31 protein-coding genes and 2 tRNA genes are annotated in these 41023 nt (G+C 63.7%); 16 read left to right on the top strand and 17 right to left on the bottom strand.

What is annotated here, in order from left to right:
- Positions 1-286 precede the first annotated feature (286 nt).
- The 4 genes from ACQ4WS_RS07135 to ACQ4WS_RS07120 are packed head-to-tail and all read left to right on the top strand — an operon-like array spanning position 287 to position 2056.
- Complete coding sequence (locus ACQ4WS_RS07135) at positions 287-1117, top strand: PoNe immunity protein domain-containing protein (RefSeq protein ID WP_436474912.1); 831 nt, start codon at positions 287-289, stop codon at positions 1115-1117.
- Positions 1114-1440: a hypothetical protein gene (locus tag ACQ4WS_RS07130; RefSeq protein WP_436474910.1), complete on the top strand. Its 327-nt coding sequence runs from the start codon at positions 1114-1116 to the stop codon at positions 1438-1440. The genes ACQ4WS_RS07135 and ACQ4WS_RS07130 overlap by 4 nt, the downstream gene beginning before the upstream one ends.
- Positions 1441-1462: 22 nt before the next feature.
- Positions 1463-1633 (top strand): hypothetical protein, encoded by a 171-nt coding sequence (locus tag ACQ4WS_RS07125; protein ID WP_436474908.1) that lies wholly within the window; start codon positions 1463-1465, stop codon positions 1631-1633.
- 21 nt (positions 1634-1654) lie between these two features.
- Complete coding sequence (locus ACQ4WS_RS07120) at positions 1655-2056, top strand: hypothetical protein (protein ID WP_436474906.1); 402 nt, start codon at positions 1655-1657, stop codon at positions 2054-2056.
- Positions 2057-2064: 8 nt separating this feature from the next.
- On the opposite strand, the gene ACQ4WS_RS07115 is transcribed toward ACQ4WS_RS07120, so the two are convergent.
- From ACQ4WS_RS07115 to cysS, 11 genes are all read right to left on the bottom strand, one after another.
- A complete protein-coding gene (locus ACQ4WS_RS07115) occupies positions 2065-3213 on the bottom strand; it encodes an FAD-dependent oxidoreductase (protein WP_436474904.1) in 1149 nt (382 codons plus the stop codon).
- The gene (locus tag ACQ4WS_RS07110; protein WP_436474902.1) at positions 3213-5399 is read right to left on the bottom strand and encodes a LodA/GoxA family CTQ-dependent oxidase; all 2187 of its coding nucleotides are present in this window, start codon (positions 5397-5399) and stop codon (positions 3213-3215) included. The genes ACQ4WS_RS07115 and ACQ4WS_RS07110 overlap by 1 nt, the downstream gene beginning before the upstream one ends.
- Before the next feature lie 45 nt (positions 5400-5444).
- Complete coding sequence (locus ACQ4WS_RS07105) at positions 5445-5804, bottom strand: hypothetical protein (protein ID WP_436474900.1); 360 nt, start codon at positions 5802-5804, stop codon at positions 5445-5447.
- Positions 5801-7507, bottom strand: coding sequence for a tyrosinase family protein (locus tag ACQ4WS_RS07100; RefSeq protein WP_436474898.1), 1707 nt, complete (start codon positions 7505-7507; stop codon positions 5801-5803). The genes ACQ4WS_RS07105 and ACQ4WS_RS07100 overlap by 4 nt, the downstream gene beginning before the upstream one ends.
- A gap of 67 nt (positions 7508-7574) precedes the next feature.
- Entirely contained in the window at positions 7575-9620 is a 2046-nt protein-coding gene (locus ACQ4WS_RS07095) for a multicopper oxidase family protein (RefSeq protein WP_436474896.1), read from the bottom strand.
- 345 nt (positions 9621-9965) lie between these two features.
- A tRNA-Ser gene (locus ACQ4WS_RS07090) sits at positions 9966-10058 on the bottom strand.
- Between the two features lie 110 nt (positions 10059-10168).
- Positions 10169-11416, bottom strand: a complete 1248-nt coding sequence (locus ACQ4WS_RS07085) for an aspartate kinase (protein ID WP_152252529.1) — start codon at positions 11414-11416, stop codon at positions 10169-10171.
- Positions 11417-11612: 196 nt separating this feature from the next.
- Entirely contained in the window at positions 11613-13031 is a 1419-nt protein-coding gene (gene tilS / locus ACQ4WS_RS07080) for a tRNA lysidine(34) synthetase TilS (protein ID WP_436474893.1), read from the bottom strand.
- A 153-nt stretch (positions 13032-13184) separates the two neighbouring features.
- Positions 13185-14159 carry an acetyl-CoA carboxylase carboxyltransferase subunit alpha gene (locus ACQ4WS_RS07075; protein ID WP_034784047.1) on the bottom strand — a complete coding sequence of 325 codons (975 nt, stop codon included), beginning with the start codon at positions 14157-14159 and terminating at the stop codon, positions 13185-13187.
- Between the two features lie 54 nt (positions 14160-14213).
- A complete protein-coding gene (locus ACQ4WS_RS07070; RefSeq protein ID WP_436474931.1) occupies positions 14214-14933 on the bottom strand; it encodes a DNA-3-methyladenine glycosylase family protein in 720 nt (239 codons plus the stop codon).
- Positions 14933-16330: a cysteine--tRNA ligase gene (gene cysS / locus ACQ4WS_RS07065; RefSeq protein WP_436474891.1), complete on the bottom strand. Its 1398-nt coding sequence runs from the start codon at positions 16328-16330 to the stop codon at positions 14933-14935. Before cysS ends, ACQ4WS_RS07070 begins: the two co-directional genes overlap by 1 nt.
- Before the next feature lie 279 nt (positions 16331-16609).
- Here cysS and ACQ4WS_RS07060 point away from each other — a divergent pair, with 279 nt between their 5' ends.
- The 11 genes from ACQ4WS_RS07060 to ACQ4WS_RS07010 all read left to right on the top strand — a co-directional run bounded on the left by ACQ4WS_RS07060 (position 16610) and on the right by ACQ4WS_RS07010 (position 34087).
- Positions 16610-17239: a peptidylprolyl isomerase gene (locus tag ACQ4WS_RS07060; protein ID WP_436474889.1), complete on the top strand. Its 630-nt coding sequence runs from the start codon at positions 16610-16612 to the stop codon at positions 17237-17239.
- A 73-nt stretch (positions 17240-17312) separates the two neighbouring features.
- Entirely contained in the window at positions 17313-17804 is a 492-nt protein-coding gene (locus ACQ4WS_RS07055) for a peptidylprolyl isomerase (RefSeq protein WP_099380648.1), read from the top strand.
- Between the two features lie 86 nt (positions 17805-17890).
- A complete protein-coding gene (locus ACQ4WS_RS07050; RefSeq protein ID WP_436474886.1) occupies positions 17891-18646 on the top strand; it encodes a UDP-2,3-diacylglucosamine diphosphatase in 756 nt (251 codons plus the stop codon).
- A gap of 69 nt (positions 18647-18715) precedes the next feature.
- Positions 18716-19045 (top strand): DUF72 domain-containing protein, encoded by a 330-nt coding sequence (locus tag ACQ4WS_RS07045; protein WP_436474884.1) that lies wholly within the window; start codon positions 18716-18718, stop codon positions 19043-19045.
- Between the two features lie 130 nt (positions 19046-19175).
- Positions 19176-19556 (top strand): GntR family transcriptional regulator, encoded by a 381-nt coding sequence (locus tag ACQ4WS_RS07040; protein WP_436474883.1) that lies wholly within the window; start codon positions 19176-19178, stop codon positions 19554-19556.
- Positions 19553-20425, top strand: coding sequence for an ABC transporter ATP-binding protein (locus tag ACQ4WS_RS07035; RefSeq protein ID WP_436474881.1), 873 nt, complete (start codon positions 19553-19555; stop codon positions 20423-20425). Before ACQ4WS_RS07040 ends, ACQ4WS_RS07035 begins: the two co-directional genes overlap by 4 nt.
- Complete coding sequence (locus tag ACQ4WS_RS07030; protein WP_436474879.1) at positions 20422-21423, top strand: hypothetical protein; 1002 nt, start codon at positions 20422-20424, stop codon at positions 21421-21423. The genes ACQ4WS_RS07035 and ACQ4WS_RS07030 overlap by 4 nt, the downstream gene beginning before the upstream one ends.
- 773 nt (positions 21424-22196) lie before the next feature.
- Positions 22197-29342, top strand: a complete 7146-nt coding sequence (locus ACQ4WS_RS07025; RefSeq protein ID WP_436474877.1) for a hypothetical protein — start codon at positions 22197-22199, stop codon at positions 29340-29342.
- Positions 29343-29476: 134 nt separating this feature from the next.
- Positions 29477-30745, top strand: coding sequence for a TolC family protein (locus ACQ4WS_RS07020; RefSeq protein WP_436474875.1), 1269 nt, complete (start codon positions 29477-29479; stop codon positions 30743-30745).
- A gap of 37 nt (positions 30746-30782) precedes the next feature.
- Complete coding sequence (locus tag ACQ4WS_RS07015; RefSeq protein WP_436474873.1) at positions 30783-32921, top strand: ATP-binding cassette domain-containing protein; 2139 nt, start codon at positions 30783-30785, stop codon at positions 32919-32921.
- On the top strand, positions 32918-34087 hold the full coding sequence (locus ACQ4WS_RS07010) for an HlyD family type I secretion periplasmic adaptor subunit (RefSeq protein ID WP_436474871.1): 1170 nt from the start codon (positions 32918-32920) through the stop codon (positions 34085-34087). Before ACQ4WS_RS07015 ends, ACQ4WS_RS07010 begins: the two co-directional genes overlap by 4 nt.
- 28 nt (positions 34088-34115) lie before the next feature.
- On the opposite strand, the gene udk is transcribed toward ACQ4WS_RS07010, so the two are convergent.
- The 6 genes from udk to rnr all read right to left on the bottom strand — a co-directional run bounded on the left by udk (position 34116) and on the right by rnr (position 40270).
- A complete protein-coding gene (udk, locus tag ACQ4WS_RS07005) occupies positions 34116-34760 on the bottom strand; it encodes a uridine kinase (RefSeq protein ID WP_436474870.1) in 645 nt (214 codons plus the stop codon).
- Positions 34761-34819: 59 nt separating this feature from the next.
- A complete protein-coding gene (locus ACQ4WS_RS07000; protein ID WP_436474868.1) occupies positions 34820-35323 on the bottom strand; it encodes a DUF2199 domain-containing protein in 504 nt (167 codons plus the stop codon).
- A gap of 13 nt (positions 35324-35336) precedes the next feature.
- The gene (locus ACQ4WS_RS06995; protein WP_436474866.1) at positions 35337-36047 is read right to left on the bottom strand and encodes a YceH family protein; all 711 of its coding nucleotides are present in this window, start codon (positions 36045-36047) and stop codon (positions 35337-35339) included.
- 10 nt (positions 36048-36057) lie between these two features.
- Positions 36058-36807, bottom strand: coding sequence for a serine O-acetyltransferase (cysE, locus tag ACQ4WS_RS06990; protein WP_436474864.1), 750 nt, complete (start codon positions 36805-36807; stop codon positions 36058-36060).
- 142 nt (positions 36808-36949) lie between these two features.
- The gene (rlmB, locus tag ACQ4WS_RS06985; protein WP_034756912.1) at positions 36950-37693 is read right to left on the bottom strand and encodes a 23S rRNA (guanosine(2251)-2'-O)-methyltransferase RlmB; all 744 of its coding nucleotides are present in this window, start codon (positions 37691-37693) and stop codon (positions 36950-36952) included.
- 15 nt (positions 37694-37708) lie between these two features.
- Positions 37709-40270, bottom strand: a complete 2562-nt coding sequence (rnr, locus tag ACQ4WS_RS06980; RefSeq protein WP_436474862.1) for a ribonuclease R — start codon at positions 40268-40270, stop codon at positions 37709-37711.
- 409 nt (positions 40271-40679) lie between these two features.
- On the opposite strand from rnr, the gene ACQ4WS_RS06975 reads away from it, so the two are divergent.
- Positions 40680-40764 (top strand) — tRNA-Leu (locus ACQ4WS_RS06975).
- Positions 40765-41023: the final 259 nt, after the last annotated feature.

The raw sequence follows: 41023 nt of genomic DNA, 5'->3' as shown, positions 1-41023 counted from the left end.
GTATTCAAGGTCGGAAAAGCTCTTTTGCATGATTGATGGCGAACAGTCAGGATACCGTTATTGTCTCAGGTAGGTCCGCCGCAGGGAACGGCGTTTGATGAATAAATCAGTGGTTCCTTAGCTACTTTGTATATTTCTTTCTGGCACACGATTCAATTGAATCACGCTTGTTCGATCACTCTTTCTAAGGTGCAATATTATAAACAAGTCATTAGATTACTGTACCTTCACCACACCATTTGTATCCGGATGCGCTCCAGATGCGGATGCCCCGCCTGGAACAAGAATGCAGACGCTGGACGAACAGGATTTTCTGGCCAGGCGCAGGGAACCGCGGCTGCCATACGCCATCTACCTTGAAAGCAAGGAAAGCCAGGACGAAGGCTACGACATGGTGGAAGCCGGCTTGCAACAGCCGGAGGAAGTGCTGCGAAATATTCCACCAGAAAATTTCATGACGGCCACGCGCCAGCGGGCCTGGGATGAAATCGACCAGCTCGCCCTCGCCTACAGCGCCGACCACCCGCTCGACGAGTTGCGCGCGTCGTATCCCACGATACTCGGATACTGGCTGGCGTTTGCCCGGTATGACATGCTATTTGACGCTCAGGCCAGCGAGGCCGAACAGGGATTTCCCCACTTCGCCCTGCCCGGCGACGCGTATGAACAAGTCAACCGCATGGTCTGCCTCGGCATTCTGCTCGGCTGGAGCAGTTTGCTGCCCCGGCTGGCGCCCGTCATCGATTTCAACAACCATGAAAAGGATGGCTTGCTGGAACGGCTGCTGGCCTGCTTCGTCGCCGGCAGGGATAGCGCCTGGCCCGCATGCACGCGCCACCTGCCCTACACCAACACGCTCAAGATATTCGCGGCGGAAGAAGATGCGCGTCCCGCGCTAATGCACGATTACCTGCGGCAATGGTATGACGCCAGCCGCCGCGAGCCCTATTACGATAGCCACCGGCGCGACACCTCGTTCTGGTGCTACTGGTCGTGGGAGGCGGCCGCCATCACCTGCGTGCTCGATATCGAAGACAGCAGCTATCGCGACGCAAAATTCTATCCAGCCGACCTGGTGGCGTTCTGCCGAAGGCAAGGGAAAGGTCCCGGCGCATGAAAGCCGCCATCGCCATCGCCACCGCCGTCACCGTGCTCGCAGGACTCTACTTCGCCCTACCCAAGCAGTCGCCTGTCGCCGCCGATCCCTTTCCGGGCATTTATTCCATCATCGACCCTGTCACCGGCGAGACCAAGGATCTCCTGAAAGTGGTGCCGCTGGTGAACGAGTACCTGATACTCGCGCGTCGGCTCGTCCGATACCGGCTATATCAGCAATATCGCGAGCTTCGGCATTACCACCCTGTTCCACCGGCCACTGCTTGCGGCCCACGACGAGCGCGGGGAGCGGAGCCTGCACGAGTACACGCCCGACACCGGTGAGCGCAAGGTATCGGTCAGCACCTTGAACTACAGCCCCCGCATGATTCAGGTAGGCATCAGTTCCGTCAGCAATCCCGACAACGCCGTCGATACCGATCCCCTGAATCCGTACATGAGCAGCGCCGCCAGTTGCTGCTTCTACCTGCCGGCACACGCCCCCGCGCCGTTGCAGGTCAAGCTCGAATATCGCTGACTGCCCAAGGGCAAGCCTGAAGTGCTGGCCCTGACCTTGCCGGCCAACAGCGACACCGACGAACTGCTGATATTGATGCAGGCGGATAGCAGCATGAGCGTGGCATTTCGCGGCCCCGGCAAGGACCTGGAACTGACGCCTGAGGGCGTCAGTTCCATCAATGGCAAGCCATATCCGCTGCCACCGGCCGCCGAGCGCAAGGCGCGCCTGACTGCGGAACTGGCGCGAAGAAAGCGCTTTTTGAAAGATATGTACAGGCTGCGGGACAAAGGCATGGGCGAATCTATCGAGGTGGCATATCAACTGCGCTACCTGATCGACGAATACGAGAAAACCATCACCTATCTGGAAGCGTTTTCCGCCTGCACAGGCACCTTGGCGACGTGCCACAAGCAAGCCATTGCAACGGTTCGCGCGCCATAGCGGTTGCATCAGGCCGGCGCCTGCGCGCCCGCATGCAACTGGCGCCAGAACGGCGCGGCGGGCCAGCGCTGCTCCCAGCCATAGTATTGCTGGCGCTGCGCCAGATACTGCGCATGGCGCTGCGCCACCGTGTGCGCCACCGCGCCCAGCGTGGCGTGGCCGGCGATGGCGCCAGCGGCCGCCATGCCGTTGGCGAGCGCCTTGACGATGCCTTGCGAGGTGACGGGATCGTAGGCCGAGGCGGCGTCGCCGATGGCCAGCCAGCCGTCGCCATGCAATTGGTCGAGGCGGTAGGACGGCGCGGGAAAACTCTGCACGCCGCCTGCCAGCGGCGCAGCACCGCGGGCCAGCGCGGCCGTATTGGGCGCGGCCGCCAGCCATGCCAGCCAGTGTCCGGCATGCTGCAGGCGCCGCGCCTTGACGGTGGCCGCATCGCTATAGAACGCCAGCAGCAAGGTGGCGTCGGGCAGATGGGCGCCATACCACCAGCCATGTTCAACCGCTTCCAGGTGCGTCAGGCCGGAACGGGGGCCATCGGGCGCGGCGAAGCGCATGGCCAGGCACACGAGCGGCAGCGTTTCCACCTTGCGGCTGCCGCGCTGGCGCGCGAAGACGGCGCGCGTGCCGCTGGCGTCGACCACCAGGTCGGCATGGATGGTGGCCGGGCGCCGGTGCGCCGGATCGCCCAGCATCAATTCCAATACAAAGCCGCCGCCTTGCGCCGGGACCGACGCGGCCAGGCTGGCGCGCAGCAGCACTTCCGCCCCGCGCAAACGCGCCTGGCGCGCCAGGAAGCCATTGAACCTGGCGCGCTCCAGGTGCCAGCCGTGGCCCAGCGGATGCAGCAGCGCGTCGTTGTAGCCGCGCTTGTCGCTGCCCCACCAGGAGCAGCTGCCATGGCAAGGCGCGTGCGCCTCGGCGAAAAATTCCTGCGCAATGCCCAGCGCCTGGAACAAGCGGTTGGCTTCGGGCGGGATGCTCTCGCCGATGCGAAAGTGCGCGTAATCGCCTGCCTCGATCACCAGCACATCATGCACGCCATGCTGCGCCAGCGCCAGCGCGCAGGCGCAGCCAGCCGGGCCGCCGCCGATGATGGCGACCCGGTAGCGCTGCCGCGACGGCCCCGCCGCAGCGGAGCTTTCTGCCTGCGCCGGCATCAGAGTTTCGGTTTCGGCTGCGGCTTCGGCCGGTACACCTTGTCGATGGCCGTGTTGCGCCAATACTCGACCAGGTTGCTTTCATCGCTATCGAACAGGCTTTCCACTTCCAGGTAGTAATCCTTGCAGATGGCCTTCTCGCCAGCCTTGCGCGCAATCGCAGTGCTTTGCACGACCACGCCGATGCGGTGCCAGTTCAGCAGGAACTGCGCGCGGTCCTGGTAACGGCCCACATGCATGGCGGGCCGGTCGATTTCCGCATTTTCCGGGGTCCTCGACGGCACTTCATCGGCCCGCGTGCCCTTGCCGCGCACGGAGTAGCGCGGCGTCGCCAATTCGCCGCCGTTGGCGACGACGTCGTCGTATGTGTACACGGCCACGGGCCGCTGCGCCGGCCAGGAGGAATACAGCAAGGTATTGTAGCCATTGCCCTTGAGTGCCGTGGCGGCATCGATCGCCTGCTGGTTGTTGAGCACCGTGCCGCCAGGATTCGGATCGGGCAAATGCGTGGCGCACGAGTTGTAATCGGTATGCCACGGCAAAGCCATGAACTTCGACACGTCACCGGGCTGCACCTCGCCGCCGCGCAGCGGCATATAACCGACGCCGAGAAAGGGCTGGTCCCTGACGGCAGCCGAGTAATCGAGATGCTGTGCATTGATGCGGAACGGGCCGCCAGCATCATGGCGCCGCCAGGCTTGCCGGTACAGGCCGGGGTCGCGTACGATAAAACCCATCTCGATGCCAGGGCTGTAGCGGCCGCCCAGGCAGTTGAACAGAACCGTACGGTCGAGCGCTTCGCCCGCGCCCAGCAGGAAATTGCCGCTGTCGGCTACATAATGGCCATGCGCCCACTGATCCATGAAAAAATACTGGGCGCGGGTCAATGTCAGCAGGCTGCTGCCCGCATCTCCCAGCGACAGCGGCATTTGCGGCTTCAGCGACGGCGCGCCCGTCTGGTCGGGATGGCGGATGAAATTCATGATCGGGTAGGTCAGGCCTTCGGCCTTCATCTTGCCCAGCAAGTCGTGTTCCTTGATCGCCCTGGGCGGCAGGCTGGTCGTCCATCGCTGCAGCGAGGCCGCGCGCAGGATGGGCTGGACATCGGTGCTGAAGTTGCTCCGGTAGCCCGTCTGATAGCTGCCATCGGCATACACGGCCGGCCGCAGCGCCATCTTTTCCAGCCAGGTGCAATACAGGTCGTCCCACAGCGATACGACGTTCGCCGTTTGCGGCGCATACGACGGGTCGCTGGACACCACCCAGGCGCTGCCCTCGACGGCGCGCGCCGTGCCGTCGGCGAAGAGCAGCATGGCCGTGACGGGACCATCGGCCACGTCATCGAACCAGTTGTCGTTGTTGACATTGTCGTGCAGGACGGCGGCGGCGGAATAATTGCCTTGCGCGTCAAAGCCGCAGGCCTTGCCATAGCCGCCCAGCACCAGCAAGCGTCCATTCTTTTCCGTCGTGATGGCGCCCAGCGACGCGATGATGGCACCTGGGCCCTGCGCCGGCGCGCCAGGCTGCCCGCCGCGCGGGAACGACACGGGATAGTCGGGCAGGCTGCGCACGGCGCCGCTGGCCGCATCCACGCACGACGGCGGCGTGGCGGCGTCGAACTGCTGCACGGCCTGGCGCGATGCCTGCACGGTGCGCGGTCCGGGGTCGATGACCAGCAGCTTCAGGCGCAACGGGTCGGCCGGCGTGCCGAAGTGCGGTGAAGCTGGCTCGCCGAAATCCCGATTGCGCAGGGCTGGCGCGCGCTTGTTGTCGAACGGCGCCACGCCTTCCCCGCCCTCCCAGCTATTGGCTTTCTTGTTGGCCAGATGCACGGTCCAGACGATGTCCTTGACGATCTTGCCATCGACCATGCTGCCGATGGCCACTTCGGCCGCCGCCCCCCGCCTGCCCAGCGGATAGCTTTCCACGCCGTCCGCTGCGTCGAACGCATACTGGTAAATCCGGAAGCGGGCCGCCTGCCGCTTGAGCTTTCCGCTGGCGTCGCGCAACTCGTTGCTGGCGATGGTCGTGTCTTCCGTGCCGGGCCGGATCGGCAAGCCTCCCGTGCCATCCTGGCCATCGAGCGGCATGCCGGCCAGGCTTTCCGGGCCCAGATAGTATTCTTCACTGTTGCCGACGCGGGCGATGCCGATGGTCGGGTGAATTCTCAAACCTGTGTATGCCATGCTGAACTCCTGATACTCAAGGGTGTCTGTAAAGTGCCCAACGCGTCACGGCTGCATGCCGTCCCTGACCCACTGGTCGAAGATATCGATGCCCTCCTGCGGCATCGGGCCGTCGGGCGGCATCGGATGCGGCGCGGACATGACATACTCGCCTTCCCGCCCTCCCGGTGCGCGCAGGCGGTGCCCCGCGTCCACCAGCCATTTTTCATTGCGGCTGTCATAGTCGTAACCGTGGATGGCCACCTGGATTTGCCAGGCAAACGCCTTCACGCTCGCATAGTCATTCAGGTACAGCCGCTGCACGCCCGTCGACGCGGGGTTCGACAGCTTGACCTTGTTCATGTCGGCCACATAGCGGGAAAACAGGCCCTGCACATCGCGCTTGAAGCTGGTCCGTTCGCTCATGGCTTGCTCTCCTCATACGTGGGTTCGGCAGGTTTGCGGCGGTCGACGACCCGGATCACGGGCGTGGAAAAATCGCCTTGCCGTATCAGGCCGCGGCCTTTGTCATTGGTAGTGATGGCGGCCGTGATGCGCCAGGTCTGCCCGCGCTTTTTGGGGACCAGGCTGTCGACGATGCCGGTGATATCCGTTTCGATGACATACTTGTCATGCCGGTGGGCGCCGGACAAGGCCCAGTGGCTGGTGCTGGTGACCAGATAGCGGTCGCGGAACGACTTGTCACCGATGCGCGCACTCACGCTGGCGGGATACAGGTAGATATCAGCCTGAAAACTGTAGTCTTCGTCGGCATGTGCGCGGTCCAGCACCATGTTGGCCCGCTTGTCGCTGGCCACCCGCCGCGCCGGTATCTTGTAGGCACCGGTCACGGTGAGGTCGGGCCTGGCGGCCGCGCCATCGGCTGCATCGTCGCTGAGCAGGGCGGCGAACAGGCTTTTCTGGTTGGCGCCGAACACAAAGCCCGCTTGCTGGTGCCGGTCGATCAAGGCCTGGATATCCTTCTTGCGGGCAAACTCGCCGCCGTAGCGCGGCTGGAAGCCATAGCCCTGCCGGATCGTGTCGAAGTACAGGTCCGCCTGGCCCATGTTGGCCGTGTAGTCGCCCGAATCGCTGCGCTGCTCATCGCCGCTGCCGGCGTTCCAGCCGATCGGCCGGCGCAGGCTGGCGTCCTGCTCGCTGCGCATGTAGCTGGTGCGCCCGCTGCCGCGTATGCCGGCATCGCCATGCTCGTCGAGCCACTTCTCGAAACTGTAATCGAGAAAATTATGGAAGGCATAAAACAGCGGATCGAGGCCGGCCGTGACGTTGTCGCCCATATTGCCGCCCATGTAGGTGGCGTGCATATGATTATGGATTTTTGTTTCCAGGTTGCCGCCGCCCAGGCTGCCGTATTCATCGCCGCCGAAATCGGCCCAATCCATGTAGTAGATCTGGTAGGCCAGCAAGTTGGGCGAAGCCGTGGCCAGCGAACTGTCGAGCCCCTCCTTCTTGCGCGTGGCGTCGTACAGCGGCGAATCGACGTCCTCGAAGGCTTTCGGATAGCGCACGCCACTGGGCTTGCGGGTGAAGTTCCAGTACGGCAGCGCGACGTTGCGCGTGCTGGGGCCCCGTTCGCCGTTCGGGTCGGCTGCCTGCAAGGCTTGCTCATAAAAGTACAGCTGCGCCCGGTGCCATTGCAAGAAGGTGTTTTTCTGGTGTTCACACTCGCCCGGGAATTCCTCGTGGGCGTTGTCCTCGGTCGCCACCTTGTCAAGAAAATAGGCAACGTCACAGCTGTTGCGCGTCGGATCGCCCAGCAACTGCTTCAGCCTGTCGCCGGGCAAGGCCGCCTGGCGGTCATTGAAGACGTCGACGGAGGTGCAGTTATGCACCCAGGCTTGCCACAGGAAGCCACGCCGGTCGTACACGTTTTCCTGGCTCTTGCGTTTCATCTCGCTCACCGCATGCTTGAAGGCGTCAAGCTCGTCCGGGGTCAGCTCATCGATATTCTTGCGGTAGCGCACGACGCGTGCGCCCTGCTCCGCCTGGGCCAGCGGCTCGGGGGCGCAGCGTGCGACAGCCAGGTCGCCCGTGCCGGCGCCGGCATGGCCACCGGCGAGCGCGAAGCCGGCCAGCAAGGAAAAGGTCAAGGTTTTCATGCGTAACATGGGCAGTTGCTCCAGAGGCAGGTTGGGAGAGGCGGCAGCGCGCCGGGCGCGCTGCCGCCAGGAACGGTCAGTGTCCGTGTCCGCCCGCGTCGCCGCCCCCCTTGCCATCCGGCAGTACCACCTTGACGTTCTGCATCATGCCCTGGTCTTCATGTTCGAGGATGTGGCAATGCAGCACGTATTCGCCGATGTAGCGCTGATAACGCGTGGCAATCTCGATCTTGTGGTTCTCCATCACCAGCAAGGTGTCTTTCCACGTGCCGATCAAATCCTTGTACTGCGCATTGACCGTGCCGCCGTCGGTGCGGGTGATGCCGATGATCTGGAAGGGGTTGACGTGGATATGGAAGGGATGGTTGCCATTCTTCGACGCAAGCTCCCAAATCTGCTCGGTGCCCAGCACCAGCGTGTGGTCCACGCGGTGCGGATCATAGACATACTTCATCTCGGGGGTCGGTGAGTCTTCCGGCTTGCCTTCCACCATGAAACGGGTCGTGCCGTCCACCTTGGCAATGTTGAAGGTCGCGTACTCTTTCGTCTTGCCGCGCATCGCGTCCTTTGCCTCTGCGCTGAAGCTGGCATGCGGGACGAACTTGCCGAGCTTGAGACCATTCTCCAGGTCGCCAAGGATGGTGCTCTTGACGCTATCCGGCAACTGGGCGCCGGGCAGGCTCTTGACGGCATTGCGCAGCTCGGCCAGCAGGAAATCGCGCGGTGACTCGCCCGCCCTGGCGCGTGCCGATGCCTTGGCGTTGGTCTTGGCGGCGATCACGCCGATCAGGCGCGTGTTGTTGACGTCATGCATCGTCGTCATGTTGTTGACGTTGGTTTCCGCATACACGCAATAGGCGCCGGCTTTCGGCAGCGAAAACAGGATATCGCTGCGGTAGCCCGGTTGCAGGTAATTGAGCGTCTTGGGGATGATCCTGTCGTGCGTCAAGCCGTCGCTGGCCACTTCGAACTGCGTGACGTCCTCGCCATCGCATAGCTCCATCACGTCCTTGTCCTGGTTGGCCACGCTGAGCGCCTTGAACAGTTTTTGCGCATCGTTCGCGCGGCGGATGCGCAGCACCACGGTTGCCTGAAAACCCGTGTCGATCATGCGCCAGCGGTACAGGCGCTGCGTCTTCATCTTCAGCACCGGCTGCACCTTGCCGTTGACCGAGGTATAGCGGCCCGACTTCAGCCAGGCATTCGGATCGTCGACCTGAGCGAAATCCTCGAGCACGCCTACCCCGTCCATGGCGCACGGCTTCACCGGCGTCAGGCTGTTGCTGGGGCAGTCATAGGGAATTTGCTGCAGCAGCATCACTTCGCCGGCGCTGCCGCTGCCATCGTCCGGCTGGAATTGTTTCAGCACGACGTCGAGGTCGCCATTTGCCGTGGCCGTCGGATAACGCTCGCCTTCGACTACCAGCGCCCCGGCCATGCCGCTGGCGACCTGCATCGCCGTCGCGCCATGCTGGTGCGGGTGATACCAGAACGTGCCAGCCGGATGGTCGATAGGAATATTGTATTCATACTCGAAATCCACGCCAGGCTTGATCGAAATGAGCACGTTGTCGCTATTGCCCGAAGGCGACACCCACAGGCCGTGCGAGTGCAGATTGGTATCGTTGAAGCAGCCGCGCGGGCGTGCCGCATTGATATCTTTTGTAGCGCACTGCTCGGCCGGCAGCGCCGGCAACTGGTTGTACAGTTTGAAGCGCACGGTCTGCCCCGGCGCCATCACCACGGTGGGCGCCATGAAGGTGGCCGCATTCTCGTCGCGTCCATCGAGCGCCAGGCCGTTCGTCTGCTGGTAGGAACGCAGGCGCACCTTGTCATGCTTGGCCGTGGTCGGGTTGTAGATGGTGCCGTTGGCATAGCGGATGTACAGGTCGTACGACTTTTCGTACTCATCGCGCTTGCTCGCCGCGCGGTTGGCGGGCCTGGCGCGCGCCTTCAGTTTCGGCGGCTCCTGCAGCAGGCGCAGCTCGATTTTTGGCACGGACTTCAGGTTCAGGTCGAGATTCAGATTGACCGTGGGTTCCGCGGCGAAGGCGGCACCGCAGGCGAACGGCATGGCGGCCAGGCACAGCGACACGTAGCTGCGGGGAAGGCGATTGGACATGACAACTCCTCGATTGGACTCGGCAATGGAAGCATGGCGGGGCATGCGTATTCTTTTAATTAGTAACATTGCCATTATCCATAATGACAAAGAGTCAATACTCACACTAAGTCACTTGTTGTTTTTATTGTTGAGGGGGTTGGGGCCGATGGGGGAGCTGGCTGCTAGTGCCTGAGATGAGGGAACGGCGTTGGCCGCTGCGCGGCCAACGGAGCCGCGCGCAGCGCGGCAGATGGGCGATTCGGAGAGCCTACGCGCCCTTCAGGGCGCTCCGTCTTCGAATCCCACCGTTCCGTCCAGACAAATAAAAAAGCCTCCCGCAGGGGAGGCTTTTTTATTTGATTCTGGCGGAGACGGTGGGATTCGAACCCACGATACAGGTATAAGCCGTATGCATCCTTAGCAGGGATGTGCCTTCGGCCACTCGGCCACGTCTCCTAGCTGATTACTCAACTATGTCTCTGTAGCTAACTGCGCTGCAGCGACGAACGTCATAATATCGATTGCCCCCCCTTTGGTCAAGGGCGTGGGGCAATATTTTTAGATATTTAAGCTTTTTCCAGCTCGAACGCTTTATGCAGCGCGCGCACGGCCAGTTCCATGTACTTTTCATCGATCAACACGGAGATCTTGATTTCGGAAGTGGAGATCATCATGATGTTGATGCCCTCTTCCGACAGGGTACGGAACATTTGCGATGCCACGCCAACGTGGCTGCGCATGCCCACGCCGACGACGGACAGTTTCGACACTTTCGCGTCGCCCGTGATGCTGGCCGCGCCCAGCGCTTCGCGGTTCGCTTCCAGCACGGCCAGCGCGCGCGTGTATTCGCCGCGCGAGACGGTGAAGGTGAAGTCCGTTTTACCGTCTACCGACTGATTCTGTATGATCATGTCGACTTCGATGTTCGCGTCCGCCACCGGTCCCAGGATGTGGTAGGCCACGCCTGGACGGTCGGGCACGCCGAGCACGGTGATTTTGGCTTCATCGCGGTTGAAGGCGATGCCGGAGATGACTGCTTGTTCCATGTTTGTATCTTCCTCAAACGAAATCAGGGTGCCTGAATTGGCTTCTATTTCCAGCGGCAACATCGGGTCGGTCAGCGACGACAGCACGCGCGTGGGCACGCGGTAGTTGCCGGCGAATTCCACCGAACGCGTTTGCAGCACTTTGGAACCCAGCGAAGCCAGTTCCAGCATTTCTTCAAAGGTGATGGTCTTCAGGCGGCGCGCCTCGGAGACCACGCGCGGGTCGGTCGTGTAGACGCCGTCGACGTCCGTGAAGATCAGGCACTCTGCCGCCTTCATGGCGGCGGCAATCGCCACTGCCGAGGTGTCCGAACCGCCGCGGCCCAGGGTCGCGATATTGTCGTGTTCGTCGACGCCCTGGAAACCGGTAATGATGACAATCTTGCCCGCATCGAGGTCGCGTTTGACTTTTTCGTCATCGATCGACTGGATGCGTGCCTTGGTAAAGGCGGAATCGGTCTTGATCGCGACTTGCCAGCCAGCATAGGATACGGCTTGTTTGCCGATCGCCAGCAGTGCCATCGACAATAGGCCGACGGACACTTGTTCGCCTGTCGAGGCGATCATGTCAAGTTCACGGGGATCGGGTTGATCCATGATTTCCTTGGCCAGTCCAATCAGGCGGTTGGTTTCGCCCGACATGGCCGATGGCACCACCACGATTTGATGCCCAGCGTCGTGCCACTTGGCAACGCGCTTGGCGACATTCTTGATACGGTCAGTCGAGCCCATCGACGTACCGCCATATTTGTGGACGATTAAAGCCATAAGAGTGAAGTTTCCGCTCAAGAAGAATAAAAAAGGAGGGCTTTACTCTACATGCCGCAATGCAAAATAACAAGCTAAAAAGCGCATTAGCTCATACCGATTGCGCATATGGAAATAACCAATCCATGCAGTCGGGAGCGCATGGGCAGGCACTTGGCGGCAACCCCGAGAGTGGCCGTGGCGGCTGCCCTTAGGCTCAGCAGGAGACCCAACGCAAGGCGACGCGGGGACGATCCAGCAGACTCAGGCAATGGCAATCGAGGCCAATACCGGCCGCATACAGCAATTGTTGCGCCGCACAGACAAGGGGCAGGCGTTCGCGCTCCCAGGCGGGCACGTCAAACGCCTGATAATGGTATTTCAAGCTCTTGGTGGGACGGTTCAAGGCCAGCTTCAGGCGCTCGCCGCCCTGGCGGAAGTCGATGGTCAAGGTCTGTGCTTGCAACCAGGCAATATCGATGCCCTGGCCGCCCTCTTCCACCGCATCGAAATGCAGCACGCCGCCATACGCGGGAAAGGCCAGGCTCGCTTCACCTTGCCAGGTAAATTGCTGGCTGGCTTTTTCCAGGCCGGGAATGCCCGCATCGCTCTTGTCGCGCATGCCGGCCAGGTCATTCAGCTTCGGCGTCAGGTACAGCCGGTCGCGGTGGCGCCGCACGTGGCATTCGGGATGCGTGACCAGCAGTTGCGCATCGGGCCGCGCTTCCAGCAGCTGCGCCAGCATTTCCGCCAGCCATGCCGTCGATGGCATGCGCAAGCCGCGCGTGCCGAACCAGTGGCGCAGCAGGTTATAGCAGCGGTCCGCGCTCAGCTCGCGCAATTTCGCCAGCTCGAGGCAATCGCCGTCCAGACAGTTTGCCAGATCCTGCGTCGCCAGTTCCGTCAGCAGGCGCTGCGCCGACTGGGCATGCTGGGCACTGCGGGCGAAACGTTCCTGGAAACCGGGAAAGGCCTGCGCCAGCACGGGCATCACCTGGTGCCGCAAGGCATTGCGGGCGAAACGGGGATCATCGTTCGATTCATCGTGGATGTGCGCGATCGCATGTTGCGCCACATACGCTTCGAGCTGTTTGCGCGACACGGGCAGCAGCGGGCGCGCCATCACCAGGTCCGGATTGCCCAGCAGCTCGGGGGCGCTGTTGGCGCCATCCATGCCGGACAGGCCCGCCGTGCCGGAGCCGCGCAGCAATTGCAGCAGCACCGTTTCAGCCTGGTCATCCTGGTGGTGAGCCGTCAGCAGCAGACGCACGCCGTGCGTGGCGCACAGCTCGCCCAGGGCCGCGTAACGGCGCTTGCGGGCAGCCTCTTCTGTACCCGTCTTCGCATTCTTTTCCAAGCTGACCTTGCGTGCCTCGAAGGCGATGCCCATGCCGACACACAACTGCTCGCAGTGCGCCAGCCAGGCGTCCGCATTCGGGCTCAGGCCGTGGTGCACGTGGAAGGCGTAAAGACACACTCCCTGCTCTTGCGCCCAGGCATGCGCCAGGTGCAGCAGGGCCGAGGAATCGAGGCCGCCGCTCAAGGCGATGCCGATCGTCTCGCCGGCTTGCGGTCCGCAGGTTTCCAGCGCGCGGGCGAAGATGTCGGGCACGGTGGCGGTTTGTTGCTTTTTCAATCAGGACTCCGGGAATGCAAAGAGGGACAGGCGGCTAAACGGATGGTGTCGTTTAGCGGACTGTCCCTGGTGTTGTTTTAACCCAAGACCTTAAAAAGCCGGGGTCAGACCCTGAGGGTCTGACCCCAGACTCTGCCGTTGGGTTTAAATAAATTACTCGCTCGGCGTGGTTTCCTTGAACTTACCGTAGCTCAGCAACTTCTCGTGGCGCGCGGCCAGCAAGTCCTTGGTTTTCATGCCCTGGAACTGGCGCAGGGTGTCGGCCAGTGCGCGCTTGAGCAAGGTCGCCATCTGCTTCGGATCACGGTGGGCGCCGCCCAGCGGTTCGTTGATGATCTTGTCGATCAGGCCCATGGCTTTCAGGCGGTGGGCAGTCAGACCCAGCGCTTCAGCCGCGTCGGAGGCGCGCTCGGCGCTCTTCCACAGGATCGAGGCGCAGCCTTCCGGCGAAATCACGGCATAGGTCGAATATTGCAGCATCAGCACGGCGTCGCCCACGGCGATGGCCAGCGCGCCGCCGGAACCGCCTTCACCGATGATGGTGGCGATCAGCGGCACTTTCAGCTCGGCCATCACGTACAGGTTATGGCCGATGGCTTCCGACTGGCCGCGCTCTTCCGCGTCGATGCCGGGGAAGGCGCCGGGCGTGTCGACGAAGGTGAAGATGGGCAAGTTGAACTTTTCAGCCACTTTCATCAGGCGCATGGCCTTGCGGTAGCCTTCCGGCTTCGGCATGCCGAAATTGCGCATGGCGCGCTCTTTCGTGTCGCGCCCCTTCTGGTGGCCGATGACCATGCACGGCTGGCCGTTGAAGCGGGCCAGGCCGCCCACGACGGACAAATCGTCCGCGTAGCTGCGGTCGCCATGCAATTCGTGGAAATCAGTAAAGATTTCATTCACGTAATCCATCGTGTAGGGGCGCTGCGGGTGGCGCGCGATCTGCGCCACTTGCCAAGGCGTCAGCTTGGCGTAGATATCCTTGGTCAGCTGCTGGCTCTTCTTGGCCAGGCGGTCGATCTCTTCCGAGATATCGACGGCCGAATCGTCTTGCACGAAGCGCAACTCTTCGATCTTGGAATCGAGTTCCGCGATCGGCTGTTCAAAATTGAGGAAAGTCGTTTTAGTCATTGTACCTCCAGGTTTTACCGGCCACGGCGCCAGGGCGCGCGGCGTCATCTATGTTTATTTTACCGTACCGGCTGCTGCGCCGGGGGCTGCATCGGTTGCGGCAGGGGCGGCTGCAGGGTCGAGACTGCGCCACAGATACCACGTCGCCACGGTGCGCCACGGTTCCCAATTGGCGGAAACCTCGCGCGCATCGCTGCGAGAAACTGGTTCGCCGGAGAAGTAATTGACGCTGATGCCCTGGATCAAACCGGGGTCGTCGAGCGGCAAGACATTCGGCCTGAGCAGATTAAATATCAAAAACATCTCGGCTGTCCAGCGGCCAATGCCGCGGATCTGCACCAGTTCGGCGATGACGGCCTCGTCATCCATCTGGTCCCACTGGCTCGCGTGCACGCGCTTGGCCTTGAAATGGTCGGCCAGGTCGAGGATGTATTCGGTCTTGCGTTTGGACAAGCCGCAAGCGGACAGTTGCTCGGCGCCTGCCTTCAATACTTGCGTAGGCGTGCATTTCGGGCAAGCGGCCAGCAGCTTTTTCCAGGCAGCATCCGCCGCCTTGGGCGTGATCTGCTGCCCCACCAGCGAACGCGCCAGGGTGGTAAACGGGTCGCTATGGCCGACCAGGTGCAGGTCGCCAAATTGCGGGATGAGCTTTTTCATGATGCGGTCGCGCTTCATCAGCTCGATCTTCGCCTCTTCCCAGTAATGCGGCACCTGGACCACCTGCGCCAAGTCCGTCACCTTGGGCGCTTCCCCGTTTTCCCTGGACGTAGCCATCATGCGCGGCGCCAGTTGGTCGAGCCGTCAGGCTTGTCTTCGAGAATGATGCCCGCCGCCAACAGTTCGGCGCGGATCTTGTCGGACTGCGCAAAATCGCGCGCCTTTTTCGCCGCGCTGCGCGCCGCGATGGCCGTTTCGATGCCAGCTACCTCGTCCTGGCCACCGGCGGCGGCGCCGACGGTCGCTTGCAGGAATTGCTGCGGCGTACGTTCCAGCAGGCCGAACACGCCCGCCAGGCCCTTCAATTGACGCGCCAGGGCCGGCGACTTGCTCTTGTTGACTTCCGTCGCCAGGTCGAACAGGGCGGCTACGGCCAGCGGCGTGTTGAAATCGTCATCCATCGCTTCGCGCACGCGCACGGCATGCGCTTCGCTCCAGTCGATGGCGCCCTCTTGCACCGCCACGTCGGCCAGCGCCGTGTACAAACGCGTCAGCGACAAACGGGCGTCATCGAGATGCACGTCCGAGTAATTCAGGGGGCTGCGGTAGTGCGCGCGCAGGATGAAGAAGCGGATCACTTCGGCATCGAACTTTTGCAGCACTTCGCGGATGGTGAAGAAGTTGCCGAGCGACTTGGACATTTTTTCATTGTCCAGGCGCACGAAACCGTTATGTATCCAATAATTCACGCTGGTATGGCCGAACGCGCCTTCGGATTGGGCGATCTCGTTTTCGTGGTGCGGGAATTGCAAGTCCGCGCCGCCGCCATGGATGTCGAACTGTTCACCGAGCAAGGCGCAGGACATGGCCGAGCACTCGATATGCCAGCCCGGGCGACCCTTGCCCCATTTCGAGTCCCATTTGACGTCTTCCGGCTCCGAGTCCTTAGCCGACTTCCACAGCACGAAGTCGAGCGGATCGCGCTTGCCCGTGTTCACGTCGACGCGCTCGCCCGCGCGCAAGTCGTCGAGCGATTTGCCCGACAGCTTGCCGTAGTGGGGGAAGTTGCGCACAGCGTAATTGACGTCGCCATCGCCCCCCTGGTAAGCCAGGTCTTTCGCTTCCAGCTGCTCGATCAGGCGCAGCATCTGCGGCACGTATTCGGTGGCGCGCGGCGTATGATCGGGCGTCAGGATGCCCAGCGCGGCCGTGTCTTCATCCATGTACCGGGTGAAACGCGAAGTCAGCTGGGAAATCGTCTCGCCGTTTTCCACTGCGCGGCGGATGATCTTGTCGTCGATGTCCGTAATGTTGCGCACGTAGGTGACGTCGAAACCGGAGGCTTTCAGCCAGCGGTAGATGACGTCGAACGCCATCATCATGCGCGCATGGCCAATATGGCAATAATCGTAGATGGTCATGCCGCAGACGTACATGCGTACCTTGCCAGCTTCCATCGGGACGAATACCTGCTTTTCGCGAGCCAGGGTGTTGTAAATCTGTAGATTGCTCATCGTGCTTTGCAAGTGGAGCGGCCGCCAGCCTGGCAAAACGGCAGAAAGGCGCGGACACCGGGGGTGCCGCGCCACAGAACTGCCGTGTGCGCCGAAGACTGGTCGACCCGCTATATTGTTGTTCTTGTTTGTTAGAATTAGGGCGTTAGCGGTCAAGTATAACATTGATAAAAACCATACTGGCCCGATATGGATCAGGTTTTTACGAAGTTCAACCGAAACTCACTTCTTTTAGCATTAAAGCAATTTTAAAGAAAAATAACGATCAAGGACGCCAACATGCAAGAAATCAAATCGAAACGCCTGTCTTTTCTGGCCCGCTTTTGCACCCTGTTTGCCGGCCTGACACTGGGCAGCGCCGTCGTGGCAGCCACTCCGGCGACCGCCCTCGCCCCCACGCCGCACGTGGCCCTGAAAACCAGCATGGGCGAGATCGTGCTGGAACTGGACCAGGAAAAAGCGCCGAAAAGCGTGGCCAATTTCCTGCAGTACGTCAACAGCGGCTACTACAAGGGCACCGTGTTTCACCGCGTCATCGACGGCTTCATGATACAGGGCGGCGGCTTCGACAAGAACATGAAACAGAAAGCCACCAAGGCGCCGATCAAGAATGAAGCACAAAACGGCTTGCAGAACGTCACCTACAGCATCGCCATGGCGCGCACGGGCGACCCGCATTCGGCCACCGCGCAATTTTTCATCAACGTGGGCGACAATGGCGCGCTCGACTACCCGGGCCGCGACGGCTTCGGCTACACGGTGTTCGGCAAAGTCGTCAGCGGCATGGACGTGGTCGACAAGATCAAGGCCGTGCCGGTAGCCGACAAGGGTCCGCACCAGAACGTGCCGGTCACCCCCGTGGTGATCGAATCGGCGACTTTACTCAAGACAGCGCCCGCAAAACTGTAAAATAGCGTTTTTGCGGCGCCGGCCTGGCTGGCGCCGCTGAATCAATTATTCATCCAATTTATTAAGGATCATCATGACCTCCGTCATCATCACCACCAATCTGGGCAAGATCACCGCTGAACTGGACGCCGAGAAAGCGCCGAAAACGGTTGCCAACTTCCTGGCCTACATGAAAGCCGGTCACTACGACAACACGATTTTCCACCGCGTCATCGACGGCTTCATGATCCAGGGCGGCGGTTTCGAGCCAGGCATGAAACAAAAGCCAGCCGACACCACCGTGGAAAACGAAGCCAAGAACGGCTTGAAAAACGATACCTACACGCTGGCCATGGCCCGCACGTCGGATCCGCATTCGGCATCGGCCCAATTCTTCATCAACATCAAGAACAACAGCTTCCTCGACTATCCAGGCCAGGACGGCTGGGGCTACGCCGTGTTCGGCAAAGTCACCGAAGGCAAGGAAGTCGTCGACGCCATCCGCGCCGTGAAAACCTCGCGCGCCGGCATGTTCGCCGACGTGCCAGTGACGGACGTCGTCATCGAGAAGGTAGAAGCCGCGTAATCAGGCTTCAGCATCATGAATAACAGGCATTGCAGCGTTTTCGCCTCTCCATGCACATCACTTTTTGGGAGCGTTGAACGATGACAATGCCTGCCGCACTCTTTATTTCCGACCTGCATCTGCAGCGCTCGCACCCGCGCACCAGCGCGGCGTTTCTTTCTTTCCTGGAACACCATGCGCAATATGCGCAAGCGCTGTATCTATTAGGCGACCTGTTCGAATACTGGGCCGGCGACGATGACCTGGAAGACCCGTTCAATGCGCGCATGACGGCCGCCATCCGCGCCGTCAGCGATGCTGGCGTACACGTATACTGGATCGCCGGCAACCGCGACTTTCTCGTCGGCTCCGGCTTTGCCGCCGCCGCCGGCGCTACCCTGCTCAGCGAACCGCATGTGGCGAACATTGCCGGCCAGCGCATCGTCTTGCTGCATGGCGATGCCGAATGCACGAAAGACGTCAGCTATATGGAGTTTCGCGCCATGGTGCGCCAGCCTGCCTGGCAAAAACAGTTCCTCTCCATGCCGCTGGCGCAGCGCAAGGCCATCATCGACGGCTTGCGTCAGAGCAGCCGCGCGCACAATGGCGAAAAATCCATGGAGATCATGGATGTCACGCCCGATGCCGTGGCGCAAGTATTTGCCGAACACGCCAGCACCGTCATGATTCACGGCCACACGCACCGCCCCGCCCTGCATGAAGTCGACGATACCTTGCGCTATGTCTTGCCCGACTGGGAATGCGACGTGACGCCGCCACAACAGCCGCGCGGTGGCTGGATCGCCATCGATGCGCGCGGCAACATCACGCGCCATGACTTGCACGGCGATATCATCGACTAGACGAAAGCTGACTCCGCCACGGGGTTTAGGCCGCTCGCGCCATAGAACAACCTGCGCTGTCATGGCGCCATGCATACTGCTTACATCGGCACGGCCGGCTGGCGCCTTTCCAGCGCCGCCGCCAGCCACTTCCCCCTTGATGGCAGCCATCTGCAGCGCTATGCCAGTGTCTTGCCCTGCGTGGAAATCAACCGCTCCTTCTACCGCCCGCACCAGCCCACCACGTATGCGCGCTGGGCCGCCAGCGTGCCCGAGCACTTCCGCTTCAGCGTGAAATTGCCGCGCTGCATCACACACGAACGGCGTTTGCGCGACTGTGCGGCCGAACTGGAGCGTTTTGCGGGAGCAGTCATGCAGTGGGAGAATAAACTGGGCTGGGTGCTAGTGCAGCTGGCCTGAAAATAGGTATTGAATTTTTGAGACTTAGTGTTATAGTTAACTACAACACCATTTAACCATATCACGGAGCTCCGATGCCTACAGCACTTTTTCCGCGCCGCGCCGCCCCGCCCTTGTCGGAGCGCATCCCATGAGCGCGGAATGGAACGACAATAGCCCCATCTACCGCCAGCTCAAGGCCAGGGTGGTGGGCATGATGCTCGATGGCGTGCTGCAGTCCGGCGACGCCTTGCCTTCGGTGCGCCAGGTGGCGGCCGATTATCAATTGAATCCCATCACGGTTTCGCGCGCCTACCAGGAACTGGTCGACGATGCCCTGGTGGAAAAACGCAGAGGACTCGGCATGTATGTCTTGGAAGGCGCCCGCGACAAATTGCTGGCCAGTGAACGCGAGCGCTTCCTGCGCGAGGAATGGCCAGCCTTGCTGGAACATATCACCCGCCTGGGCCTGGACCTCGATCAACTGCTACTGGCGAGCCGCGATGGCGGCGCACACGGAGAGAACGCATGAATGCATTCAACAAGGACAGCGTCATCAGCGCGCGCGGACTGCGCAAACAGTATGGCAAGCAGGTGGCCATAGCCGGCATCAGCTTCGATATCGCACCAGGGCGCATCGTCGGCTTGATCGGCCCTAACGGTTCCGGCAAGACCACCACCCTGAAAGCCATCCTGGGCCTGACGGGCTTCGATGGCGAGTTGTCGGTACTGGGCCGCGATCCCCGCGTGCAGCGCGACGCGCTGATGGACGACGTGTGCTTCATCGCCGACGTGGCCATCCTGCCGGGCTGGCTGCGCGTGGCCGACGCCATCGATTTCGTTGCCGGCGTGCATACACGGTTCGACCGCAGCAAGGCCGAACGCTACCTGGCCCATACCAAACTGTCACCGAAGATGAAGGTCAAGGCCATGTCGAAAGGCATGGTGGTGCAGCTGCACCTGGCACTGGTGATGGCCATCGACGCCAAGCTGCTGGTGCTCGATGAGCCCACCCTGGGCCTGGACATCCTGTACCGCAAACAGTTTTACCAGAACCTGCTGGAAGACTATTTCGATGAAAACAAGACCATCGTCATCACCACGCACCAGATCGAGGAAGTGGAACACATCCTCAGCGACCTGATGTTCATTCGCGACGGCAAGATCGTGCTGGCGTCGAGCATGGAAGAGGTGGGCGAGCGCTATAGCGAGGTGATGGTGGGTCCGCAGCACGTCAATCCGGCGCGCGCCCTGCAGCCGATCAGCGAACGCAGCGTGTTCGGCAAGTCGGTGATGCTGTTCGACGGCGTCGCCCGCACCCAGCTGGCTGCCCTCGGCGAAGTACGCACGCCCAGCCTGGCTGACCTGTTTGTCGCGACCATGAAAGGATCGTACCAATGAGTATTTCCCCTGCAAACAAGATGCAATGGCTGATCCGGCGTGAATTGTGGGAACACAAAGGCATGCTGGTCTGGACGCCGGCCCTGATCGGCGTCGTCATGACGGTGCTGGGCGCCCTGATGGCGGCCGCGACCGTCGCAAGGAGCAAAATGCACACGGCGCTCATCGTCAATGGCGAGGAAATTTTCTGGAGCACCATCTTCAATACGCGCACCTTTGGCCCGCGCCGTACGGAAATCATCGACGCCGTCGCCAACAACTATACGTACGCGGCCGCGCCGCTGTTCCTGGCACTGGGCTTCCTGGTGTTTTTCTATTGCCTGAGCGCCCTGCATGACGACCGCCGCGACCGCAGCGTGCTGTTCTGGAAATCGCTGCCCATCTCGGATGCGCAGACGGTGCTGTCGAAAGCGGCCATCGCCCTGCTGGTCGCGCCGCTGATCGTGGCCGCTGCCGCCAGCCTGACTTCGCTGGCCCTGATCCTGATCCTGAGCGGCGTGCTGGCGGCCAACGGCATCCACGTGTTTGCCGAATTGCTCGGCTCTTCCGGCCTGTACCTGGGACCGCTGCGCGTGTTTGGCTTGCTGCCCGTGTACTGCCTGTGGGCCTTGCCAACGGTGGGCTGGCTGCTGATGGTATCGAGTTGGGCCAAGTCGAAAGTCTTCCTGTGGGCCGTCGGCGTGCCGCTGCTGCTGCTCATCCTGACAGTCTGGGCTGGCAAGCTGACGCAAACGGAAAGCGATGTCAGCTGGATACAGATGAATGTCATCGGACGCGCCCTGCTGGGCACTCTTCCCGGCAGCTGGTATCTGTTCGAACCGGAACTGCTGCCACGCATGCACGCCCTGGCAGGGGGCGGATCGCACATGACGCGCATCGATGTGTTCAGCAATTCCTGGTCCAGCCTGGCATTGCCAGCCGTCTGGCTGGGCGCAGCGGCAGGCGCGGCGCTGATTTACGCCGCCATCCGTGTGCGCAGCTGGCGCGAGGAAGGCTGACAGCGCAGCATCGCATCGCCGTAAAAACGCCCCGCCCGCCGGGGCGTTTGTCATTTTCACCCCAAGTCAGCCTCGAAAATAATAACTATTTTATTGATAGTTATTATGAAAATCCCCGCTCGCCACATCAACGCTATTCATTCGATAGCATTAATGCGATATGAAAATACAAATGATTATTTCTATCGTGTTTTATTGCTAATCACATTTGATAATCGGCAATCAAAAAACAACAACTAGCAATTCGATAGCAAGATGGTTTTTTGAATAAAAGTTGCAGAAATACGGTAACACGTAAGCAAACTCAGCAAAAAAAAACCAATTCCGTGATCATTCGTGAGAATTGCTTTGCATAACGCCAGACAGAATAGTGTCATTGAAAGTGATCGAAATGTAATTGGAAATTTCAAAATTGAAACTGTCCTCAGAGTGGTAGCCTGTGTATTCCACGTGCACAAGCTGCGCTTTTCCAGTACGTTACGCCGGACAAGCCAGTTGCCGGCGCAACAAAATACAGGAAAGCGGCAAGACATAGAATGAATATGAAAATGATATTTTAAATATTACCGAAGTAGCGAACTTTTGCCCCAGCGTTTTTTTCCAAGTTATGTTTTACTTGCTACCATCAACATCGGAAACACCAGAGTTCAGCCAAGGCCCAAGCCTCGCCGGAGCAAGCAAGCAAGCAAGCAAGCAAGGAAGCGAAGCAGATTATTGATTTTTTATTATCTTAGAAAATTGAACCAGTACATAACCTTTCCGGAGACTTTCAAATGGCCACCACCCCAAATCCAGCCCAGGTTCCCGTCAATGCCGAAGGCGCTGCCGTCAAGCTCGCGACGCCGGCGAAAAAAGCCGTCAATCCAAAAGACGGCGCCCGCAAGCAGTATGACGAAGACGAACTGATCAAAGGCACTGATGCCAGCGCGACCATGCCGCCTGAAAATGTCGTGGAAGTCACGGGAAGCGCCGAGAACGGCAGTGCCGCCGCCCTGGGCACGGCGGCCGCAGTGGCTGCGGCAGCAGCCTTGGCAGCCGGTGGCAGTGGCGCGGCCGCAGGCCAGGCTGGCAACGGCGGCGCCGATTCCGGCACGCCACCAAGCGATAACAACGGTGGTGCCGCTGGCGCGGGTGCTGGCGCCGCCGGCATCCCCAGCGGCAGCGTCGTCGATGTCGCAGGGGCATCGGCCGGTGCGGGTGCGGGTGCCGGCGCCACAGGCGGGCTGGGCGGACTTGGCGTGCTGGGCGCGCTCGGCGGCCTTGGGCTGGTTGCGGCAGCAGCCGGCGGTGGCGGAGGAGGCGGCGCCGCAGCTGGCGGTGGCGGTACGGGTGGCACGGGGACAGGAGGCGCCGGCACGGGGGGGACGGGCACCGGTGGCACGGGAACTGGCGGCACCGGCACGGGCGGTACGGGCACGGGTGGTACGGGCACCGGTGGTACCGGCACGGGCGGTACAGGCACGGGCGGCACGGGAACTGGCGGCACTGGCGGTACAGGCACTGGTGGTACGGGCGGCACCGGCGGTACGGGTGGCTCGACCGGCGGCCAGGGTGGCACGGGGAATCAATCCACCACCACCGTCGTCACCGATGCGGCCGTGCTGGCCGCCGCCGCAGCTGTCGCCGCCGCCAACAACGCCCTGGCCGATGACGCCAGCGCCGCTGCGGCAGCAGCCACGGCAGCAGCTTCACTGGCAGCGGCGAATGCGGCCATCCTGGCCGACCAACTGGCGGCACAGGCCGCCGCTGCAGCGGCGGCAGCCTTGCTCGCTGCCAATAGCGCCACCAGCGACGATGCACTGGCGGTCAGCACGGCGGCGGTCGTCCCCGGCGCGCAAGCGGCCGCTGGCGCCGCCACGAATGACGACAACGCGGCCGCCGCCGCTGCCGCTGCCGCTGCCATCTCCCAGGCCGCCGTCACGTCGGCGCAAAATGCCGATGCGGCTGCCGTCACGGCCGCCGCCAACGCCGCCGCCGCGCACGCCGCGGCCGATGCGGCGCAAACGCAAGCGGACCAGAGCAACGCTCCGGCATTGCAAGCCATCGCCGATGCGGCTGATGTCGTCGCCAATGCAGCCAACACCCAGGCGGCGCTGACCGATGCGGCAGTGCTGGCCGCCATCTCGGCCAATGATGCCGCCGCTGCCGCCGCCGCCACGGCCTTGGCCAATGCCACGGACGCCGCCGCGCTGGATCTGGCGGCCACCGCTGCCGCCAATGCCGCCGTCGCGGCCGGCATCCAGGCCAGCCTGACCGATGCTGCCGCCCTGACACTCATCTCCGATGCGGATGCCGCCGCAGCAGCAGCTGCCGCCAGCGTGGCCGCAGCCACCGATGCCGCCGCCCTGGCCGCCGCCTCGAACGCGGCCGCCACCGCGGCAGCGAATGCGGCAGCCGCCGCCAATGCCAGCGACGCCGCAGCACTCGGTATCGCCGCCACCGCTGCCGCCAATGCGGCCACTGCGGCGGGCACGCAAGCGGGCTTGACCGATGCCGTCGCCTTGAGCATGGCAGCGGACGCCGCTGCCGGCGTTGCCGCCTGGGACGCCTCGATCGCCAACGCTACTGACGCTGTCGCGCTGCAAGCCGCCGCCGCTGCCGCCGCCACGAACGCCGCCAATGCGCAGACGCAAGCGAACATGACGGACGCGCCCACCCTGGGCTTGATCGCCAATGCCGCCACCCTGGCATCGGACGCAGCACAACTCCAGGCCGGCCTGACGGATGCGGCGGCGCTGGCCCTGATTTCCGATGCCGACGCCGCCGCGGCGGCTGCCGCAGCATTGGCAGCCAATAGCGATGCGGCAGCGCTTGACGCCGCAGCAGCCCTTGCCGCCACCGTGGCGGCGAATGCCGTCGTCACGGCCAGCCTGAGCGACGCGGCGGCCCTGCAAATCACGGCCGATGCGGCAGCCAGTACGGCTGCCGGCGCCGCCGCGCAAGCGGCATTGACGGACGCGGCCGCCCTGCAAGCGATTTCCGACGCCGATGCCGCCACCGCGCTGGCAGCGCAAACGACGGCCAACCAGACGGATGCCGCCGCCCTCGCCGCTGCCGACGCGGCCGCCGCCAGCGATGCCGCCAATGCGCAGACAGTGGCCGACCAGACCGATGTCGTCGCCCTGCAGCAAGCGGCCGACCAGGCCGATGCCGATGCGGCCGCCGCCAATGCGCAAGCGTCCCTGCTGGACGTCAATGTTGCCCTGAATGCTTTCAATCTGGCCAACCTCGCCGCCCTGGCCGCCAACGTCACGGCCGGCCAGACCAGCGTCATCGACCTGACGGCCACCGTCAATTCCTTGCAGCTCGGTGCCGATAATGCCGATATCACTGCCGCCCTGTTCGATGCCACCATCCTGGCCGGCATCTCCAACGCCGATGCGCTGACGGCCACCGGCTTGCAAGCCATCGCCGCCGCGACCGATGCCGATGCGCTCATCGCCGCTGCGGCAGCTGCCGTCTCGGCGGCGGAAATAGCGGCAGGGATGGGCGGGATCGACATCACGGCCGTCAGCGCGGCTGCCGCAGCACAGGCCGCCGCCGCGACGGCCGCCGCCACGGCCCTGCTGACCGATGCCGGCACGCTGGGCATGGTCTCCACTGCCGACGCTGCCGCTGAACTTGCCGCCCAGACGGCTGTCGCCACCTTGACGGCCGCCAATACGCTGGCGCAAAACGCGCTGACCACGGCACAATTGCTTGCCAGCCAGACCGATGCCGTGGCCCTGGGCCTGCTCTCTTCCGCAGCCGACGCGGCCGCAGCCCTGGCCGTCACTACCGCAGGCCAGACGGACGCCGTCGCGCTGAGCCTCATCTCGAACGCCGATGCGCTGGTCGCCACCTCCGCCGCCAACCTGGCCGCGCTGACGGATGCCACGGCGCTGGGCTTGATCTCGACCGCCGATGCCAGCGTGGCCGCCACCCTGCAGGCAACGGCCAACCTGACGGACGCCGCCGGCCTGGGACTGCTCGCCACGGCCGCCGCTGCTGCCGCCAATACGGCGACGAATGTTGCCAACCTGACCGATGCGGTGGCCCTGGGCACGCTCTCGACAGCGGCCAGCACCGCCGCCAATACGGCTGCCGCCACCGCCGCGCTGACCGACGCCACGGCATTGGGCCTGGTCGCCACGGCCGACGCGGCTGCCGCTGCCGCCCTGCAAACGACGGCCAACCTGACCGACGCGGTGGCACTGGGCCTCGTCTCGACGGTCGCCAACACGGCCGCCAGCACCGCTGCCGCCGTTGCCAGCCTGACCGATGCCGTGGCACTGGGCACCGCCTCGACAGCCGCCACGGTCGCCGCCAATACGGCAGCGGCCACGGCCGCCCTGACCGACGCCGTGGCCCTGGGCTTGACGGCCACCGTCGATACGGCCGCCGCCACCGCCGCACAAACGACGGCCAACCTGACGGATGCCGTCGCCCTGGGCCTGGTCGCGACCGTCAATGCCACCGCCGCCACGGCCGCCGCCACCGTCGCCGGCCTCACCGATGCCGTCCTGCTGGGCACCGCCCACACGCTCGACGTCACAGCCGCCACCGTGGCAGCCACCAAGGCCGCCTTGACGGATGCCGCCGCCCTGACCACCGTCGCCAACAACGATGCCGCCAATGCCACCGCCCTGGCGGCCTATTCGACTGCCCATCCACTCGACCTGGCGGCAGCACTGGCAGCCACCCTCGCCGCCACCACGGCATCCTTGTCGCTCGCCGCCGCGCAATCGGCGCAGGCCGATGATGCAGCTGCCGCTTCGACAGCGGCCACAGCCGCAGCATCCCTGACCGCCCTGAATAATGCGCTGGCGGCAGACAATGCCGCCACTGTCGCCGCCACCCTGGCCCTGACGTCCCAGGCGGCAGCCACGGCGGCGGCGCTGGACGACACGCTGGCGGTCACCGCCGCCGGCGTGGCTGCCACCTCGCTGGCAGCGGCCCAGGCGGCGCAGGCCGCCGATACCGCCGCCGCCGCGACGGCAGCGACGGCGGCCAATGCCCTGGCCGCCCTGAATGCGGCCCTGCAAGCGGACGCGAATGCGGCCGCCACGGCCGCTGCCGCCGTAACGGCGAGCGCGGCCACTGCCGGCGCCATCGCCGCCGATCTGGCCGCTGCCACGGCCGCCACTGTCGCCAACGTTTCGCAAGCGGCCGCGCAAGCGGCGCAACTGGCCGACAATGCCGCCGCCAGCGCCGCCACCATCGCCGCCAACGCGCTCGCTTCGCTGAATGCGGCCCTGGCCGACGATGCGGCAGCCGCTGCGGCTGTGCTGAACTCCACCAACGCCACGGCCGCCGCCGTTGCCGCTACCGCCGCCGACACGGCCGCCGCCGCCGCCGCCGCCCTGGCCGCCATCTCGGCCGCCGCCACGCAGCATGCGCAAGCGGACGATATCGCCGCTGCCTCCGCCGCCCTCACGGCATCCATCTCGCTGGCAGCCACCCAGGCCGCGCAGGCCGCCGACCTGGCCGTCGGCACGACCGCGACGGCGGCAGCGAACGCGCTGGCCGCCCTGAACCAGGCCCTGAACGACGACAGCCTCGCCGCCACTGCAGTCACGGCGGCGGCCAACGCCCAGGCAGCCCTGAGTGCGGCCACGACCACACTCAACGCGGCAATATTGACGGCCAGCGCCTCGCTCGCCGCCACCAATGCCGCCCTGGCCGACGACGCCACCGCGGCCAGCACGGCGGCAGCGGCGGCAGCGGCCCAGCTCATCGCCGATGCCGCGCTGCTGGCCGATGCAGGGCTGGCCGCGCTCGCAACGGCAGCCAACAATGCACTGGCAGCGGCCAGCGCAGCGCTGGCCGCCGACGACGCCGCCGCCAATGCCGCGCACACGGCCGCCCTCTCGGCGGCCGCCACGCTGGCGGCGCAACTGGCCGACACGGCAGCCCTCAACGCGCATGCCGCGCTCAACGCGGCCATCGCCAACCTGAACGCAGCCGTGACGGCCGATACCTACGCCACGGACGCCGACAATGACAGGACGCTGAAACTGAACCTCCTCCTCGCCGCCCGGGGTGCGGCCGACGCCGCGGCCCAGGCCAATGCCAATGCGGCTGCGGCCCATGCGGCGCTGGCGGCGGCCCAGGCCGACGATATGGCGGCGGCCACCGCTGCCGCCAATGCAACTGCCGCGCATGCGGCGGCGGTCGCGGCGCAAAACGCCGATGCCGCCGCGGCAGCGGCAGCGGCGCAAGCGGCCATTTCCCTGGCGGCCACCCTCAACGCCCAGGCCGACGACGCCACCGCGGCGGCGGCAGCCACGGCCGCCGCCAATGCGCAACTGGCGCTGGACGCAGCCCTGGCCGCCGACGCCAACGTCGCCGCCACCGCCGCAGCGGCAGCGGCCGCCCAGCTGGCGGCGCAAAACGCGCATGACGCCGATGTGGCGGCAGCTGCAGCGGCCGTTGCAGCGGCCATCACCCTGGCAGCCACGCAAGCGGCGCAGGCAGACGACGCGGCCGCCGCGCTGGCAGCGGCCAACGCCGCCAACGCCCAGGCAGCGCACAACGCCGCCGTCGCCGACGACCAGGCCGCAGCAGACGCCGCAGCAGCAGCGGCGCTGGCGCAAACGGCTGCTACGGCAGCGGCAGCCGCCGATGCCGCCGCCAGCGCCAGCGCCGCCGCAGCGGCAGCCTCACTGCTCGCCGCCCAGGCGGCACAGGCCGACGACACGGCAGCCAATCAGGCAGCGGCGAATGCCGCCGCAGCGACCGCCGCGCACACGGCCGCCATCGCCGCAGATGCCCTGGCCGTCAGCACGGCGGCAACAGCGGCCAGCGCACTGGCAGCGGCCACCGCCGCACAGAACGACGACGATGCCGCCGCAGCGGCAGCGGCCACTGCCGCCATTTCGCTGGCGCTCACCCAGGCGGCACAGGCCGATGATGCGGCGGCAGCGGCGGCCACGCTCAATGCCAACAACGCGGCGGCGGCAGCGCTGGCCGCCCATGCCGCCGATGCGGCCGCGCCGCTGGCGCAGGCGCAGGCCGCCGCTTCCCTGCTGGCCCTGCAAGCGGCGCAAGCCGACGATGCCGTCGCCGCCAGCGCAGCGGCAGCAGCGGCGCAAGCGCATGCCAATGCCAACGCGGCGCAGGCGGACGACGCGGCGGCGGTCCAGGCCAATGCCGACGCGCAGGCTGCCGACGCCGCCCTGGCACAAGCGAACGCCCTCGCCGCGCAGACCGACGCCAGCGCCCTGGCCGTCGTGGCGAATGCGGACGCCATCAACGCCGCCGCCGCGCAAGCGCTAGCCGATCAGACCGATGCCGTGGCGCTGACACTGGCCGCCGATGCGGCGGCGGCGGCGGCGCTGGCAGCGGCGCAAACGGCCGCCCTGACGGACGCCACTGCCCTGCTCCTGGCCGCCGATGCCGCAGCGGCGGCCGCCCTGCAAGCGCAGGTGCAGGCTGACCTGACGGACGCGGGTTCGCTGACGGTGGCGGCGAATGCCGATGCCGCGGCAGCGGCGGCGGCCCAGGCCCTGGCCGACCTGACGGACGCGAGCCAGCTCTTCGTGCTGAGCCAGAATGCCCTGCACAACCCGCTGACGGTGGCCGACTTCAGCACCGGCCTGCCGGCCGCCGGCGGCGACGTGATCGACATGTCCGCCATCGCCGACCTGACGGCAGCGGTGGCCGTGGGCGTCAATCTGAGCACGGACTTTGGCAACGACAACCTGTTCATCTTCGACGGCACGTCCGTGTCGATCGGCGCGGCGGCCAGCGCCATCGCGGCCGACAGCAGCGTCTTGTCGGGCCAGGGCTACATCGTCATCGCCGATGCGCAAAACAGCGGCGCCGTGACGGTGTATCACTCGAGTGACCTGAGCAACGCCAACGCCATCGACACGGCACTGGTGCTGCTCAGCGGGGTGAACATCACGCAACTGACGGCGGCCAACTTCGTCGTCTGAGGCAGGGCACCCACGCCAGGCGCCGCGCCTGGCACGGCAGCGGGAGCGCAAAGCAGCGCGCTCCCGCCACACCTTGAAATGCGTCAGGCCTAGTGCCGGAAAAATACGGGATGAGATTACGCGGTTTCCCAGCATTGTCTTCACTGCCACGCATCGCGGCCTTGCTGGCGGCCGTGTCCATGGCATCGGTATCGTCTTTCGCCGGCGCCCAGGGCGCCACCGCCTGGAGCTTCGACCAGGTCTTGCAGCAAGCGCTGCAGAGCCATCCCGCCGTGCAGGGCAAGCGCTCGGCGCAGGCAGCAGCGCGGGCCGAACTCGATGGCGCGCAATGGCAGCGCTTTCCCAGCCTGTCGGCAGAAGTGCCCACCGGTTCGCAGGAAACGGGCGGCGTGGTGCGCATCGAGCAGCCGCTGTGGAGCGGCGGCCGCATCGACGCCGGCATCGATGCGGCCGGCAGCCGGGTCGATGCGGCCGGCGCCGCCATCGAGGAAGAACGCCTGGTCCTCTCCTTGCGCGTGATCGCCGCCTACACGGAAGCGCTGCGCCAGACGGCGCGCGTGCGCTCGGCGGAGGGAGGGCTGGCCGAGCACCAGCGCCTGCTGGACATGATCAAGCGCCGCGTGGTGCAGTCGGTCAGTTCGCAGACAGACCAGCGCCTGGCCGAATCGCGCGCCTATCAGGCGGCCAACGACGTATCGAATGCGCGCCAGGCGCAGGAAAACGCGCTGGCGCAACTATCGCAACTGGCCGGCAAGCCCGTGCGCCTGGTCAGCGCCACGGGCATCGGCGTGGGCGAACCGCTGCCCGACGCCAGCCTGGAACGGGTCATGCGCCAGGCAATCGCCTACTCCCCCACCCTGCAGCGCCTCGATTTCGAGGCGCAGGCGGCCGATTCCGAGATCACCCTGCAGCGCTCGGCCTACATGCCGAAGGTGGTGCTGCGCATGGAAAAGCCGACGGGCGGCATCAATGCCGACAATCGCACGCGCGCCATGCTGGTGCTGCAGGCGCAGCCGGGCGCCGGCCTGTCGGCCAAGGCTGGCGTGGATGCGGCCGTGGCCCGGCGCGAAGGCGCGCGCGCCGCGCACGACGTGGCTGAACGCGAAGTGCGCGAACGTTTCACGCTGGACTGGAACGAGGCCGAAGCGAGCCGCCAGCGCCTGGGCAACGCGGGCGAAGCCAGCACCACCTCGACGCAGGTATTCGAATCGTATGCGCGCCAGTACGTGATCGGCCGCAAGAGCTGGAACGACGTGCTCAACGCCGTGCGCGAAGCGACCCAGGCGCAGTTTTCACTGGAAGACACGCGCGCGCAGGCGATTGCCGCCAGCCTGCGCCTGGCAGCGCAAACGGGCACCCTGGCCGGGCGCACGGCGCCGGCGGGCCTGGCACGCCCGAATTGACCGAATTGACACCGGCATGATGCCAACAGGAGACAGCGTGGATACCTCCATCAAACATGGCTTGCTGACACTCATCGAGCGCGCCGCCCGCCTGACGGGCCAGCACGTGGCCAGAGCGCGCCTGGCCGATTTGCAGCGCCAGCTCGATGACGCCGACGACAGCGGCGCCCCCGCAGTGTTCCTGACTACCCTCTGGCAGGCGGCCGGGCTGGAAGGCGCGGCGCGTCCGCTGCACGAGCCGACGCCGGGCGAGCTGCCGTTCGCCGTCTACAGCGCCAGCACGGGCTGGGGCCTGCTGCAGTCGCGCGGCGCCGATGGCGCCTGGCGCGGCGAAGGCATCGATGGGCGCGCCTTGCAGCTGGCGACACTGGCCGGCCTGACTTGCGTGGGCCTGCCGCGCCGCAGCGAAAAAAGCGGCGCCCGTCCCGGCGCCCTGGGCCTGGTGCGCAATGCCCTGTGGCTGAAGAAAAGCGTGTTTGTCGACGCCGTGCTGGCCACCGCGCTGGTCACCCTGCTGACCATGGCCACCTCGCTGTTTTCCATGCAGGTGTACGACCGCGTGATCCCGAACCAGAGCTTCAGCACCCTGTGGGTGCTGGTGGTGGGCGTGGCCCTGTCAATCGGCCTGGAATTCATCCTCAAGCAGGTGCGCAGCCGCATCGTCGACCACTCGTGCAATGACGTCGACCATGCATTGTCCGAGTGGTTTTTCCAGCGCATGCTGGGCATCCGCATGGAGGCACGCCCCGCTTCCGTCGGCACCCTGGCGGCGCAAGTGAAAGGCTTTGAAATGGTGCGCGGCGTGCTCACGTCCACGTCCCTGTTCGTGCTGACGGACGTGCCCTTCGCCGTGATTTTTCTCGCCATGATCACCATCATCGGCGGTTGGCTGGTCGTCGTGCCGCTGGTGGCCCTGCCGCTGGCCCTCGTGTGCGGCCTGATGTTCCAGCGCGCCATCGACAATCACACGCGCAAGAACCTCAACGCCAGCAACCGCAAGGCCGGCTTGCTGGTGGAAGCCGTCGATGGCGTCGAAACGCTCAAGGGCAGCAGCGCCGAATGGATGATGCAGGCGCGCTGGGCCGAACTGGTGGCCGAGAGCAGCCACGCGGAGCAGAATATCCGCGACTATGCGGCCCTGTCGCAAAACATCACGGCCGCCTTCCAGCAGCTGACCAACGTGGCGCTGATCTCCATGGGCGCGTGGTTCGTGGCGGAAAACCAGATGACCATGGGTGCCCTGATGGCCTGCACCATCATCAGCAACCGCGCGCTGATGCCCATCGTGCAGCTGCCCGCCGTGATGGTGCAGTGGGCGCATGCGCGCGCCTCGATCGACGGCCTGGAGCAAGTCATCAGCCTGCCCAACGAAGCGGACAACGCGCAATTCGCGCTGACGCCGCGCAGCCTCGATACGGGACTGCGCTTCGAACGCATCCGCTTTACGTATGGCGGCGCGCAAAAGGTGGCGCTGGAAGTGGAAAATCTCGCCATCCGCCCCGGCGAGCGCGTCGGCCTGGTGGGCGCCATCGGTTCGGGCAAGAGCACCCTGCTGAAACTGGCCTCGGGCCTGTACCAGCCGGCCGAAGGCAAGGTATATCTGGGCGACGTCGACATGGCCCTGCTGGCGCCGGCCGTGGTGCGCGAAATGATCGGCTACCTGCCGCAGGAAACGCGCCTGTTCAGCGGCACCCTGCGCGACAACCTGTTATTGGGGCTGGCCGACCCGGGCGAGGAAGCCATCCTCGCGGCGGCCAAACGCACAGGGTTGATCGAGCTGATACTGGGCCAGCCACGGGGGCTGGCGCTGGGCATTACCGAAGGCGGGCGCGGCGTGTCGGGCGGCCAGCGCCAGTTGATCGCCGTCACGCGCCTGCTGCTGGCCAAGCCGCGCATCTGGCTGCTCGATGAACCGACGGGCGCCATGGATGCGAAGACGGAAGCGCGCATCGTCGGGCTATTGGGCGAACTGGCGGCCGAAGGCGTGAGCATAGTCGCCACGACGCACAAGAACGCCCTGCTGCCCCTGCTCGACCGCCTGGTGGTGCTGCAGACGGGCCGCGTGCTGCTCGACGGCCCGCGCGATGCCGTGCTGGCCAAACTGTCGGGCAAGCCGCAGGCGGTGCCCACGCCGGTAGCCGCAGCTGCGCCAGTGGCGCAAGGGGCCGTGGCATGAAGCTCGCCAGGGTCGAAGCGAAAGAGGAAGCGAAACGGGGCCGGCTGCTGATCTGGAGCTGCACGCTAGCGCTGGCGGGTGTCATCGCCTGGGCTTCGTGGGCGGAGCTGGACCAGGTCACGCGCGCCAACGGCCAGGTGATCGCCAGTTCGCGCAACCAGATCATCCAGGTAGCCGATGGCGGCGTGCTGGCCGAGCTGCGCGTGCATGAAGGCAGCGTGGTGAAAAAGGGCGAATTGCTGGCGCGCTTCGACCGCACACGGGCCGAGACAAGCTACCTGGAAAGCACGGCCAAGGCGGCCGGGCTGAAGGCGGCGGTGGCGCGCCTGCAGGCGGAAGTGTTTGGCGGCGCGCCGAAGTTCCCCGCCGAATTGCAGGCGTTCCCCGAGTTTCGCGCCAACCAGCTGGCCCTGTTCAGCAAGCGCCAAGGCGCCGTGCAAGCGGAAGTGAGTTCGCTGGACAGCGCCATGAAGCTGATCAAGGAAGAGCTGGAAATGAATCTGCCGCTGCTGGAAACGGGCGATGTCAGCCGCGCCGAGGTGCTGAAACTGCGGCGCCAGGTGGTCGACATCCAGGCGCAGATCACCAACCGGCGCAACAAATACCTGCAAGACAGCCAGACGGACCTGGTGAAAGCCCAGGAAGACCTGGCCGGCGTGCTGCAGACGGTGACGCAGCGCAAGGAGCAGCTGGGCTCGACGGACATTTACGCGCCAACCGACGGCATCGTGCGCAATGTGCGCCTCACCACCCTGGGCGGCGTGGCCAAGCCGGGCGAGGAAATCCTGCAAATCGTGCCCACCGACGACGACCTGATCATCGAGGCGAAAGTCAAGCCGGCCGACATCGCCTTCATCAAGCCCGGCCTGCCCACGGCAGTGAAACTGGACGCCTACGACTACGGCATCTACGGGCGCCTGCGCGGCACCGTCAGCTACATCAGCGCGGACACTTTAAGTGAAGACAACAAGGGCAACGAGCAGCCGTACTACCGCGTGCAAATCAAGACCAGCGGGCGCAAGCTGATGGGCAAGAATGGCGAGCCGATCTTGATCCAGCCCGGCATGACGGCCACCGTGGAAATCAACACGGGACGCAAAACTGTCTTGCGCTATCTGACGAAACCGATCAGCAAGACGCTCTCGGAGTCGATGGGGGAGCGCTGACGCAGCGGGCTGTTTCAGCCAGCAGGCTTCAGCCGGCCGATTTCAATTGACCAATGACGCTGGCCACCTTGGCCGTAATCATGTCGACCGCGGGGCCATTGGCGCCATGCGGCAAAATGACATCGGCGTTGCGCTTGGTGGGCTCGATGAATTGCTTGTGCATCGGGCGTACGGTTTCCAGATACTGCTCGATGACGCTTTCCACCGAACGCCCACGTTCGGTGATATCGCGTTGCATGCGGCGGATGAAGCGCACGTCGGAGGCCGTATCGACAAAGATCTTCAGCGACATCATGTTGCGCAAGTCTTCGTCATACAAGGCAAACAGGCCTTCGATCACGATCACCGGCGCCGGCTTGACGGGAATGGTCCTGTTGGAGCGGTTGTGCAGCGTGAAGTCGTACTCGGGCATGTCGATCGCGACACCATTGCGCAAGGCCTGGATGTGCTGCACCAGCAATGGCCACTCGAACGCCTGCGGATGGTCATAATTCTGCTGGCGCCGGACTTCAGGGGAGAGATGGGTTTGGTCGCAGTAGTAGTCGTCCTGCATCACGACCGAGACCATGTCGGCGCCAAACGACGCCAGCACTTGTTGGGATACGGTGGACTTGCCACTGCCGCTTCCGCCAGCGACACCAATAACAAACGGTTGGAAGGAAATATTATTCATGCCGAATGATACCGGAAACGCGGCCGGACTGACAGGGAGCGGCTGCAAAGCCGGGCCTGTCACGCGCCATGCACCAGCCGCGCATACAGCTCGGCCACCCGCTCTGCCGTGATGCCGTCGCGCTGTTCGATGGCCAGCGGATGCCCCGTCGGCTCCAGCTCGATGCACGGGCGCACGCCATCGTCGCGCAGATGGACGCGGGTTTTCAGGTTCAGGGTATCCGGGTACACGGGCAGCTGTGTGCTGAGCCAGCCGAAGAAGGGGCCGATGTGCGCCCGCTGCGCGTCATTGAAGCAGGCGTCCCAGGCGTCGAAGCTCTCGCCGCTCAGCGACACCCACACGCCCCAGCTGAACGGCTCTTCCGAGCCATGCACGGGGATGTCGATGGTGGCGCGCACGAAGCAGTGCGCTTCGTCGACGATGCAGGCGTCGCTGTCGAGTTGGCAGCGCGCTTCGCGCTCGGCGGGCGCCATCTGCTCATACAGCCACGGCGCATTGGCGCCAAAGCTGGGCATGCCCGTGTGGGTCTCGCCGCAGGAGCGGCACAGGAAGGAAAACGTCATGCGTGCAGTGACGTTATTCGAACTGTTTGCGGAATGCCTCGAACTGCGCCGCCAGGCCATCGAAGTCGCTGCGCAATTGCAGCACTTCCTGTTCCAGCTGGGCCACCCGGCTGCCCTGCTGCGGCGCGCTGACGGCGCCCGCAAAACCGGCGGCCGTCTCGATCTGCGCCAGCGCTGCTTCGCCGCCCAGCAAGTGGCCGTAGCGCGGCTCCTTGGCGCCGGGGGCGACAGCCAGCTTGGCCACCAGCGGCGGGTATTTGTCGATCAGGAACTGCAGGCCGGATTCCACTTCCGCCACCGACTTGAATTCATGCACGCGGCCACTGCGGCTGCGGATTTCGCCCGCCGTCTGCAAGCCGCGCAGCATCAATATCGTCAGGATGGCCAGTTTATCTTGCTCCAGCGACCACTTGATGCGCATGCGGTGTTCGTACTTGGCGACCCGTGCGCCGGCCTGCGTAATGCCGTTGACGAACTTGCGTTGCATCAAACGCTGCAGCACGTCGTAGACGGTTTCTTCGGAGAGGGCCATGACGGGGTCGCGGCTGGACAATTGATTGCAGCCGTTGGTCAGGGCATTCAGGGAGAGCGGGTAGCTGTCCGGCGTCAGCGCTTCCTTTTCGGCCAGCACGGCCAGCACGCGGATCTCGAAGGGGTCGAGCAGATTCGGATTGTCGCTACTTTTTTCTGCTGCGTTTTCAGCGATGTTTACGTCTGTAGTCATGCCTGTATCCTTAGTCAACCAGCTTGTTCATTTGCTCGGAATCGAATTTATCACATTCAGGCACAGCCTGGCAGCAGATGCCCGCCGCCTTCAGGGTGACGAGGATGGTTTCGATGCGCTGTTCCTGCGCCACGGCATGCGTGATCAAGCCTTGCAGGGCTTTCGACAGCGGGTCGTCGCCATTGGGCGTCACGCCATACGCGGCGAACAGGTGGGCCGTGCTGCCCTCGCGCAGGGCGCTGACATCCTTTTGCACGATGTGTGCGGGATTGCCGACAGCCGTGGCGCCCGATGGCACGGGTTTGAGCACCACGGCGTTCGAGCCCACCTTGGCGTACTCGCCCACCGTGAAGCTGCCCAGCACCTGGGCGCCGGCGCCGACAATGACGCCGCGCTCCAGGGTCGGATGGCGTTTGCTGCCGCTATGCAGCGAGGTGCCGCCCAGAGTCACGCCCTGGTAAATGGTGCAATCGTCGCCGACGATGGCTGTCTCGCCGATCACCACGCCGAAGCCATGGTCGATGAAGACGCGCCGGCCGATGACCGCGCCCGGATGGATCTCGATGCCCGTGATGATGCGGGCGATATATGAAATGAAGCGCCCCACCCACTTCATGTGCCGCGTCCAGCACCAGTTTGCCCAGCCATGCATGACAATCGCGTGCAAGCCCGGATAACAGGTCAGCACCTCCCAGCCATTGCGGGCGGCGGGGTCACGTTCAATGATGCTGTTGATATCTTCGCGCAGGTGGTGGAACATTAGACGGATTTCTGAATAGGTAAGAGACAAGACGCAAATGGTAGCGTATTCGGCGGCGTGCTGCCGGAGAGGCAGATAAACAACCGCCGCCTCAAGGGCGGCGGCTGATTTTTGGAAGCACTACAAAACGTTCAGGACGTTCTTAAGCTTCTAAAGCAATCCGCTGGCGGCGGGCTTCGTAGAGACACACGCCCGATGCCACGGACACGTTCAGACTCTCGACGGAGCCGAACATCGGGATGCTGACGAGGATATCGCAGGTGTCGCGCGTCAAACGGCGCATGCCTTCGCCTTCGGAACCCATGACGAGGGCCGTCGGGCCCGTGAAATCGGCTTCGTACAAGCCTTTTTCGCCGTCGTCCGAAGTGCCGATCAGCCAGATGCCGCGTTCCTTGAGTTCACGCATGGTGCGCGCCAGGTTCGTCACGGTGATGTACGGAACGGTTTCGGCGGCGCCGCTGGCGACCTTGGCGGCCGTGGCATTCAAGCCCACGGCGCGGTCTTTCGGCACGATGACGGCATGTGCGCCGACGCCGTCGGCCACGCGCAGGCAGGCGCCCAGGTTGTGCGGGTCGGTGATGCCATCGAGAATCAGCAGCAGTGGCGGACCGTCGATGGCGTCCAGCAGCTCATCGAGATTGCGCGCCAGCGACAGTTGCGACGCAAACGCGATCACGCCCTGGTGGCGGCGCGTGCCGACGATCTTGTCCAGACGCGACGAGTCGACGGGCATGACGCGCACGTTGGCCGCTTTGGCGGCGGCGATCATGTCCTTCATGCGGCCATCAACGCGGCTGGCATCGACGAAAATTTCTTCCACGGACGACGCTTCATGACGCAAACGCGAGGTGACGGCGTGGAAGCCGAAAATCATTTTATTCTTCATGTGTTATCGTTTCTTTTATCGCTTGTTCTTGCTTGATTTTGATACAGTTTTTGCTGCACGTGGTGCCGCCGCAGCGGGTGCCGCGGCTGGTTTATTGCTGCGCTTGGGCGCGGCTGCCTTGGGGGCTGCCGCCTTAGGGGCTTCCTTCAGGGCTGCCTTGGCTGCAGGCTTGGCTTGCGCCTTGGCGCCGTTGGAACGGCCGCCGTAACCATTGCCGGCCTTGCCGCCGGTGTTGGCGCCGGCTTTGATCTCATGGCGCTGCTCGGTCGCAGGACCGGGCTTGACCATGGATTTCTTTTCGCCCTTGCGCTTGCCGCCAGCTTGCTTGGCTGGCGCTTCTTCGCCCGCCAGTTCCGCATCGGTGACCAGGCGCAGGTCGATCTTGCGCGTTTCCAGGTCGACACGCGCCACTTGCACCGTCAGACGGTCGGTCAGCTGATAACGTTTTCCCGTGCGTTCGCCGCGCAATTCATGGCGCGCATCGTCGTACTGGAAGTAGTCGGTGCCCAGCTCGGTGACATGCACCAGGCCTTCGACAAACAGGGTATCGAGTTGCACGAAGACGCCGAAGGTAGTCACGCCGGTAATCGTGCCGGTGAATTCTTCGCCCAGTTTGTCTTGCATGAAGTAGCACTTCAGCCACGCCTCGACGTCGCGCGACGCTTCGTCGGCGCGGCGCTCGTTGGCCGAGCAATGCACGCCCAGCGCGTCCCAGATCGTCAGGTCCGTCTTCTTCGGTTTGCCGTCGGCCTTGTCCTTGGCCTGCTGCTTGCGCGTGGCGTTCGACACGTTCGTGTTCAGCACGGTCTTCTCGGACAGCTTAGGCTCGTATTTCTTGCCTTGCAAAATGGCCTTGATGGCGCGGTGCGTCAGCAGGTCGGGATAGCGGCGGATCGGGCTGGTGAAGTGGGCATACGCCTCGTACGCCAGGCCGAAGTGACCGATATTGTCCGGACTGTAGACGGCTTGCTGCATCGAACGCAGCAGCATCGTTTGCAGCAGGGCAGCGTCGGGACGCGCCTTGATCTGTTGCATCAGAGTCTGATAATCGGATGCCGACGGCGTATCGCCGCCCGTCAGGTTCAGGCCGACTTGCTTGAGGAAGGTGCGCACTTGCGTGAGCTTTTCCTTGGTCGGGCTGGCGTGAATGCGGTAGGTGCCTGGATGCTTATTACGCAGCAACAAATCGGCCGCGCAGACGTTGGCCGCCAACATGCACTCTTCGATGATCTTGTGCGCTTCGTTGCGCGTGCGGGGAATGATCTTTTCGATCTTGCCGGCGCTATTGCAGACGATATACGTTTCCGTCGTCTCGAAATCGATGGCGCCACGCTCCGTACGCGCCTTCAGCAAGGCGCGGTAGACGGCTTCCAGATTTTGCAGGTGCGGCAGGATGTCCGCGCGGCGTGCCGCTTCGGGCCCCTTGGTGTTGCCCAGCACGGCAGCGACTTCGTCATACGTGAGGCGTGCGGCCGAATGGATCACGGCCGGGTAGAACTGGTACGCCTTCAGCTCGCCCTTGTCGCTGACGACGGCGTCGCAGACGAGGGTCAAGCGGTCGACGGCCGGGTTCAGCGAGCACAAGCCATTCGACAGTTTTTCCGGCAGCATCGGGATCACGCGGCGCGGGAAGTAGACGGACGTGCTGCGTTCGAGCGCATCGGCATCGAGCGCGTCGTTCGGCTTCACGTAATGGCTGACGTCGGCAATCGCCACGATCAGGCGGAAGCAGTTGGCGCGGCCAATCTTGACGGGTTCACAATATACGGCATCGTCGAAATCGCGCGCGTCTTCGCCGTCGATGGTGACGAGTGGCACGTCGCGCAGGTCGACACGCTCTTTCAAGTCGGCGGCACGCACTTCGAACGGCAGTTTTTCAGCTTGCTTGAGGGCGGCGGCGGAGAAGATGTGCGGCACGTTGAATTTGCGCACGGCAATTTCAATTTCCATGCCGGGATCATCCAGCGCACCCAGCACTTCGACGATCTTGCCGACCGGCTGCTTGAAACGCATCGGTTGCTCGGTCAGCTCGACACTGACGATCTGGCCAGCCTTCGCCTTGCCCACCGAGCCGGTGACGAGAATGTCCTGGCCGATGCGCTGGTCTTCCGGCGCCACCACCCAGGTACCGTTTTCCTGAATCAGGCGGCCGATGACGTGGCTATTGGCGCGGTAGGTGACTTCGACGATCGTGCCTTCAGGGCGGCCGCGGCGGTCCGTGCCGACAATGCGCGCCATGACCTTGTCGCCATGCAGTACTTTCTGCATTTCTTTCTCAGGCAGGAACAGGTCGGCGCTGGCGTCGTCGGGAATGACGAAACCGAAGCCGTCACGGTGGCTGGTGACGCGACCGGCGACCAGCGCGCTCTGGTCGGCCAGGCTGAATACACCGCTGGCGTCAGACTTCAGCTGGCCGTCGCGCTCCATCGCCTTCAGGCGACGGACCAGGACATCCATGGAATCGGCATGCACTTGCAGCGTTTTCCCGAGAGACTGCGGGTCGAGAGGCGCGTTGACGCTGCGGAATATGCCGAGAATGTCCTCCCGGCTGGGGATGGTGTGGGTATTTTGGCTCAAAAGTATTTCTATAGTTGTTATTGACAGTGATCAAACGGAGAACAAAGACCGATGACATCACCGTCAATATTGACACGGTGATGTCCGGTAGTGTACCGGAGGACGCCTTGGTTTGCCTAACGGACAGCGTAGCGGAAACCGAACAAGTGCCCCGCCGATGAAAAAAAGGAGAAAAGCTGCGCAATGCATTTGACTTCGGCAAATATTGCTCTATAATCCTGGTCTCTTGCAGCGACAAACCTTCACGGGGATGCAGTTGCAGGAAAGCGGTACAGGGTTGATGTGCAGTATGGAGCGAAAGCTCATCTGGCGCAAAACTCTTCAAGTCGCTATAATAGCAGAATTGTTGTGAAGTTATTTTTCAACAAGTACGCTAGCAGTAAAAGTAATAAGTCACAGTAGTATCAGTGCCCACGTGGCGGAATTGGTAGACGCGCATGGTTCAGGTCCATGTGCCTTCGGGTGTAGGGGTTCGAGTCCCTTCGTGGGCACCATTACCTAATTCGCAAAAAAGCCGCAAACTTTCACGAGTTTGCGGCTTTTTTCATTTCCGCAGCGAAAAGCCCCCCCCCCTACCCCTGCAAGTCCGCAGCACTACGGCAGCCCATCTGCACGGGGAAACGCTGAAAAAACAGGCAGATTTAAGCTTTTTTCATAGGGAGCAGCCCTTTTCAAGCGAAAAAACATGTTTCTTGAAGAAAAGTGCAAAATGTTGATTGACCGAATCCGCGCCAGCCCTTATGATTTTGTCCT

This window comes from Janthinobacterium leeuwenhoeki (assembly GCF_051380795.1).
Lineage (GTDB): Bacteria > Pseudomonadota > Gammaproteobacteria > Burkholderiales > Burkholderiaceae_D > Janthinobacterium.
Note: the sequence above shows the minus strand (reverse complement) of the source record. Positions and strands in the feature narration are given on the sequence as shown.

What these genes read in the sequence shown, in the direction of transcription:
- ACQ4WS_RS07135 (WP_436474912.1), top strand. Translation starts at nt 287, where the DNA reads ATGCAGACGCTGGACGAACAGGATTTTCTGGCCAGGCGCAGGGAACCG.
- ACQ4WS_RS07130 (WP_436474910.1), top strand. Translation starts at nt 1,114, where the DNA reads ATGAAAGCCGCCATCGCCATCGCCACCGCCGTCACCGTGCTCGCAGGA.
- ACQ4WS_RS07115 (WP_436474904.1), bottom strand. Translation starts at nt 3,213, where the DNA reads ATGCCGGCGCAGGCAGAAAGCTCCGCTGCGGCGGGGCCGTCGCGGCAG.
- ACQ4WS_RS07110 (WP_436474902.1), bottom strand. Translation starts at nt 5,399, where the DNA reads ATGGCATACACAGGTTTGAGAATTCACCCGACCATCGGCATCGCCCGC.
- ACQ4WS_RS07105 (WP_436474900.1), bottom strand. Translation starts at nt 5,804, where the DNA reads ATGAGCGAACGGACCAGCTTCAAGCGCGATGTGCAGGGCCTGTTTTCC.
- ACQ4WS_RS07100 (WP_436474898.1), bottom strand. Translation starts at nt 7,507, where the DNA reads ATGTTACGCATGAAAACCTTGACCTTTTCCTTGCTGGCCGGCTTCGCG.
- ACQ4WS_RS07095 (WP_436474896.1), bottom strand. Translation starts at nt 9,620, where the DNA reads ATGTCCAATCGCCTTCCCCGCAGCTACGTGTCGCTGTGCCTGGCCGCC.
- ACQ4WS_RS07085 (WP_152252529.1), bottom strand. Translation starts at nt 11,416, where the DNA reads ATGGCTTTAATCGTCCACAAATATGGCGGTACGTCGATGGGCTCGACT.
- ACQ4WS_RS07075 (WP_034784047.1), bottom strand. Translation starts at nt 14,159, where the DNA reads ATGACTAAAACGACTTTCCTCAATTTTGAACAGCCGATCGCGGAACTC.
- ACQ4WS_RS07070 (WP_436474931.1), bottom strand. Translation starts at nt 14,933, where the DNA reads ATGGCTACGTCCAGGGAAAACGGGGAAGCGCCCAAGGTGACGGACTTG.
- cysS (WP_436474891.1), bottom strand. Translation starts at nt 16,330, where the DNA reads ATGAGCAATCTACAGATTTACAACACCCTGGCTCGCGAAAAGCAGGTA.
- ACQ4WS_RS07060 (WP_436474889.1), top strand. Translation starts at nt 16,610, where the DNA reads ATGCAAGAAATCAAATCGAAACGCCTGTCTTTTCTGGCCCGCTTTTGC.
- ACQ4WS_RS07055 (WP_099380648.1), top strand. Translation starts at nt 17,313, where the DNA reads ATGACCTCCGTCATCATCACCACCAATCTGGGCAAGATCACCGCTGAA.
- ACQ4WS_RS07050 (WP_436474886.1), top strand. Translation starts at nt 17,891, where the DNA reads ATGCCTGCCGCACTCTTTATTTCCGACCTGCATCTGCAGCGCTCGCAC.
- ACQ4WS_RS07045 (WP_436474884.1), top strand. Translation starts at nt 18,716, where the DNA reads ATGCATACTGCTTACATCGGCACGGCCGGCTGGCGCCTTTCCAGCGCC.
- ACQ4WS_RS07040 (WP_436474883.1), top strand. Translation starts at nt 19,176, where the DNA reads ATGAGCGCGGAATGGAACGACAATAGCCCCATCTACCGCCAGCTCAAG.
- ACQ4WS_RS07035 (WP_436474881.1), top strand. Translation starts at nt 19,553, where the DNA reads ATGAATGCATTCAACAAGGACAGCGTCATCAGCGCGCGCGGACTGCGC.
- ACQ4WS_RS07030 (WP_436474879.1), top strand. Translation starts at nt 20,422, where the DNA reads ATGAGTATTTCCCCTGCAAACAAGATGCAATGGCTGATCCGGCGTGAA.
- ACQ4WS_RS07025 (WP_436474877.1), top strand. Translation starts at nt 22,197, where the DNA reads ATGGCCACCACCCCAAATCCAGCCCAGGTTCCCGTCAATGCCGAAGGC.
- ACQ4WS_RS07010 (WP_436474871.1), top strand. Translation starts at nt 32,918, where the DNA reads ATGAAGCTCGCCAGGGTCGAAGCGAAAGAGGAAGCGAAACGGGGCCGG.
- udk (WP_436474870.1), bottom strand. Translation starts at nt 34,760, where the DNA reads ATGAATAATATTTCCTTCCAACCGTTTGTTATTGGTGTCGCTGGCGGA.
- ACQ4WS_RS07000 (WP_436474868.1), bottom strand. Translation starts at nt 35,323, where the DNA reads ATGACGTTTTCCTTCCTGTGCCGCTCCTGCGGCGAGACCCACACGGGC.
- ACQ4WS_RS06995 (WP_436474866.1), bottom strand. Translation starts at nt 36,047, where the DNA reads ATGACTACAGACGTAAACATCGCTGAAAACGCAGCAGAAAAAAGTAGC.
- cysE (WP_436474864.1), bottom strand. Translation starts at nt 36,807, where the DNA reads ATGTTCCACCACCTGCGCGAAGATATCAACAGCATCATTGAACGTGAC.
- rlmB (WP_034756912.1), bottom strand. Translation starts at nt 37,693, where the DNA reads ATGAAGAATAAAATGATTTTCGGCTTCCACGCCGTCACCTCGCGTTTG.